Below are 56,441 nucleotides of genomic sequence, written 5' to 3' on the forward strand. Positions count from 1 at the left end.
CGGTCTCGCTCCGGTAGACGGCGTAGCGCAGGGTCCGCTGCAGGAGGTCCGCCTCGACCTTGCCCTTGACGAGGTAGTCCTGGGCTCCGGCCGCCATGGCGTCGGTACCCGCCCGGTCCTCGGACAGCCCGGTCAGAACGATCACCGCGGTATGCGGGGCGAACCCCCGGACGGCGGTGACCGCGTCGATGCCCGACACGTCAGGCAGGTGCAGGTCGAGGAAGATGCAGTCGATCGGGGCGCCGGCCAGTTCGGTGCGCGCCTCGGCCAGCGTGGTCCGGGTGGTCAGCGTGAACCGCAGCCCGGTGTCGTGCAGGAGTTCCTCCACGAGCAGGGCGTCGCCCGGGTCGTCCTCGATCAGGAGAATGCGGTACATCGGCTTGTCGGAGGCCGCGCCCGTGGCGGCCGTCGTGGATCCGGTCATCGTGCCTGCTCCGCCTCCGCGCGGGTGGCCTCCGGTGTGGTGCCCGCGCCGGGGCTCTCCGGCGGCCGGGGCGCGAGGGTGAAGGTGATGCGGGCGCCGTCGTGGTAGGCCGGGTCGACGGAGATGGTGCCGCCGTGGAACTCGACGATCTTCTTACACATCGCGAGGCCGATCCCGCTGCCCGAGTAGGTGTCCTTGGTGTGCAGCCGCTGGAAGATCACGAAGATCTTGTCGGCGTACTCCGGGGCGATGCCGATGCCGTTGTCGGTGACGGTGAACCGCCACAGGTCGCCCTCCCGGTCCGCCGTGACATGGATCTTCGGCGTTTCGCCCGGGCGCCGGAACTTGACGGCGTTGCCGATCAGGTTCTGCCAGAGCATGCCCAGCTGGGTGGGGTCCGCCACCAGGGTCGGCAGCGGATCGTGGGTGATCATCGCTCCGGCCTCCTCGATACCGACGCTCATCGTGGACAGGGTCCGTTCCAGCACCTCGTCCAGGTCGACGCTCTGATGGGCGTTGTGCAGCCGCCCGACCCGGGAGAAGTCGAGCAGGTCGTTGATGAGGATCTGCATGCGGTTCGCCCCGTCGACCGCGAAGTCGATGTACTGGTCGGCACGGCTGTCGAGCTGCCCTCCGTAGCGCCGCTGGAGGAGCTGGGTGAAGCTGGAGACCTTGCGCAGCGGCTCCTGCAGGTCGTGGGAGGCCACGTACGCGAACTGTTCCAGCTCGGCGTTGGAACGCTGGAGGTCCGCGGTCTGCGCGTCCAACCGCAGCCGTGTCTCCTCGCTGAAGGCCAGTTCCCGCACGAGACGCCGGCGCATGAAGTCGATCTCGCTGCTGAGGCGCCGCAGATCCGCGGGGCCGGTGGGGGCGATGGGGTGCTCGAAGTCACCGCCGGCGATCGCGCGGGCGTCCGCGCCGAGCTGCTCCAGGGGCCTGTTGATGCCGCGGCGCAGCCCTTCGAAGATCAACGCCGTGAGGACGACGATGAGCACCGCGATGGCGCTGAACACCCAGTTGCGCAGGGCCATCGTGGACATCAGGTCGTCCCTCGCCTGAACACGGTCCGCACGCAGCCGTTCCTGCTGGCTGCTGAGGGCGGTACGAACATCGTCGAACAGGGCCTTGCCCTCCGCGGCCCGTTCGGTGGCCAGCGGTGAGGGTGAACCGGCCGGCTCGGCGGCGACGGGCCGGGCGATCCTCTCCTGCCACCTCGTCACGGCGTCCCGCACGGTCTTCAGGTCCTTCAGGCGTGCGGGGTTGGCCCGCAGCAGCGCGGCGAGCTGCTCACGGTTCGCCTTCTCCTCGGTCACCCCCTCCTCGTAGGGGGTGATGAAGGCCTTCGTGCCGGTGAGTCCGTAGCCGCGGATCCCGGTCTCCTGGTTGAGCACGGCCGCTTCCAGGCGTATCGAGACGGTCAGCGCGGGCGAGCGCACGTCCACGAGGTCGCTGCTGAGCGTTTCGGTCCGCCCCAGGACGTAGGCGCCCGCTGCCCCGAGCACGGCCAGAACCACCAGGGACGCGGCCACCCCTACACGAAGCCACCGCCTGGTCGTCCACGCGGAAAGCCCTCGCGTACGCGATTGCCTCTCATCGCCGGTCATTCTGTGGGCTCCTCGCTGTGACTGTCGCCTTGCTTGTTTGGCCAGCACACTTTAGAGGGCGACAACCCTTGTTGTCGCGGGCCTCCTCGGGGACCTAGAGTGCCGGGTATGCCAGGCAAGGACTTCGCACTGCGGATCACTCCGCAGGAGACCGCCACCATCGCGGACGCGACGGTCGGCGATCTTGCGCAGCGCCTCGCCCGCCGGCTGGTGGAAGCCCCGTCGTCCCCCGCATCGGACGACCCGGCACAAGCCCTGGCCCTGCTGCACGTGCTGGATCATCTCAAGCAGGCCAGTGAACGACTCCAGCAGGACGCGGCCGTGGCCGCCGCACGCGCGGGTGCCGGATACCCGCAGATCGGCGCCGCCTGCGGCATGACCCGGCAGGGAGCCCGGCGCCGCTGGCCCGGGCTCTTCCACCACTCCAACGAGAAACCCACGGAGCAACCGACAATGACCACCCCCGCCCGCCCCTTCGACGTCCTGCTCGTCGAGGACGACATGGCCGACGCCATGCTCATCGAGGAAGCCCTCTCCGAGCGCGGGGCCCGCAATCTGGTCCAGGTCACCGACGGAGTCGCCGCGCTGGAGCACCTGCGGACGCCGGGCACCCCGCGACCCGACCTCATCGTCCTCGACCTGAACATGCCGCGGATGAACGGCCGCGACCTGCTGAAGGTCCTCAAGTCCGATGACGACCTCCAGACGATCCCCGTGGTCGTCCTGACGACGTCCACCGCTCCGGACGACGTCACGGGCGCGTACAGCAGCCATGCCAACGCCTACGTGACGAAGCCCGTCAACCTCGACGAGTTCGAGCAGGCCGTCCAGAGCATCGACGCCTTCTACCTCGACACCGCCGCCCGGCCCCGCCCCTGAACCGTGGCACGCGTCACGACGGCCGGGCCAGATGGGCGAGCACCGTGCGCACGGCCCGGACCACGGCCTCGCGCGACTCGTCCGTCGGTTCGTCGGTCTCGAAGCCGTGGCGGCCGTGCGGGACGTCGATGATCTCGACCGGGGCGTTCGTCTCCTTCGCCGCGGTCTCGAACTCCCGGACCGTGGCGGCGATCTGCGGCGTCTCCAGGCCCGCCCGGGTGAGGACGACGGGCGGCAGGATTCCGGCGGCGGCGTGCAGCGCGCCGACCGGGCCGAAGCGCGGGCCGACCGCGCCCCAGCCCGGCAGCGGGGCCAGGATCGGGTAGGTGAGAGCCAGGCAGCGCAGCCACGGCGGCGGCGCGGTGATCCAGTCCGCGGCGAGCAGTCCGGCTCCGGAGAAGATCCACAGGGCGATGCGCTCCGGGTCCACCCGGGGGTCGGCCCGCAGCAGGTCGACCGCCTCCGCCACGTCGTCCGCCGCGCGCGCGTAGTCGGTGATGCCGTGCAGACGGTGCTCCACGACGGCGCCCACCGCGCCGAGGCTCGCCGTGTAGCGGGCGTAGCCGAGGTAGAACGGCGAGTCGCGCGGCGCCGGGACGAGGTCCGGGGGCACGGGCCCGCCGTGCACGAACAGCACCGCGGGCCGGGGGCCTCCCGCTTCTCCCTCTCCCCCGGTCTCCCCCGCTTCCGTCTCCGGCAGGTGCAGGTCCACCCTCCCCTTGCGTACCCGCGGGCGCTCCGCAGTGTCGAGCAGAAAGGGCCGGACGGACGAGGACTCGTCCTCGGGTACGGTCAGCCGGCGCCCCTCGTCGGCGGCCGCGCGGAGCAGTGTCCCGGCCAGTTCGTCCGGGCAGGAGAGCATCGGCCAGTGGCCGGTGGCCAGTTCGAAGAAGCCCACCTTCGGATCGGCCAGCTTCCGCAGGTGCGGCGGACCGGTGCGTACCAGCGCCTCGACCAGTTCCACGGTCGTCCCGCTGGCCGTGCACAGGATTCCGGTGGTGGGCACGGCCGCGGCGGCGCCGGTCAGTCGCAGGGGCCGGGTCAGCGTGCGCGGTGGCTGCGGGGCCGCCAGCCGGCTCAGCAGCTCCAGGTGCCGCGCCGACAGGCCCTCCGTGCTGCCCCAACGCTGCCAGTGCGCCGGCTCCGGTGGCGGGACCGGCCCGGTATCGCCGTCCGCGCGCAGTAGTTCATGGACCGACGGGTCCGGCACCAGGGCGAGAGCCGCGTCGCCGTCCTGCGGCATCCCGGCGTCCAGGTGCACGACCCGTGCGACCCGTTCCGGGCGGCGGTCCGCCGCACCCAGGACGGGGTGGATGGCGTAGTCGTGGCCGACCAGCACCACCTCCCCCGACGGATCGGGGGAAGCGGACGGACCGAGGGAATCGATGAGCCGGACCACGTCCTCCACATGCGTCTCCAGATCGGCCTCGGGCTGCGTGCTCAGCGACACCGGGTGCGCCGGGGCGCCCGACTCGCGCAGCCGCCCGACCACTTCGCTCCAGATCCGTCCGTCGGTGAACGGGCCCGAGACCAGGATGAACACGGACATCGGTACCTCCAGGGGGTTCATGGTGGCCGACCGTCCTGGTCGGCCACCGCCCTGGCTAACCTAGGAACTCCCCCTGAGGGAGGTTCAACCCTTGCCACCCGACGACACGAGCGGCATGAACGGCATGAACGGCATGAACGGCACCCTGAGCATCGGCGAACTCGCCGCGCAGGCGCGCACCACGGTCAAGACCGTCCGCTTCTACTCCGACCGGGGCCTGCTGCCCGAAGCCTCGCGCAGCAGCGGCGGCCACCGGCGTTACGGTTCTGAGGCGCCGGAGCGGCTGCGCATGATCCGCGCGCTGCGCTCGCTCGGCGTGCCCGTCCCGGAGATCGGGCGGGTCCTCGACCGCGGCGACACCCTGGAGGCCGTGGTGGTACGCCGGTTGGCCGACCTCGGCAGCGAACTCGCCGCCCTGCGCTGGCGCGAGGCCGCGCTGCGGGCGGTGCACGACGGCGACCCGGAGCGGCTCGCGGAGCGGCTGGAGCTGATCGGGGCGGTCGGTGTCCCGCCCAGCACCTCCGCCCTCGCGCACTACTGGCGCCGGGTGTTGCCGGTCCGCCTCTCCGCCCGGCTGCGGGGCGCCGTCACCGAGGCGGCCGTCCCGCAGCCCCCGGCCGACCCGGCTCCGGACCAGGTCCTCGCCTTCGCCCGCATCCACGCCTTGGCGACGGCCGCCAGCGATGGCTGCCTCGTGTCCCACCGGCCCGCCACCGCCGCACACCCGGACCTGCTCTACGACGGTCTGCACGAGGCGTACCTCCTGGTGGCCGCCGCCCTGCGCGTCGACCGCGCCCCGGGTCCGGGCGAGGCACTGGACTGTTACGTCGCCGCCCACGCCCGCGACTCCGGTACCCGGGACAGCCCCGCTTTCCGCCGCGCCCTCACGGCTCGCCTCGCCGTGGCGGATCACCCGGTGATGGCCCGCTACTGGCAACTGGCGGCGGAGTTGACGCCCGGTCCGACCCTCGGCGGGGCCGACCGCTGGCTCCGTGAGGCGTTGACCACGAGCGTGGCGGCGGCCTGATCCCCGTACGCCGTTGTGCTCCGCCGGCGGTACTGGCGCGGCGAGAGGCCGTGGGCCCTGCGGAATGCCTGGCTGAAATACGCCGGGCTGGTGCCCCCCGGGCCGCGATCGCGCGGATCGGGCGATCGGACAGGGCGGGGTCGGCCAGATCACGCCGGCACGGCTCCAGGCGGCGTTCGCGGATCCAGGCGGCGCAGGTGCGCCCTTCGGCGTGGAACGGCTTGTGCAGGTGGCGCAGGGAGATGTGGTGCGCGGGGGCGCGCCGATGGCCGACCCCGTGATCGTCGGACACATGACCGACTTGTTCATTCGAAGGCCTGGTTCGGCAACAGGCTGGCCGCCGCAAACGCCAACTCCCTAAGATGTATTCCCTGTTACGGATGCAGCTGGTGCCGATCGAGCCGGGGGAACCATGAACACCGACAGGCCGCTGTCCAAGAAGATCGACGCCACTGTTCCGACGGCCGCCCGCATGTACGACCACTATCTGGGCGGCAAGGACAACTACTCCGCGGACCGCGCCGCCTGCGAAGAGCTCGACAAGGTCGTGCCCAGCACCCGTCGGCTCGCCCTCAACAACCGGCGCTTCCTGCAGCGGGTCGTCCGGACGCTGGCGACGGACTACGGAATCCGGCAGTTCCTGGACCACGGATCCGGTCTCCCCACCCAGGACAACGTGCACCAGGTGGCGCAGAGCATCGACCCCGACACCCGCGTGGTCTACGTCGACAACGACCCCATGGTGCTCGTCCACGGCCGGGCGCTGCTGGAGCAGAACGACCGCACCGCGGTCATCCACGCGGACATGCGCAACACCGAAGAGATCTTCTCCCATCCCGACACCCAGCGTCTGATCGACTTCTCACAGCCGGTCGCCGCGCTGTTCAACTCGGTCTTCCACTGCATCCCCGACAGTGACACCGACGGCCCGCAGGCCGTGGTGGGGCGCGTCACCGAGCGGCTCGCGCCCGGCAGCTTCATGGTGATCTGCCAGTTGGTCAGCGAGGACGCCGAGGTCCGGGACTTCGTCACCGGCTTCATGGACCAGGCGACGCAGGGCCACTGGGGACGCGTACGCCAGGAGAAGGACGTGGCAGCACTGTTCGGCGGCATGGAGATCCTGGAGCCGGGACTGGTCGAGGTCTCCACCTGGCGCCCCGACAGTGAGGTGCGGACGCGGCAACTCTCGCAGGAATGGATCGAGTTCGGCGGCCTGGGCCGGCTTCCCTAGCAGTCGGGGGCCGTATCTAGTCGGGCGCCGTCTCAGTCGGACCCGTACCGCTGCTCCATCGTGGTCCGCAGCATCTCCAGGGAGTCACGTGGCGTCAATGCCTCGTCGGCCAGCCGGTCGAGCGTGAGCCGGTACTCCTCGGTCTCGTCGCGGTCCTCAAGGAAGTGGGCGCTTCTGATGTGCTCCAGATAGACGACGTCCGGCAGGTCGAGTCCGCCGAACCTCAGATAGGTGATCGGTATGGCGGGCGCCGAGGCGTTCGTGACGTCCAGGGGCACGATCTGCAGGACGACGTGGGGTCGCTGAGCCATGTCGACGAGGTGGGCGAGCTGCTCGCGCATGGCTTCCCGGCTGCCCAGTACCCGCAGCAGGACGGACTCGTCGATTACGGCCCACAGCTGCGGGGCGTCCTCGCGGTTCAGCAACTGGGCGCGGTGCATCCGCAGTTCGACCCTGCGGTGCACCTCGGCGGCCGGCGCGTTCGGCAGGCCCCGTTCCACCACGGCCCGGGTGTAGGCCGGCATCTGCAGCAGGCCGGGCACGTACTGGATCTCGAAGGTCCGGATGGCGGCGGCCGCTTCCTGGAGGCCAACCAGCCGCTCGAACCACTCGGGCATGAGGCGCTTGTCGTAACGCTGCCACCAGCCGGGTTCGCCGGCCCGGTGCAGCAGCTTGAGGAGCACCGAGCCCTCGTACTCGTCGGTGCCGTACAACCGCAGCAGGGCGCGTACATCGGTCTCGGACGGCGGCTTGCGGCCCTTGCCCGACTCGATGCGTGAGAGCTTGGCGCCGCTGAAGCCCAGGGAGCGCGCGGCCTGGTCCTGAGCGAGGCCGGCGTCCTCCCGGAATCCCGAGAGCTGGACGCCGACCAGCATCTTCAGCAGAGTGGGAGCCGGCTCGGAACGCTCCAGATAGGATTCGAGCCGTGCGACGCGCGGCGACTCGGCGACCATCTTCGACTCCCCCGCAACCCGGCACAAGGACGGCAACAGTATCGCACCGGACCGCGCGGCATCCCATCCCCCGTCAGGGGTCGGCGAGTTGGGCCGCTGAACGGCGGCTCACAGCAGATGGTCGAACTCGCCGTCCTTGGCTCCCGCCAGGAAGGCCGCCAGTTCGGCGGACGTGTAGACGAGCGCGGGCCCCTCGGGATCACGGGAGTTGCGCACGGCGACGCCCCCGTCGATCCGGGCGACCTCGACGCAGTTCCCCTCGGCATTGCTGTGCCGGCTCTTGGTCCAGCTGACGTCCAGCGAGCTGGCTCGCATCCCGTTCTCCACCTGTGGCACCGCGTCTCCTCGCCGTTCCCGTTGTTGCCCCGCCACCGAGTCGAGCCGGCAGCCCGGCAGCCCTCGACCTGGTGCCGTGCGTCTTCGGCCAAACTTCACGCAATTTCGCGTGCAATTGCACACGACCGTGTTCAGTGTGGATAATAACTGCAGCGCCGACAACCCCAGCCAGGGCATTGCGTCCTGACGTCACATCAGGGAGATGACGTGTTGTCACCTGCGCGTCCAGAACCCCCGTCGCTGCGGCCGACCGCATCGCCGGCAGGCGGCCTGGACAGGTTCACGGGACTTCCGGCGCGACCGCCTCTGATGGCCGGCGGGGCAGTCGTATCGGGATTCGACTACATCCGTGGACACCTGGGGCGCGGTACGTCCCTCCGGATCCCCGCTCCGGACGGACTCGCCCCCCTCGCCCTCCCACCGATACGACACGCCGGAAAGGCCTTACCCCATGCATAGCGTTCCGCCGCAGCAGCCGAGGACCGGGCAGCGAGGGCAAGAACTGGCCCGGACGGGAAAGGCGTCGACAACGCCGCTGACCGCCATGAGCCACATCTCCTGGAGCGAGATGCGGGACTCCACGGGCTGCGCGACCGCCATCCCCCTGCTCCTCAGCAGTGTCGCCTGGGGCGACGCGAAGACCGCGGCGACGGCCCTCAAGGAACTGCGAGAACGCGTCTGCCAGTACGGCTTCGTCGTGGAGCAGGCGACCGCCGCCACGGTCCCCTTCCTCTGGGAGCTCGCCCAGCTGCCCCAGGTGACCTGCCGGGCGCGGATCCTGCACCTGCTCAAGAACATCGCCGACACCCGGCAGTGGGAGAGCATCGCGGACGCCTACCCGAAGCTGCTCAACCACCGGGAGAACCCCGCCGTGTGGGAGCGTGCGGCGAGGGAGGCCGTCCATGCCCATCGGGGCGCGCTCGACGTGCTGGTGTCGGAGGACGACACGGAGATCGCGCACGCGACGACGGAACTCGCTCGCACGCTGGGCAGACAGACCTGCTGAACGAGCGGCTCGCTGTCCGGTCAGGTGTACTTCCGAGCCGCCTCGCGCCGCTGCCGCTTGCCCAGCGGGGCCTGTGAGAGGTCCTCCGCGGTGGACCGCAGGTTCTTGAAGCCGTATCCGTGTGCCGTCAGCCAGGCCTCGGCCGCCTTCTCGGCACGTTCGGTCGCGTCGAGGATGTCCTCCTCCTCTTCCCCCGCGTCCAGAAAGCGGAAGGTGAAGGCGGACCGTGCGGCGATGTCGTAGCTCAGGTGCCCTTCCGGGGTGAAGGCCGCGCGCAGCACGTCATGCGGGGCGGCGTCGGCCAGCAGGGCGGCCCGCTGATCGGCGCCGAGCCCGTCGAAGACGCCTCGAACGGTGATGCGGAAGGTACGAGTACTCATCGGGCGACCTTAACGAGCCGCGCGGGTGGCGTTCCACTGCATTTCTGCGCGCGTGCCCGCGAGGCCGGCGGACTCAGGAGGACTCCACCGCCGCCTTGATGCGCCGCCCGAAGGCAGGGGCGTCCTTACGCGCCGCGCCGGCCGCGAGGGGCAGCAGCAACTTGCCGACGCCGTGGCCCTCCAGCACGTTGAAGATACGGACGCGGGTTCCGCCGCTCGGCGCCGGCTCCAGGTCGTAACCGCCGTCGGCCGCGGTGACCAGGTTCCGTGACCGCTCGCTCCAGCGGATCCTGCTCGGGGAGACGAGTTCGGTGATCTCGAACTCCCGGCCCGTCTTCATGCCGGCGTCCTTGACCGTGCTGCGAAAGATCGTGCCGACAGCCGTCGGCCCTTCCGGCTTCTTCTCGATCTTCTGCACGCGGGGGCTGAACTTCGGATCGTTGGTGCCGGCGGCAAGGAAGGCGAAGACCTCGTCGATCGGACGGTCGATGTCGACAGTGGCCTCGAACTGGGTACCCATGAACGCTCCCGGGGATGGCGGTGGCCGGCGGCAGGAGGTCGGGCGCAGCCGAGGCCGCAGGTCCACACGTCAGAACAGGCGGCTCAACCATACGTCGCCGCACCCGGCTCCGCTGGCACGACAGGACGGGCATGTCCTTGTCATTTCTCTGGACAGCCGCCGTACGCCGTGCTGTGATGCCGCACGTCACCTTTCCAACGTTGTACAGCTGCGGTTCCGCCGCTCACGGCCGACGCCCGCCCGTCCTTCCCGGCAGCCGTCCGTGGCCACTTCCTCTCCCCCAACAGGAAGCAGTGACATGCCGATCAACAGACGCCACCTGCTGCGCACCGGCAGCCTCGCGCTCGGTGCGGGCACACCCCTGATGAACACCGGACCCGTCGCCGCCGCCACACCCCGGGTGACCGCCGCGGCGGCCGACGACGTGGCCGCCGACGCCTTCCTCCGGCTGAGACCGGGCAGCATCGTCCCGCGTGGCTGGCTGGCCGGTCAGCTGCGGCTCCAACTGGACGGACTCTGCGGGCGTCTCACCGAGAAGTCCCACTTCCTGGACTTCGCCACGAGCGGCTGGGTCCATCCCGAGAACAACGCCTGGGAGGAACTGCCGTACTGGCTGCGCGGTTACGTGCCGCTGGCCGTCGCCACCCGCGACGCCGTCGCGCTGGACCGGGCGCGGCGCTGGATCGACGCGATTCTCGCCACCCAGCAGAGCGACGGCTTCTTCGGACCGCGCGCGCTGCGGACCGCACTCAACGGCGGACCCGACTTCTGGCCCTTCCTCCCGCTCCTGCAAGCGCTGCGCAGCTTCGAGGAGTTCACCGGGGACACCCGCGTCGCCCCCTTCCTCACCAGGTTCCTCCGGTACATGAACACGCAGGGCAAGGGCGCCTTCGACACCAGCTGGGTGTCGCAGCGGTGGGGCGACTGCATGGACATCGCCCTGTGGCTGCACCGCCGGACGCCCGAGCCCTTCCTCCTCGACCTGGTCGACAAGATGCACACATGGGGTGCCGACTGGACCGGCGCGCTGCCGAACGCCCACAACGTCGACATCGCGCAGGGTTTTCGCGAACCGGCCCAGTACGCGCAGCGCTCCGGCTCGGCGGAGCACACTCGCGCCAGCTACCGCACGTACGCGGAACTCCTCGCGGCGCACGGTCAGTTCGCCGGTGGGGGCTTCGCGGGCGACGAGAACATCCGGCCCGGTTTCGGCGATCCCCGGCAGGGCTTCGAGACCTGCGGCGTCGTCGAGTTCATGGCCAGCCACGAACTGCTCACGCGCGTCACCGGCGATCCGCTCTGGGCGGACCGGTGCGAGGAGCTGGCCTTCAACATGCTGCCCGCGTCCCTGGACCCCGAGGGCAAGGGAGTGCACTACGTGACCAGCGCCAACAGTGTCGATCTGGACAACTCCCGCAAGACGCAGGGGCAGTTCCAGAACGGCTTCGCCATGCAGTCCTTCCAGCCCGGTATCGACCAGTACCGCTGCTGTCCGCACAACTACGGCATGGGATGGCCCTACTTCGCCGAGGAACTCTGGCTCGGCACACCGGACGGCGGTCTCGCCGCGGCCATGTACGCGGCCTGCCGGGTCACGACAGAGGTCGCAGGGGGCACGACGGTCACCCTCACCGAGACCACCGACTACCCGTTCGGCGAGACGGTCGACTTCGTCGTCTCGGCTCCGCGTTCCGTCCGCTTCCCACTCCTGCTGCGGATACCCGGCTGGTGCGCGGCGCCCCGCCTCCAGGTCAACGGGAAGAGCGTGCCGGCGCGGGGCGGACCGGCTTTCGTACGGGTGGAACGCACATGGGCCGACGGCGACCGTGTCTCCCTGCGTCTGCCGCAGAGCACGACCGTGCACACCTGGCCCGGCAACCGGGACTCGGTCGGTGTGAGCCACGGTCCGCTCAGCTACGCACTGCGCATCGGTGAGAGATACGCCCGCTACGGCGGCGACACGGCCTTCCCCGAGTACGAGGTACATGCCACGACCCCCTGGAACTACGGGCTGGTGCCCGGCGGGAGTCTGGTGGTGCACCGCGTTCCGGGACCGGTCCCCGCGAATCCGTTCACGCAGTCGGCCGTCCCCGTCTCGATCACGGCGGAGGCACGCCGGGTCCCCGAGTGGATCGCCGACGACGAGCATGTGGTGGCTCCGCTCCAGCAGAGCCCGGCCCGGTCCTCTGGTGCGGTGGAGCAGGTCACGCTGATCCCCATGGGCGCGGCCCGGCTCCGCATCGCGTCCTTTCCGACCGCCTCCCCCGACGGCACACCCTGGCAGCCCGAGGCCCCGTACCGGCGGATCCGTAACAAGCACAGCGGGAAGGTGCTCGCCGTGGAGGGCATGTCCACCGGGAACAGCGCCCATGTGGTGCAGTTCGACAACTCGGGGACCGGGGACCATGCCTGGCAGGTCCTGGGCCGGGACGACGGGTGGTCCCTTGTCCGCAACGGCCACAGCGGGAAGGTCCTGGGCGTCGACCTCATGTCCACGCAGAACAGCGCGCACGTCGTGCAGTTCGAGGACAACGGGACAGACGACCACCTGTGGCAGTTCGCCGACGCGGGGAACGGCTGGTTCCTGATCCGCAACAAGCACAGCGGGAAGGTCCTGGGAGTGGACGGCATGTCGACGCAGAACAGCGCCCATGTCGTCCAATTCGAGGACAACGGCACCGACGACCACCTGTGGCAGTTCGCCTGACCTGGACCCCCGGCCGATACCGAGCGGTTCAAAAGAGAACCGCTCGGCTCCGCGCGCCGTCTTGATGGTCGAGGCGGAACTGCGACGAGAGATGACTCGTGGGGCCGCTGAGGCACATGTGTGTTCACACGAAAGGCTGTTGAAGTGGTGTTAGTGGATCAGAGGACGAGACGGATCAGCTCGGTCGCGGGAGTGGCGCTGGCGGCGGTCGTGGCTCTCGGGGGATGTTCGAGCGAGACGGACTCCGGCTCGGAGGAGAAGTCGACCGCGAGCGGCTCGCCCGCGGCCGATGAGAAGAAGCCGGACTCGGACGCCTCGGCATCGGCACCGGCTTCGGCCGCCGACCGGTCCACGGCCGAGGGAGCTGTCGCCGCGTGGGTCACCGCGGTCATCAAGCAGCAGCCCGAGGAGGCCTGCCTGGTGATGGCGGAACCGGCCAAGGGCTCGACGCCCGCCAAGGTCGGCAGTGCGCAGACCTGCGGCGACGACGCACCCGACCGGAAGCAGATCGACGCGACCGTCAAGCAGCTCGGGGAATCGTTCACACCCGAGCCGCCCTCCGCGGACCCGAAGGTGGAAGTCGCCAAGGCTCCGGCCACCGGCGACACCGTCGAGTTCCCCGCCGACAAGATCACCGTCGACGGGCAGACCCTCGAAAAGATCGTCCTGTCCCACTCCACCGGAGTGACGGCGGACCAGCTGGACATCAAGGTCCAGTCCAGCCGGATCGAAGACTCCTGGTACGTGACGAACCTCGACTTCGACATCGGCTAGGACCCGGCAGGCAAGCCGTATGCCCGCCTCATGCCCGCGTCCTTCGTGAAGGGGCATGAGGCGGGCATGTCCGACGGGTGGGCCGGATGAACGGCCCGGCGACGGCGGGCGTGCCGCCGAACCACGTATCGGATTCCGTGAGAGCCGGTCCACGACTACGCGATGGCCGATGCGGGAAGGTCGCTTCTGGAGAACTGCCCTTCGGAGAAGGAGCACAGGATGCACAACCGGCCCGAAGACATCCCGGCGCAGCCCGAACCGCAGGCGTCGCCTCCAGCCGGCTCCACGGCTGCGAGTGGCTCCACCACCGGGCCCGGCTCCACCGCTCCGCCCGGCTCCACCTCTCCGCCGGCGGACCAGCCCGCACCAGCGGGCCAGCCGCCGACGGAGACGCAGGCGCAGACGCCGCCCGAGGCCCAGGCACACCAGTCGCAAGCACAGGCACAGGCGCAGGCACACCAGGCGCAGGCGCAACACCCGCCGTCCTCACCACCTTCGCCACCCTCACCACCCTCGCCGCCGAGACCCGAGCCCGTGGTGCCGTCCCAGAGCACACAGCCGACGAACAGCTACGGCTACGGGGCCCCTCCGGCCTTTCCTCCGGCCCAGCAGTACCCGTACGGGCCACCGCCCGGGTCTCCCCCGCCCTCCGGTGGCAAGGGCACCGCGGGGCGCGCGGTGCTGTGGGCGGCGGTGGGTGCGGTCGTCGCCTCGGCCCTGTGGGCCGGCGGGCTCCTCCTCCTCGGCCCGCTCGGTGACGACCCGGATCTGGCGGGATACCGGGCCCGGGCCAACCTCTGCTCCTCGGTCGACTACGACTCGCTCAGAACCGAGTACACCGAGGAGGACAGCGCCCCCACGCACAACGCGCTGAAGCACGAGGCCATCGATCAGAGCTACTGCAGCATCTCCCTGAAGACATCCTCGACCTCCTCGTACGCGGACGCCTATCTCTCCGTACAGATGGATCTCCACAAGGAGACCGACCCCTCCGCCGAGTTCACCGCGCTGTGGTCCGAATACAGCCAGCGGTACGACGACTACGAGGTGGCGAAGGTGTCCGGCTTCGGTGACGAGGCCTATCTGGTGACCGAGGACACCACGACCGCCTCGGGGGTCGGCGGCAGTCGGGCGGTGATTCTCGCGGTGCGCGACGGCTGGATGACCTACCAGATGAACTGGAACGTCTACACGACCTCCTACGAGACGACTTCACCGCCCGAGATCGGCGAGGTCTCGCGGTGGGTGAAGTCGGACACCCGGTCGACACTGGAGAACCTCCGGTCCGACTGACCGGACGGCGCACGGCGTGCGGCTTATAGCGTGCGGTGTGCGGCGCGCGATGTGGGGTGAGCCAAGCGCTGACCCCGGAAGCCCGCGAGGGTCGGCGCCCGGCTACTGAGCCGTGCCCCCCGGGCCCGGCGCGCCAGCGGGCGGGATCCGAAGCGTGGGCGGGTCCCCCCGAGGAGCCTCCAGGGCGGCGCGCAGGGAGTCGACGGAGCCACGGCCGATACGCAGCGAGAGTTCTCCTTCGAGTGCCGCCAGGACGGAGACGGCTTCGAGGTGCGCCGCCGCGCCCTCACCGGTGCGGCGGATCAGCCGCCGGCGAGCGGACGACGGATCAGGGATCTGTTCGAGCAGCCCCATGCCGATGAGGCTGTGCACGGCCTGATGCGCGGTCTGGCGGGTGACACCCATGCGCCGGGCCAGCTCGGAGACCGTGGTGCCCTTCTCGTCCAGCGCGGCGAACAACTGGGCCTGTGTCGGCGAGATGGGCGCCATCCCCGCCTGCTCCAACGTCGCCACCAGCGCCTCGTCGAACCAGCGGCGGGCGTCGAGGAGCAGTTGCGGGAGGGGGGTGCCGACGGACTTCATGGGTTCCTCAAGAAAGACGCACAGGGGATCCGAGCTTAGGTCGGGGGATTGCCACGCACCCAATCTCTATGTCAGGCTGCCTGACATAGAGATTCACCCGTGTCCTCCGTGAGCCACCCCCGGGAGAGAACATGACCGCTGAATTCGCCACCCGCCACCGTTCCGCCTCACACATCCCCTCCGATCCGGGCAAGCCGTACTTCATCGAGAAGGGCATGGGGGACCGCGCCCACCTCTTCGGCGACCTGTTCACCGTCTACGCGGGCGGTGAGCAGACCGAGAACACGTTCAACTTCTTCACCGCCGAGGGCCCCGAGGGCGACATCATCCCGGCCCACTCGCACCCGGACACCTACGAGGTCTTCTACATCGCCGACGGCGCGGTACGGCTGTTCGTCGAGGACACCGCGGGCGAGCAGTACGAGAAGCTGCTGACCGCCGGCGACTTCGGCTTCGTACCCAAGAACTGTCCGCACGCCTACCGCATCGAGCGGCATCACAGCCGCATCGTGGGAGTGGCGGCCGGTCCCGGTGGCACCTTCGAGCGGTTCTTCGAGAACCTGGGCACGCCCACGGAGGAACTCGGCCTGCCGCAGCGGCCGTTCGTGCCCGAGCCGCACAAGTTCGGCTCCGTCCCCGAGCAGTACGACGTGCGCTTCCTGCCCGATCACCAGTGGCGTACGCGCGGATGAGCGGCATGGCCTGTCTCAAGGCGCTCGCGGCCGGGCTGCTCGTCGGCGCGCTCTACGCGATGATGCGGGTCAGGTCCCCCGCGCCACCGCCGGTCGCGCTGTTCGGCCTGCTGGGCATGCTGCTCGGCCAGGCCCTCCTGGCGGCGCTGTGAACACCCGGAAGGCCGTCCCGAAGACCGTCCCGAAGACCGCGGCGGGAACTACTCCGAAGACCGCTCCGAGCATCGTCCGCGCCGGACACTTCACCCGGCACGCCGCCCTCGCCTTCGTCGCGGGAGCGCTGATGGGCGCCGTCTACTGGGCGTTGTCCGTGCCCTCCCCCGCGCCTCCGCTGCTCGGTCTGACCGGGCTCGCGGGCATCGTCGCGGGCGAGCGGATCGTCACCGCGGTCCGCAACCGGACCTCCCGCCGCCGCCCGGTGCCCTCCGCCGCCGAGAGCCCCAGCGCCTCGACCCCCACCTCTCAGGAGCCCACTCATGACAAGCCCTGAAGCTCCGCCACTCGTCGACGTGCACGCCCACTTCGTCACCGAGTCCTATGTCCGGCAGGCCAGGGCCGCCGGGCACGAACTGCCCGACGGCATGCCCGGCTGGCCCACCTGGTCACCCGCCGCCCACCTGGACCTGATGGACCGCTGCGGTATCGGCACGGCGATGCTGTCGCTCTCCTCCCCCGGCGTGCACTTCGGTGACGACACCGCGGCCGGGCGGCTGGCTCGCGAGGTCAACGAGGAGAGCGCCCGGGTGGTACGTGAACACCCGGGCCGGTTCGGCCTGTTCGCCTCGCTGCCGCTGCCCGACGTCGACGGCGCCCTCGACGAGATCGCGTACGCCTTCGACACCCTCGGAGCCGACGGGGTGGTCCTGGAGACCAACACCCATGGTGTCTACCTCGGTGACGCGCGACTGGAGCCGGTCTTCGCGGAGCTCGCCCGGCGCGACGCCGTGGTCTTCCTCCATCCCACCTCTCCCGTGTGCTGGGAAGAGTCCGCGCTCGGACGGCCGCGCCCCATGGTGGAGTTCATCTTCGACACCGCGCGGACCGTCACGGATCTGCTGTTCGCGGGCACCCTCGAACGCCACCCCGACCTGAAGGTCGTCGTCCCCCACTGCGGCGGCGCCCTGCCGGTGCTCGCCGACCGCGTCAACGGCTTCATGAAGCTGTTCATGCCCGACGACCAAGGCGCTCCGGACGCCCTCACGCACCTGCGCCGCCTGCACTACGACCTCGCCGGCACCCCGTTCCCCCGCCAGGTCCCCGCGCTCCTGAACCTGGTCGATCCCGACCGGCTGCTGTACGGAAGCGACTACTGCTGGACGCCGCCCGCCGCCGCCGAAGCCCACGTCGCCTCGGTCGACGCGGCTCCGGTCCCGGCCTCGGTTTCGACCTCGACCTCAACCTCGACCTCAACCTCGACCTCGACCTCGGCTTCAACTGCGGCTTCGGCTTTGGCTTCGGCTTCGGCTTCGGCTTCGGCTTCGGGCGGAGGCGTCACCTGGCGATCCCTGACCACGGCCAACGCGCACCGCCTGCTGCCCCGCCTCGCCCGCTGAATCCCTTTTCCGCGGATCCCGGAGGAACCCATGTCCCTGGCACCCGACCTCGCCGCGCTTCTCGCCCCGCCGGACCCGGCCCGGCTGCCCCTGCCACCCGCGGCCCTGCCCACTCCCGGCGTACGACTGCTGCGCGGTGTCCCCTATCTGGTGCCCGACGGCCACCGTCCCCTGGAACTGGACCTGTGGCTCCCCGAGAAGCCGGCAGGGCCACTTCCTGTCGTCGTCTTCGTCCACGGCGGCGCCTGGCGCACCGGTCTGCGCGGCGATCCGGGCCCGGCGTTCCGCTCCTGGCGGCCCGGTCCCTTCGCCCGCCTCGCCCAGGCCGGATTCGCCGTGGCCTGCCCCGGCTACCGGCTCAGCGGCGAGGCCGTGCATCCGGCCCAGGTCGACGACCTGTCCGCCGCGTTGGCCTGGCTGCAGGTGCGCTCCGGTGAACTCGGACTGGACACCGCCCGAACCGTCCTCTGGGGCGAGTCCGCGGGCGGCCACCTGGCCGCCCTGCTCGCTCTCACCTCCCGCCGCCGCAGCCCCTCCGTCCCGCCCGTGACCGGCTGTGTCACCTGGTACGCCCCCACCGATCTCCTCGCACTCGTCAGGGACCCGGCGGACGGGCACACCTTCGAGGCGATGCTGGTCGGTGGTGCTCCGGCCGACGTGCCCGACCGCACCCGCGACGCCAGCCCCCTTCACCACGTCACCGCCGACGCGCCGCCCTTCCTCGTCCTGCACGGCACCGAGGACCACATCATCCCCAGCGACCAGGGTGTACGGCTGGCCGCCGCACTGCGGGACGTCGGAGTGCCGGCCGATCTGCGGCTGATAGACGGGGCCGATCACCTCTGGTACGGCCTTCCGGACGCCGAGGTCGAGCGGTGCTTCGCCCTGTCGCTGGACTTCAGCCGGGACCGCACCGCCGGTTCATCCCCCTGACCGGGAGGGACGGGCGGCCTCCGTCCACCCGGCCGACTGAGGCATGAACCTGTTCTCGGCCGCGTGGGCCGCCATGCGGGCGTTGCGGGCCCGGGCCTCGGGGCCGTCCGGCAGGTGGAACTCGTCGCCCGCCCGCGCGGCCCCGGCCTGCACGCTCGTGGCGGTCGCCAGCCGTCGGCGTACGTACCGGTCGAGTGCGTCGGGCACCTCGGCCGGCGCTGCGTCCTTGAGTACGTCGCCGAGCACGGCCGCGTCCATGATCGCCTGGGCCGCGCCCTGGGCCAGGAACGGCACCATCGCGTGCGCACTGTCGCCCAGCAGGGTCACGCGTCCGACGTTCCACCGCTCCAGCGGGGCTCTTGTGTAGATGCCGTAGCGGAACATCCGTCCGGCGCGTTCCAGGACGGCGAGCACCCGGGAGTCCCATCCCTCGAACTCGCCCAGTTGCTCGCCCGGTTCGGCCCGCGCGGTCCACGACTCCTGCGTCTGCTCCGCCTCGTCCGCCGTGCACACGGCCACCACGTTGAGCAGTTCCCCACGACGTACCCGGTAGTGGACGAAGTGGCGGCCCGGTCCCATCCAGACGGCGAGTTCCGGCAGGTCCAGATCGGCCACCCGGCCGGCCGGGAGCAGCGCCCGGTAGGCGGTGGTCTTCGAGAAGAGCGCCTTGTCCGCGCCGAAGAGCCACTGACGGGCCGCGGACCGTATTCCGTCGGCCGCCACGACCAGGTCCGCGCTCAGGCGCTCGCCGCTCGCCGTGGTGACATGGGCGGCCGTGTCGTCCTGATCGATTCCGACGACCGTGGTGCCCAGGCGCACCGACCCGGACGGCACCGCGGCGGCCAGTGCCTCGTGCAGATCGGCGCGGTGGAGGAGGAGGTAGGGCGCCCCGAACTCGTCCTCGACCTCGCTTCCCAGCCGGTAGCGGCAGACGTCGGTCCCGTCGGACCAGGTGCAGAAGCACACCTCGGAGGGGCGGTACGCCCGCGTGGCGACCTCGTCCAGCGGGCCCAGCCGCCGCAGTACGCGCGTGGCGTTGGGCGCGAGCTGGATACCGGCGCCGATCTCGGTGAACCGCGGGGTCTGCTCGACCAGTGTCACGTCGTGCCCGGCCCGGCGCAGGCTCAGCGTCGCCGCGAGTCCGCCGATACCCGCTCCCACGACGATCGCCCTCACGCCAGACCCCCGCCTCGGCCCATTCGTACACGATGTGCGAAGTGACCCCATTCAAGCGTCAGTCGGCTGCCCGTCATAGGGCGAAACTCGTTGGACATCGCATCGGCCGACGGCGACCGTTGACGGAATGCAGCAGGCAAAGATCTGGGACGCCGCCACCGCGCGGCGCTACGACACGCCCGGCACCGGCATGTTCGCGCCGGAGACGCTGGGGCCGGCCGTGGACCGTCTCGCCCGCCTCGCGGGGGAAGGGGCCGCTCTTGAGTTCGCCGTCGGCACCGGCCGGGTGGCCGTCCCGCTCGCCGAGCGAGGAGTCTCCGTCACCGGCATCGAGCTGTCACGGCCGATGGTGGAGCAACTGCGCGCCAAGGCCGACGAGGCGACGATCCCCGTGGTCATCGGGGACATGGCGACGACTGCCGCCCCGGGCGAATATAGCCTGGTCTACCTCGTGTACAACACGATCTCGAACCTCCTCACCCAGGCCGAGCAGGTCGAGTGCTTCCGCAACGCCGCCCGCCATCTCACACCTGGCGGCCGGTTCGTGATCGAGCTCTGGGTACCCGAACTGCGCAAGCTCCCGCCTGGCCAGGCGGCCACCGTCTGGCAGTCCGACTCCGACTACATCGGCCTGGACACGTACGACGTCCTGCGCCAGCACGTCGTCTCGCATCACTTCCGGTTCGACGAGACCGAGCGGGCGCGGCTGTTCCGCAGCCCGCACCGTTACATCTGGCCGGCCGAACTCGACCTCATGGCCCAACTGGCCGGTCTGGAACTGGAGTCCAGGCACGCGGACTGGGACGGCACGGCGTTCACCGCCGACTCGCGCTCCCACGTCTCCGTCTACCGGCTGCCGCCGTCCCGGTAGCCGGCCCGCGCCCCCTGACAGATGTCAGGGTCGGTGCGGCCGTGGTCCCTTCTAGCCTTGCGCGCGTCATCCCCACCGGCCCAGTCGTCAGGAGCACCATGCATCTGCGCACCCGTACGGCCGCCATGCTCAGTGCGGCGGCGTCGCTCGTCGGCCTCGTCGGACTCGCACCGTCCGTATCGGCCTCGCCGTCGCCCTCGGCGTCATCGGAAGGCACGTACTGTTCCGTGGTGGTGGAGCGGGTGAGGCCGGGCGAGAAGGTCTCCCGGGTGAAGAGCCGGACCTGTTCCGACGACAGGACTGCGGTGGCGAGGAACAAGAGCGCCGGGACGCTGCTCATGTCCTGGTACCAGGATGCCGGGTTCGGCGGCGGCCTGACCCAGGTGTACGGGGACTACGGTCCCTGCGACCGGTCCGGCTACGTCCTGGACGCCGGGCTCGCCCGCTACACGATCTCCTCGTTCGAGACGTACAACAACTGCGACGGACAGCAGGCCGTCCTCAACGACGGCCAGAGCGCCTTCTACTACTACGGCTACGCCACGGCATACGTGGGCGACCGGGCGAACGACAACATCGGCTGGTTCAAGGTCTGGGACGCGCTCTAGCCCACCGCGGGGCGGCGTCCTCAGGGCCTGACCAGATGCAGTTCGGTTCCGGAGGCTCGTACGCCCTCTGCTGCGGCGTCGGCCAGCGCGCTGTCGGTGATGATCGTGTCGAACGCGCCGAGGGCGGCCACCCGGTACTTGCCGAAGGTGCCGAACTTCGAGGAGCCCGCGACGAGCACGGACGTGCCCGTGCACTCTATGGCCGTCTGTTTGACCTCCACCTTGAGGTCGGAGGGAGTGGTCACCCCGCGCAGGAGGTCCCATGAGCTGGTGCTGATGAAGGCCATGTCCAGGGCGAGTTGCCGCAGGACGGTGGCGGCGAGACGGCCGACGCTGGAGCGGTTGGCGGACTCCACCTTCCCGCCGACGTGGATGAGGTCGAGGTGGGGAGCGGCGGCCATCAGCTGGTCCACGGTGGTGAAGTCGTTGGTGACGACGGTCAGGGCGGTGTGGTCCACGAGGAAGGGAACCATGGCCGACAGGGTCGTACCCGCGTCGAGGTAGACGGTCATGCCGTCCTCGACCAGTCGCGCGGCCTTGGCGGCCATGGCCTGTTTCTCGGGCTGCTCGATGAGCGTCTTGGCCTGGTGGCTGGGCTCGCTCTGCAGGTGGCTGGCGATCCGGGCACCGCCCGGTACGGAGAAGACCTGCCCCTGCCGCTCCAGTTCGGCGATGTCACGGCGGACGGTCATGTGCGAGACACCGAGGAGCTGGGTGATCTGCTGCACGCTGAGCACTCCGTCGCGGCGCAGGTGCTTCAGCAACTGCTCACGCCGCTGGTCGGGAATCAGCGGGAGGGAGCGGTCCTCGGCCATCGTCGATGGTCCTTCCTGTTGTCTCACCAAGACGTGTCTCACCGGCTCGTGCGTCAGCTGCCGACGAACGTGCTCAGGAGCAATACTCCACCCAGGCTGAGCAGTGACTGCAGGGAGAGCATCAGTGTCCAGGTCCGGAAGGTCTGGGACACCGAGAGCTGGAAGTACTCCTTGAAGAGCCAGAAGCCCGAGTCGTTCACATGGGACAGCATCACGGCGCCGGAAGCGCTGGCCAGCACCATCAGTTCGGGAGAGAGCCCCGGATACGCTCCGAGCAGCGGCGCGACGATGCCGGTGGCCGCGGCGGTCGCGACCGTCGCCGAGCCGAGGCAGATCCGCAGCAGCGCGGCGACGAGCCAGGCGAGCAGCAGCGGGGGTATCGACCAGTCCACGGCGTAGTCCGAGATGAGCTTGTCGATACCGGTGGCGGTCAGCATCGCCTTGAGGCCGCCCCCCGCGCCGAGGATCAGGACGATGCCGCCGACCGGTCCGAGGCCCTTGCCCGCCATCTTCTGGAGTTGTCCGAGGCCGAAGCCGGAGCGGACGCCCAGGGCGAAGAAGGCGAACACGACGGCTGCCAGCAGGGACAGCACGGAGGAGTCGCAGGCCTCGAAGAACGCGTACGGCAGGGTGCCCTCGGCCGTGTGGGACGTGCCTACCGTGCCGATCAGCATGAGGACCGGCGGCAGCAGCACCGTGATCAGCGCCAGGACGAAGGACGCGGGCCTGCGCTGGTTCTCGGGCAGCGGTTCGGGCTCGGGCACGGGCCCCCTGTCGAGGTCCGGGGCGGGTCCGAACCAGCGACTGGCGACCTTGGTGAGCAGCGGGCCGCTGATGACGGCGATCGGGATACCGATGATCAGGCCGTACATGATGGTCAGGCCGGTGTTGGCGCTGTAGGCGGAGACGGCGAGTGTCGGCGAGGGGTGCGGGGGCAGCAGGCCGTGCGAGATGTAGAGCCCGGCCGCCATCGGCAGCCCGACGTACAGCAGATGGGTGCCGGTGCGCTTGGCGACCGCGTACACGAGGGGTACGAGCATCACGAAGCTGACGTCGAACAGGTGCGGCATGCCGATGAGGAGGGCCGCCGCGGTGATCGCGGTGGGGATCCACTTGACCGGCCGCGCCCCGATGAACACGGTGGCGATACGGTCGGCGCCGCCGGAGCCCAGCAGGATGCCGCCGAGGATGGTGCCGAGGCCGATGGTGGGGCCGGTGCTCTTGAGCGCGTCGCCGAAGCCGGTCTGGAAGAACTCGACGGTCTTGCCCGGACCGATCCCGGCGGCGAGTCCCAGGCCCAGCGCGGAGATGCTCAGCGCCAGGAAGGGGTGCAGCTTCGCCTTGGTGATCAGCAGGATCAGGACGACGACGGCCGCCACGCCGAGGAGGAGGTTCTGGATGTCCGTGTCCATCAGCCGACCCTCCCGGCAGCGGAGCCGGTGTGGCCGGAGGTGGCGGGGGCGCGGGAGGCGCGGCCCAGGGTCCAGGCCTCCAGCAGGTCCTCGTCGGCGTCGGCGAGGTCGGCCAGGCGGATGAGTTCACCGGCGGCGACCGGGCGGGCGAGTGTGCAGTGCGCGGCGAGGTAGAGCGGGGCCACGTCGGAGGGGGTGTCCTCGTCGCGCAGCAGTACGGCCTGGACGTCGGTGACGTCGTGGTGGTGGCCGCCCATGGCCAGGACGGTCCCGGCGGGCAGGTCCTGCTGGGCGCGGCCGGCGAGGGCGGCGTGGGCGCGCGGGTCGGTGCCTCCGGACGGGCGGTGGTGCAGGACCGCGGAGAGCAGGGAGACCGGGGTCTCGACACCCATGAGGTGGTACGGCAGATAGATCGCGGCGTAGCGGCCGTCGCGGCTGACGACATGCCCCTTGCCCCGCAGTGTCTCCCAGGTGGTCCGGTCGCCGGTGCGGACCACGACGAACACGCCACCGGCGAAGGACGCCTCCTCCGGCAGCCGCAGCGCGCTGAACACGTCGACGGCTCCGGTGCGGTGGAGCAGTCCGCCGTCCTCGCGCAGCGCGTAGACGTCGGCGAGTTCCGCGATGCGGGCGACCGGGTAGTGCAGGCGCTCGACGTCGGGGCGGAAGCCGGTGTTGGTGGCGACGACGGCCATCTCGCAGTAGTCGGCGGTGGCGCCGACCGGCAGTGCCGACACCGCTTGGGCGCGGGCGGCGAGGGTGGCGCGGACGTCGTCGCCGAGGGTGAGCAGTGCGGCGAGTTCCGGCGCGGGGACGGTGGTGTCGAGCTGGGTGACCGTGCCCCGGTCGGGGTCGAGCACGAGGTCGTACTCGCTGGACTTGCCGATGGCCACGATGTCGAGGCCGAGCAGCTCGGCCCAGGTCACCAGGCCGATGAGGTTGGCGGGCTGGTCGCCGTCCGCGGTCGTGCAGACGACGCCGTTGTCCTTCGCGAGGTCCGCGAGGTGCAGGCCGGCGACGGAGTCGACCTCCTTGCTGACCATGGCGACGTGCCGGCCGCCGGTGAGCGCCTCGCGCGCCATCGCGTAGCCGTCCGCGGGGCTGCCGGTGGCTTCGACGAGGATGTCCCAGGGCGCGGCGGACAGCAGTGAGCCGTCCTGGACGAGGGCGATGTGCCCGGCCCGCGCGGCGGCGGCCACCTCGTCCGCGGTGCCGCAGACAGTCAGGTCCGAGGCCGGGTACCCGAGCTCCGACAGCATTGTCCGGAGGCCCGGTACGTCGCGGTCGCACAGGACGGCGGGGGCCAGCCCGGGGATGCGGGGCGTCTGCGCCAGCAGGGTCCGGGCGAAGCCGCCGCCGGCTCCGGACAGTGCGTAGCGCACGATCCGGTTGCCGGTGTCGGCGAACAGATGGTGCAGGTTCATGGACCCTCCTGGATGACGAGCGCGATGCGCGGCTCGTTAACAAGATGTATCAGCAGATCCCATCCAGGTAAAGTCTGTTAACATTTTTTCACACGCCCTGATCGCGCACCTTGACCACGGCCCCTGGTCGTGTCCAGGGGGTCATGTCCAGGGGCAACCACCCACCCCTCCCAAGGAGGCCTGATGCCGACCCTCGGGGCCATCGCCGACGACTTCACCGGAGCAACCGATCTCGCCACGATGCTGGTCGCCCGCGGCTTCCGCACCGTGGTGGCCGTCGGCTCCGACAGCATCGCCGACGAACCCGGGCGCACCGCGGTGGACGACGCGGACGCGGTCGTCATTGCGCTCAAATCGCGTACAGCCCCGGTCGCCGAGGCCGTGGACTCCTCGCTCGCCGCGCTGCGCGCCCTGCGGGCGGCCGGCTGCCGGCGCTTCTACTTCAAGTACTGCTCCACCTTCGACTCGACGGCACAGGGCAACATCGGCCCCGTCGCCGACGCGCTGCTGGACGCGATCGGGGAACGGCGCGCCGTCGTCGTACCGTCGTTCCCGGCCACCGGCCGCACCGTCTACCGCGGAAGGCTCTTCGTCCACGACGAGCTCCTCGACGAGAGCCCGATGCGCCACCATCCGCTCACCCCGATGCGCGACGCGCACGTGGGGCGCCTGCTGACACCTCAGACCACGCACCCGGTACGGCTCGTGGGCCTGGACACCGTACGGTCCGGGGCCGCGGCTCTGGCGTCGGTGCTGGACGATCCCGGTCTCGCCGACGCGCTCGTCGTGGTGGACGCCACCGAGGACGAGGATCTGCGCACCATCTCGGCGGCCACCGCGCACCACCCGCTCGTCACCGGCGCCGCGGGACTCGCGCTCGGCCTGACCGGCCCCCGGCCGGGGGCCGCACGCGTGGCAGCCGCGTCGCGCCCCGGCGATCCGGCCGTCGTGCTCTCCGGCAGCGCGTCCTCGGCCACCCGCGCCCAGGTGGCGCACGGCCGTGCGCGTCTTCCGCACCGCAAGCTCGATCTCGCCGCCCTGCGGGCCGATTTCGACGCCGCGGTCGGTGGACTGGTGGCGTTCGCCCGCGACTGCTGGGAGGACGACCCACTGCGTCCACCCCTCCTCTACGCCGTCGGCGATCCGAGCGACCTGGACGACTCCCCCGCCGCGTCCGCGCTGGTGGAGAGGGCGCTGGCCGCCTGCGCCACGCGCCTAGTGGCGGACGGCGCACGACGGCTGCTCGTCGCGGGCGGGGAGACGTCCGGCTCGGTGATCACCGCGCTCGGCGTGCGCACGCTCACCATCGGGTCACCCATCGCCCCGGGCGTCACCTGGGCCCGCGCCCAGGTCGCGTGCCGGAACCAGGACGACGGACGCGGCAGCGACGGGCACACCGAGGACGGACACCTCGTCGACGTGGCCCTCAAGTCGGGCAACTTCGGTGCCCCGGACATCTTCACCGAGGCCTGGAGCGCGCTCGTATGAACGACCCGCGAGACAACGACCCGCGGACCGAACTCGCGGCTGCGGGCGCCCACCTCGCCGCTCTCGGCCTCAGCCCCGGTTCTTCCGGCAACCTGAGCGTCCGCGAGGACTCCCGGATCTACCTGACTCCCACCGGTACGGACCTGTCCCGCGTCGACCCCGAGGCGCTCAGCGTCCTCGACCTGTCGGGAGCGCACCTCGACGGACCGAAGCCGTCCAAGGAGTTCCCGCTGCACACCGCGTTCTACCGCCGCGACGCGTCCGCACGGGCCGTGGTCCATCTGCACTCCCGCCACGCGGCGGCCGTGTCGTGTCTGCCCGCCTGGCGGGAGCACAGCGCCATACCCCCGCTGACGCCGTACTTCGTGATGCGCGTCGGCCAGACTCCCCTGCTGCCCTACGCCGCACCCGGCGACAGCGGGCAGGCCGATCTGATGGAGTCCCTGCCGTTCCCCTTCCGGGCGGCGCTGCTGCAGAACCACGGCCCGGTCGTCGCGGGCCCCTCGATGTCCGCGGCGGTGGAGTCGGCGGTGGAGCTGGAAGAGGTCTCCGCGCTCCTCCTCGCGCTCGGCGAACGCGCCCCCCGGCTCCTGTCGGCCGAGGAGATCGCACCGCTGGCGAAGAGGTACGGCTCGCCGTGGACCGCGACGGACTGACCTTTCGGGTCCCTCGGCCCGGGGGCATCCGTCCCGGGGGCATCCGTGCTGAGCGCCGGCGTACACCTCGGTGCGGTTGCGCACCCCGGCCCCGGTGGGCGAGCGTCCCTCGGCCGTGATGCGGTCGGCCACGGGGTGCGCCACGCGGTGCGGGCTGTCCGGTGCTTCGGTGGCGAGGTGGGCGCCGTGGACGCCGTGGACGCCGGCCGCGGCGGCGGCCCGGGCGTGAATCTGGCGCAATCGAGTGTTGCCATTCCGTTTCGGCGCACCGAGCCTGGGTGGCGCGGGAGCGCTCCCACAGTTCCGGCGCACTCCCACAGGTCCAGTCCAAACCTGGTCCCCCACCTCAAGAAGACCGGGAAACCCCCACCCCATCCGAAAGGGGCACGCCTTGCTTTGTCATGATCGCGTCAGCTCTTCTCGCGCGACCCTCGCCCTGAGCCTGCTCACCGCCGTGCTGCTCTGCCTGATCCCCTGGAGCGCACCGGCCCACGCCCACGGCTCGGTGGTCGACCCGGCGTCCCGCAACTACGGCTGCTGGCTCCGCTGGGGAAGCGACTTCCAGAACCCCGCCATGGCACAGGAAGACCCCATGTGCTGGCAGGCGTGGCAGGCCGACCCGAACGCCATGTGGAACTGGAACGGCCTCTACCGCAACGGCTCCGCCGGTGACTTCGAAGCAGTCGTCCCCGACGGGCAACTGTGCAGTGGCGGCCGGACCGAGGGCGGCCGTTACAACTCCCTCGACACCGTGGGCGCCTGGAAGACGACGGACATCGGCGGCAACTTCACCGTGAAGCTGTACGACCAGGCCAGCCACGGCGCCGACTACTTCCTCGTCTATGTCACCCGCCAGGGCTTCGACCCCGCCACCCAGCCCCTGACCTGGGACGACCTTCAGCTGGTCGCCCGCACCGGCACGTACGCCCCCAGTCAGAACTACGCCATCGATGTGAGCACCTCGGGCCTCAGTGGCCGCCATGTCGTCTACACGATCTGGCAGGCGTCGCACATGGACCAGACCTACTTCCTGTGCAGTGATGTGAACTTCCGCTGATCCATCGGTCCCCGCCGGGCGCGGCCCGTCCGGCGGGGGCAGGGAACCCGCCGCTCGCGCGACCGGCGCACCTCACCGCGTCTGCCGCAGCGGCAGGCACAGGTGGAGTTCGTAACCGCCGTCGGCGGCGGGGCCGGCGATGACGGTGCCGCCCAGGAGCTCGGCTCTCTGGCGCAGTCCCGCCAGGCCGTGATGGGCGCCGGGCAGCAGCAGGGCGGGCCGGGTGGGCGCGGTGTTGGTGACGGCGGCCCGTACCGTCCCTCCGGTGAGCTGTATACGGATGGCGGCCCTTGCGCCGGGGGCGTGCTTGCGGACATTGGTGAGGGCCTCCTGCACGGTGCGGTAGACCGCGCGCTGGATGGTCGCGGGCAGGGCGTCCGGCAGGTCGGTGTGCAGCTCCGTCTCGATACCGCTGGTGTCGACCAGCCGCCGCAGATCGGCCAGGGACGGCTGCGGGGTCAGTTCCGTGGGGCGGCTGCCGCCCGCGCGCAGCACGCTCACCATGTGCCGCAGTTCTTCCAGGGTCTGCACGCTCAGCCGTCTGATGGTGGCCGCGGCCTCCCGCGCCATCGGCTCCTCGCTGCCCACCTGCAGCGCTCCCGCGCGGACCGCGATCAGACTGACCTGGTGGGAGACCACGTCGTGCATCTCCCGGGCCAGTTGCGCGCGTTCCTTGGCCAGCACGCTCTGGGCCAGCAGTTCGCGTCCGTGCTCGCGCGCCTGGGAGATCTCGGCCAGCCGCAGCGACAGTTCGCGGCGGGCCTGCACGAGTTGGCCGAGGAAGACCGGCGCCGCCGCGGTGGCCAGGCTGTAGGTGACATTGATCAGGTCGGACGGATCGGAGAAGTCGGCGAACGCCGGCGTGGGCCACATCCACCAGGTGTTGTCGCACGCGGCGAAGAGCAGTGCGCAGAACACCAGGAGCACCCGGCTGCGGCTCAGCGAGGCGAGGGCGTACAGCGCGGCGAGGGTGGCGAACACCGCGTCGCTGACCAGGGCCGCCGGCAGGGCGCACAGGAAGGCCGCCAGCGGAAGGTGGCGGCGCAGCGCCAGCGCGACCGCGGCCAGCAGTGCGACGGCCCTGCGCTGCGGTTCGTCGGCCTCGATGTGCACCCAGATGTCCAGCAGGGAGACGCCGATGAGGAGGACGTCCATCACGGGGGCCGGAACGCGCCGGTCCGCGACCCACTGCCGTGGGCGCGCGGGGGACTTCACCCTTCCGCCTGGGCGCTCGGTGGTTTGAGCAGGCCCGCGCGTTCGGCCAGCAGGGCGGCCTGGACCCTGCTGCCCACCCGCAGCTTGGACAGCAGGGCACTCACATGGTCCTTGACCGTGCCGGTGCTCAGGTGCAGCCGTGCGGCGATGGCGGCGTTGGGCAGCCCTTCCGCGATGAGGATCAGGACGGCCTTCTCACGGCCGGTCAGCTGTGTGACGCGGCGCAGGGCGGCCCGCTGGGGGCCGTTGGCGAGATAGCCGTCCACGACGGTACGGGTGACGGAGGAGGACAGCACGACCCCGCCCTGGGCCAGCGTGCGTACCAGCACGGGCAGTTGTACGGGATCGGTGTCCTTGAGCAGGAACCCGGACGCTCCCGAGCGCAGGGCGGCGGCCACGTACTCGTCCATGTCGAACGTCGTGAGCATCGCCACCACCGGGGTCACCGGCAGAAGCCGCAGCTGGGCCAGCACGCTCAGCCCGTCCACGTCCGGCATCCGGATGTCCAGCAGCACCACATCGGGCGTCAACCGCCGTACCGCCTCCACCGCTTGGCCGCCGACGACCGCGCCGACCACCTCGATGTCGTCGGCCGCGGAGAGGATGTGCTCGAAGCCAGTGCGGATCAACGCTTCGTCGTCGACCACCAGTACGCGAATCACGTGCGCCCCCATCGACGTCGACCGCCTGAGGATTCGTACCACGCGGGAGACCGCCCGGGGGTTCCCTCGGTGACGTTTCCCGCTGGGCGACGGATGGCTTCCAGCCGGTCGGCCGGATGATGTCGGCCACTTGCCGGATGGGCCCGGACCGGTGTGCGACGTCAGCCTGGAACCCATGACGCACGAAGCGACTTCAGCCTCCGCACCGGCCCCTTCGTCGCCGGTCCCGCGGCCGAGCCGGCCGGCCGACGTCCCCCTCATGTCCTCGGCCGGCCGGCTCATCGGTATCGATCTCGCCCGCGGCCTCGCGGTCTTCGGCATGTACGCCGCCCATGTGGGCCCCGAGCCGGCAGTGGGCGGGCCGGTGGGCTTCCTCGCCGAGCTGGCCCGCGGCCGGTCCTCCGCGCTGTTCGCGCTGCTCGCCGGGTTCTCCCTGGTCCTCATCACCGGTCGCCCGCGGCCGCGCACCGGCCGGGCCGGACGGCAGGCGGTGGGCCAGGTCGTGCTGCGCGCGCTGATCCTGATCGCCGCGGGCTACGCGCTCACCGCCCTGGACACCGAGGTCGACGTCATCCTCGCCTTCTACGGGCTGATCTTCCTGCTCGTCCTGCCGCTGTACCGGCTGCGCGCCCGCACCCTGGCGCTGCTCGCCGCCGCGAGCGCGCTGCTCATGCCCGTACTGCTGTACGTGATCCGACAGTCGATCCACCACGGCGACCGGGCCGACACGATCATCGCGGCGGATCCGCTGGCGCGCGTCAGCGACACCGACGGCCTGCTCGAACTGCTGTTCACCGGTGAGTACCCGGCGCTCACCTGGACGCCGTTCGTGATCGCGGGCATGGCGGTCGCCCGCCTCGACCTCGCCCGGGCCAGGACCCGCACCCGGCTCGCGCTGACCGGCGGCGGCCTGGCCGTGCTCGGCCACGGGGGCTCCTGGCTGGCCCTGCACCTCGTCCCGGGCGCCCTCACCGCGGTCGCCGCGGCCACGGACGGCGGCGGGGCGGCGTCGGCCTGGTGGTCGGACGGCGTGGGCGACGTCGACGACGACGCCCCGGCCGCCTGGCTGCTGGTGGGCGCACCGCACAGCCAGACCGCGTTCTCCGTCCTGGGCAACACCGGTGCCGCCCTGCTCGTGGTGGCCGCGTGCGTCACCGTCGCCGCCCGGATGCCGCTTCTGACACGACTGGTCCGGCCGGTCGCCGCCGTGGGCACGATCTCGCTGACCGCCTACGTCGCGCACATCCTCGCCATCCACGTGGTCGGCATGGAGGAGGATCCCGGCCCGGCCGTGGTCGCGCTGCTCGCCTTCGTCACCGCGGCCATGCTGCTGGCGACCGTCTGGACGCGGTATTTCCGCCGCGGTCCGCTGGAGTACGTGCTGCACGGCGCCACTCGCATCACGCGTCACATCAGGTAACACCCGTTACGGCCCGCCGGGTTCGGCCGGGCCGGGGGCGTGAGCGGGATGCGACAACCAAGGTGACGGCATCGAAGATCACTCGTTTGACCGTACTGACAGTTCTTCCTCGTCCCCCGAAAGAGCTAAGCGATCATGTTTGTGCGCTGGCAGACACCCTCGGACGGCGACCCGCGTGTGCTCGATGTGCGGCGCGCGGAAGCCGCACTCATGGAGCACTACGCGCGGTTGGTCCGGCTGGTCTACGTCACCCTCCCCCGCTCTCCCGGCCGCCACCGCCGGGTCCTGGCCGCCCACGGCCTCGTGCAGCGGGCGCTGCCCCACCGCGGGGCCGCCATACCGGGCCGGCGCCGCGCGGGCGACACCCGGAACCCGGACGAGTACGGGGCCCTGCGGACGTCCGTGCTGCGGGCGGCCATGGCCCAGGACGCGCGACCCGGTCCGCTTCCCCGCCGGTGGGGGCGGTGGGCGGGACGCCCCGCGCTCCCGGCGGTGTGGGGGCTGCGGGTCTTCCCCCAGTCCGGGGGCGCCGAGGAACTGCTGCTCGACCGTGCCCTCGCGCAGGCCGGCTGGCCTGTGCGGGCGGCCGTCGCACTGCTCGTCCTGGAGAAGCTGTCCGCCGACGACGCGGCTGCCGCCCTGCGGGACACCGGCGTGGCCGAGCCCGGAGAAGCCCTCCTGGCCGCCGGGCGGCTCATCGACGGGAGCGGCCCCCACACCTCGGGCACCGGCGGCGGCACGGGTGCGGCGGACGCGGCCACCGGACCTCGGCCGGCGTCGGTGGCCGACGGCTCCGGGACACCCGTGTCCGCCCTGCTCGCCCCGGAGTTCGACCCCTGTCTGCTGCACGCCCGGCCGACGGACCTGCTCCGGCGCAGACACCGGGTGCGCACGGCCGTGACCGTCGCCCTGCTGGCCGCGTGCGTCGGAGCCACCTCCCTCTCCCTCACGGGCGACAGCGGTGTCCCCGCCGAGAGCGGACCCCGGTGGACGGCTTCGAAGGCGGCGGACGCCGCGCTGCTGCGCCGTACGCCCGCCGGCGTCTGGGCGGACACCGCTCGGGTCGACTTCACGGCCTGGCCCGCCCGCGGCGCGCGGACCGGCGACCGGGCGCTGCTGGAGCGCGCCCTGCGGGCCTGGTCGGACCCGTCCTGGCGGGGGCGGCGGTCGCAGGAGGCGGGAGCGGCGTCCACCGGCACCGGCCGGGCGCCGCAGCTGCTGTTCGCCGACGACGTCGACGGACGCGCGGTCGTCGTCCTGCACGACGACCTGACCACCATGCGCTACAGCGAACCGCTGCACGGCGACGGCGCACGCGAGCTGGTGTCCGCCCTCACCGACGGCGCCGGCGTGACGACCGCCGCCGCGGTCGTCGTCTCCCGCACCCCCGCATCCGTACGGATGCTGCTGGCGCCGTGGATCGCCGAGGCGGGCACCCGCGATCTGCTGGCACCCGACACGCCGGCCCGGGACGTGTCCCTTTCCGGGCGCGGCGTCACCGAACCCCTGCCGGTGCCGTCGGCCGACGGCGACTGCCGTGCCTGGCCCGTCGTGCAACTGCGGTCCTCAGCACGCATCGTCGAGAAGCACGCGTTCCTGCTCACCGACCTCGGCGGCCTCTCGCCCGTCCATCTGACCTACATGCCGCCGCCGGAGCCGGGGGTGCGTCCGCGCCCGCCCCGGGAGGCCACCGGACCGGACGCACTGCGGGGCTGGGCACGCACCGCCTGCCGGCTGGACGGAATGCGCGGCCAGGGGGTGCGCGCGGTGAACCACTGGGTCTTCGCCCGGCAGGATCTGCCCGAGCACGCCGGACGGGCCACCTGGGTGTGCGCCCGCGCCGACACCTGGCGCGGCCCCGGGCGCGTGGAGTACCTCTTCCTCGGCCAGGGCACCGGGCCCGCCCGCTCCGCCGGTGTCCGCGAGAACACCGCCGAGTGCAGCCGGTTCGGCCAGGACGTGCTGGCCGACGTCGACTGGCGGGCCCCGTCCGGATCCTCGTACCTGCTGGCCGCCGGGAGCAGGTCCGTCGGCCGCATCGAGGCGTCGGGGCCGCTGCGTGCGAAGGCCGACGGGCGCTACCTCGCCGTCCGTGCCCCGAAGAACACCGACGCGGAGGTCGTCGGACAACTCCCCCGGCGCGCCGAGGTCCGGGCTCCCTGACGACGCGGTCACCCGCTCAGCGCTCGTTGCTCAGTTCGCTGTTGAGGGCGTGGAGGAAGTCGGCGATCGTCTCCAGCTGCTCGGGGGTGAACTTCTGCCGCGCGGCCTCCGTGCTGCGCGCCAGAGGGCGGAAGTACTCGCGGGCGAGCGCACGGGCGCCCGCGTTGTAGGTGAGGTGGACCACCCTGCGGTCGGTGCTCTCTCGCGTGCGGCTGATGTGGCCCGCGCGTTCGAGCCTGTCCAGACAGGCCGTGACGGCTCCGGAGGTGAGGTCGAGGCGCTCCCGCAGGCGCGAGGGCGTCATCGGCTCACCGTCGGTCGCCGAGGCGTCCAGGATCGCGGCCAGTGCGTGGACGTCCGTGGCATGCAGTTCGTTGGCCTGGGCAAACGAGTGGGCGATCCGGTTGAACTCGCTGTTCAGCGCACGCAGCAGGACGGCGTAGGCCTGGAGATCGCTGGCGGGGCCTTCATGGCTGTCCGAACTGTTGGGCTGCATGGCACAAGGATAATATCTCTCAACGCTTGAGATACTTTCTCATTGAGATACATTTGCCCTTGACCGCTGTCCGGTCCCTGTCCTGTGCCACGCCTGTTGGGAAAGCTCTTGAGAAAGTCAATGAACACCGTGCGGCGACCCGCCCGATGGCTGGTCCCCCTTGTCCTCGTCGTCGTCTGGCTCGGTCTCGGCGGAGCGTTCGGCTCGTACGCGGGCAAGCTCGGAGACGTGTCGACGAACGACCAGGCGGCCTTCCTGCCGCAGAACGCCGAGTCGACCAAGGTCATCGAGCAGCAGAAGGCCTTCGCCGAGCGGGAGACCCTGCCGGCCGTCCTCGTCTGGACCGCCGACGGCGGCGGTGAGGTCTCCACGGCCCAACAGGGCTCGGCGACCCGGGTCCTGGAGTCGCTCGCCGACGTGGAGGGTGTCGAGAGCCGGCCCTCACCGGCCCTGCGCTCACAGGACGGAGCGGCGCTGCAGGGCGTGGTTCCGCTGCGCCCGGATCTCGGGGAGCGGTTGGGCGAGGTGCTGGACGAGTTGGAGAAGGCCGCGGGTGACGTCCCCGGGGCACGCGTCCAGATCGCCGGACCCGCGGCCACCCAGGGGGACCTGAGCGAGGCCTTCGCGGGCATCGACGGGATTCTGCTGGGAGTGGCGCTGGCAGCCGTTCTGCTCATCCTGCTGCTGGTCTACCGCAGTGTTCTGCTGCCCTTCACGATCATCATCAGCGCCGTCTTCGCGCTCGGCATCGCCTGTGCCATCGTCTATGTGCTGGCCGACCACGACATCGTGCGCGTAGACGGTCAGGTGCAAGGCATCCTGTCCATCCTCGTGATCGGCGCGGCCACCGACTACGCCCTCCTGCTGACGGCGCGTTTCCGTGAGGAACTCGCGCGCAGCGACGACCGCTTCCAGGCCGCGTGGAAGGCGCTGCGCGACTCCTTCGGCGCGATCACCGCCAGCGCCGCGACCGTGGCCCTGGGGCTGCTCGCCCTGCTGCTCAGCGATCTGACCAACAACCGCGCGCTGGGGCCCGTCGGGGCGATCGGCATCGTGTGCGCCGTACTGACGACGCTGACGTTCCTGCCCGCGGTGCTCGCCCTCATGGGCAAGGTGGCCTTCTGGCCCGCGAAGCCCCGTTCGGCCGACGCGGAGACGGGCGGACACGGGATCTGGCGGCGCGTCGCCCACTGGGTGGACACACGCCCCCGGCGGCTGTGGATGGCCTCCGCCGCCCTGCTCGTGGCGGGTGCGGCGTTCTTCCCCGCGCTGCAGTCGAAGGGTGTGCCCCTGGACGAGCTGTTCGTCAACGACGCACCGTCCGTCGCGGCGCAGGAGACCCTGGGCAAGCACTTCCCCGGCGGCTCCGGCCAGCCGGTCGTGATCATCGCGGACGCGGACCGGCGTACGGAGGTCACACGCGCCGCCGCCTCGACGAAGGGGGTCGCCGAGGCGCGAGCGGTGTCCTCGTCGGGGCGGCCGGACGGGAAGCCGCTGGTCGTGGACGGCCGGGTGCGCATCGACGCCGTCCTGGACTCCGCGCCGGACACCGACTCGGCGAAGAACACGGTGCAGAAGCTGCGCGACCGGCTGCACACGGCCGACGCCGACGCTCTGGTGGGCGGCTACTCCGCGCAGCAGTACGACACCCAGCGCACCGCGGAGCACGACCGGACCCTGATCATCCCCGTCGTCCTGGCGATCATCCTGGCGATCCTCGTCGTCCTGCTGCGCTGCCTCCTGCTGCCCGTGATCCTGGTGGCCACCGTGGCGTTGAACTACCTCGCCACCCTCGGGATCGCGGGCCTGGTGTTCCGGCACGGCTTCGGCTTCTCCGGTACGGACGCCTCGGTGCCGCTGTACGGATTCGTGTTCCTCGTCGCGCTCGGCGTCGACTACAACATCTTCCTCATGTCACGCGTGCGGGAGGAGACGCTGCGGCTGGGCACACGGCAGGGCATGTTGCGCGGGCTGATCGCCACCGGCGGAGTGATCACTTCCGCGGGGGTGGTCCTGGCCGCCACCTTCGCGGCCCTGATCGTCATCCCGCTCGCGTTCCTCGCGCAGATCGCCTTCATCGTCGCCTTCGGCGTGCTGCTCGACACCATCGTGGTGCGCTCGCTGCTGGTGCCGGCCCTGGTACGGGACACCGGCCCGGCCGTCTGGTGGCCCGGCCGCCTCGCACGCCGACCGTAACGAGCGGACCGACCGTGACGAGCGGGGGCGACGCCCCACGGCGCAGCGGCGGACAGGGGCAACGAGAAAGGCAAGGAGTCGTGTGCTCCTTGCCTTTCTCAAGCTATAGCGCACCGGGGGGCTTGCCGCAAGACCCCGGTCGTGGCGCAGAATCACCGGCCGAAGCCGGAAACCACCGGACCGGCTTCGGAGTCTCTACGTCGCCGAGTTGAGGTTTTGATGATTGACGTGATCGTTGTGGGCGCGGGACCGACCGGCCTGATGCTGGCCGGCGAGTTGCGGCTGCACGGTGCGCACGTGGTGGTGCTGGAGAAGCTGATGGAGCCGACCGCGGAGACCCGGGGCCGTGGCCTGCACACGCGCAGCGTCGAGATGATGGATCAGCGCGGGCTGCTGGACCGCTTCCTCGCGGTCAGTGAGAAGTTCCAGGCCGGCGGGCTCTTCGGCGGCATCATGAAGCCATGGCCGGACCAACTGGACACGGCCCACCCGTACGGTCTCTCCACCCTGCAGCCGGTCACCGAGCGACTGCTCGAAGAGCGGGCCGTCGAACTCGGTGCCGAGATCCGGCGCGGCCGGGAAGTGGCCGGGCTGAGCCAGGACGAGGACGGGGTGGGCGTCGAGCTGACGGACGGTACGCGCCTTCGTTCGCGCCATCTCGTCGGGTGCGACGGCGGGCGCAGTGTGGTGCGCAAACTGCTCGGCGTCGGCTTCCCCGGCCAACCCGCCACGGTCGAGACGCTATTGGGCGACATGGAGATGACCGCGGACACGGCGTCGGTCGACGCCGTCGTCGCGGAGGTCCGCAAGACCCAGCTGCGCTTCGGCACCATCCCCAACGGGGACGGAACGTACCGCGTCATCGTGCCCGCCGACGGGGTGGCCGAGGAGCGGGCGACCGCGCCGACCCTCGACGAGTTCAAGCAGCGGCTGCGGGACGTCGCGGGCACCGACTTCGGTGTGCACTCGCCTCGCTGGCTGTCCCGGTTCGGTGACGCCACCCGGCAGGCGGAGCGCTACCGCGTCGGGCGGGTGCTGCTGGCGGGGGACGCGGCGCACATCCACCCGCCGACCGGCGGGCAGGGGCTCAACCTCGGTGTGCAGGACGCCTTCAACCTCGGCTGGAAGCTGGCCGCCGCAATCGACGGCTGGGCGCCGGAAGGGCTCCTGGACAGCTACCACGACGAACGGCACCCGGTGGGCGCACGCGTGATCGACAACACGCGTGCGCAGATCACGCTGCTGGGGACGGACGCGGGTGCGGTCGCGCTGCGGGAGCTGTTCTCGAAGCTGATGGACTTCGAGGAGGTGAACCGCTATGTGACCGAGATGATCACCGCGGTCGGGGTCCGCTACGACTTCGGCGAGGGCCACGACCTGCTCGGCCGCCGGATGCGGGACCTCGACCTGAAGCACGGGCGCCTCTACTCGCTGATGCACGAAGGACGCGGTCTGCTGCTCGACCGGACCGGCCGGCTCTCGGTGTCGGGCTGGACGGACCGCATCGACCACGTCGTCGACGGCAGCGGGCAACTGGACGTACCCGCCGTGCTGTTGCGGCCGGACGGCCATGTGGCATGGGCCGGCGAGGACCAGCGGGACCTGCTGGCTCACCTGCCCAAGTGGTTCGGGAGCGCGGCCGGTTGAGCGTCCTGCGCCAACTCCCCCTCCGCTTCAGGCCGTCCGGGTGCGCGAGCGGAGCATGCGGGCCAGTTCGTCCGAGCGTTCCAGGAGGGTGTTGCGCACCACCGGGACCGCCTCCCGGGACGCGTGCCGCACCTTTTCGACGTACGTGAGGTCGATGGCGTACGGCGGGAAGAGACGGCCCGCGTAGATCATCGCCGGGATCATGCCGCCTCGGTGCAGTCGCGGAACGAGGTCCAGGTAGTGCTCGGTGTAGGGCGCCAGGAGGGCGTCCTGGGCGGGGCGCCAGAACGCCGTCGCCACCTGGCCGACCGCGCTGAGCGGGACCGCGCGGTCCACCGCCAGCTGCTGCCAGACCTCCGCCTTCGCGGCGGGGTCGGGCAGCGCGGCCCGTACGGTGAGGGCGCGGACCCAGGCGTCGGGGTCCGGGTCGCGGGCCAGCAGGACGGCGGTCTCCGAGGCGACCTCTTCGCCCAGTTCCGCCGCCCGGGCCAGCGCGCGCCAGCGCAGGTCCACGTCGTCACCCGCCTCTCGGCGGAGCCGGGCCAGGTCGTCCGTGGTCGCGGCGGTGCGGGCCAGTCCGCGCAGGGCGACCCGGCGGCGGCCGGGGTCCGTGGCCAGGTGCCGGCAGGCGGTAGCCACCGCGGCCGTCAGGGCGGCGCGTTCGCCGGGCGGCGCCCACCGTTCGGCGATGTCCGCGGCGAGGGCCAGACAGGGCTCGATGACGGCGTCGGACGTCTCGGCGGTGAGCACCGCGGTGACGCACCGCCCGGCTTCCGCCGCGGTGGCCTCGCCGTTGACCAGCATGTCCCACACGGTCGCCGTGGCCACCCCGCGGGAGATGGCCGTGGGCAACAGCGCCGCCGCTTGGAAGAAGGCGTCCCTGGCGGTGGGGTCGGGCCGGGTGGTGGCGAAGGTCAGGTCCTCGTCGTTGATCAGCAGGACGTCGAGGTCCGTTCCGGGCGGCAGACCCGTGACCGGGGTGCGGGTCCGCGTCACCTCGACACGGACCAGCGCCCTGCGTTCCAGTGTCTCGCCGTTCCTCCCGTACGCGCCCACCGCGAGCACCTGCGGGCGGGGGTCGCCCGCGGCCACCAGCGTGACGTCGTCGCCGTCGCGTTCCAGGGTGAAGCGGTCGGTGCCCGCCGTCGCGAGCCAGGCCGTGCGCCAGGCGTCCAGGTCCCGGCCACCGGCCTCGGAGAGAGCGTCGATCAGATCCTGGAGCGTGGCGCTCCCCCACGCGTGGCGTGCGAAGTAGGCGCTCATGCCCGCCCGGAAGCGCTCTTCGCCCACGTACGTCATGAGCTGCTGGAGGACGGAGGCGCCCTTGGGGTAGGTGATGTTGTCGAAGATCGACGCGGCCTGCGCGACGTCGTGGATGGGCTGGTGGATCGGATGCGAGACCGGGCCCTGATCGGCGAGGTACGCCCTGAGCTTGTCGCCCGCCAGGTGTCCCGCCCACGCGTCGGTGAACCGGGTGGCACGCTCGGCGGCCCAGTGGCAGGCGAACTCCGCGAAGGCCTCGTTCAGCCACAGGTCGTCCCACCAGCGCATGGTGACGATGTTGCCGAACCACATGTGCGCCATCTCGTGCAGCAGCACCTTCGCGAACAGCTCCTGCTCGGCGGGCGTCGGCGCGGCCCGCCGCAGGAAGCCGTCCGACCAGGTCACACACCCGTAGTTCTCCATCGCCCCGCCGAACTCCGGCATGAACACCTGGTCGTACGTGCGCTGCGGGAACGGCATGCCGAAGGCCTCGCCGAAGAAGGCGAGCCCTTGGCGAGTGAGGGTGAAGACGTCGTCGGCGTCGCGGTCGAGGACCGGGGCGAGGGAGCGGCGCGTGTAGAGGCCCAGGTCGTACCCGTCGGCCTCGCGGCGGATCTCGTGGAAGGGGCCCGCGTTGATGACGGTGTTGTACACGGACAGGGGCGGGGTGTCCGGGAAGGTCCAGCGGCGGGCCGAGTCCAGCTCCTCGACGCACGGGCCGCCGGAGTTGCCGGTGACGGTCCAGCCGGACGGGGCCGTGACGGTGAAGGCGTGCGGGGCCTTGAGGTCCGGCTGGTCGAAGCACGCCCAGACGAACCGGGCCTCGTCCGGTTCGAAGCTCATCCACACATAGACCTCGTCGTCCGCGGGGTCGGTCGCCCTGTGCACGCCCTCGCCCGTGGCCGTGTCCGCCTGGACACTCTCCACGCGCAGCACGTTGTGCCCGGCCAGGGCGGGCAGGGGTATGCGGCCGTCTCCGCCGGGGGTGAGGGAGCGGCCGTTGAGTGTCGCGCCCACCACCCGTGCCGCGCAGTCCACGAAGGTCTCGGCGCCGGGCTCACGGCAGGTGAAGGTCACGGTGGAGACGCACCGCACCTCCGGCCCCTCGGGCAGAGCGGTGAGGTCGATGTCCACGTCGTACCGCTCCACCGTCAACAGCGCGGCGCGGCGCTCCGCCTCGGTACGGGTCAGGCTCCGGATCGCCATACGTCCTCCTCGTCGGACAACGGGCGTCAGCGTATGCCGGTCCGTGTCGGCCCGCCGGGCTGTTCGCCGGCGCTGACCAGTCCCGTCTCGTAGGCGACGATGACGGCCTGGACACGGTCGCGGAGCCGGAGTTTGGCGAGGATGCGGGCGACGTGCGTCTTGACGGTCGTCTCGGCCAGATGGAGGCGGGCGGCGAGTTCGGCGTTGCTCAGCCCTTGGGCCAGCAGGCCCAGAACCTCCAGTTCGCGCGGGGTGAGCGGGGCGAGGTCGCGGTGGAGGGCATCGGTGTCGCTGCCACGCCGGGTGAACCTCTGCACGAGGCGGCGGGTGATGGCGGGTGCCAGGAGGGCGTCGCCGGTACGGACCGTGCGGATGGCCGCGGTCAACTGCTCGGGGGTGACGTCCTTGAGGAGGAAGCCGCTGGCCCCCGCGGACAGCGCCGCGTAGACGTACCTGTCGAGGTCGAAGGTGGTCAGGATGATGACGCGCGGTGCGCCGGGGACACCAGGAGCACCAGGAGCACCAGGAGCACCGGGAGCACCGGTGAGGATGCGGCGGGTGGCCTCCAGGCCGTCCATCTCGGGCATCCGGACGTCCATCAGAACCACGTCGGGACGAGTGCGGCGGACCGCCTCGACCGCCTCCGCGCCGTTGACCGCCTCGCCGACGACGTCGATGCCGTCGGCGCCGAGGATCAACCGGAATCCCGTACGGACCAGGGTCTGGTCGTCGGCGAGGACCACCCGCAGCGGCTCGGTCACGGTGTCCACGGTGTCTCCAAGGGGACTGTCTCCAGGGGGATCAGGGCCTCCACACGGTAGCCACCGGTCAGGCGGTGGCCGGTTTCCAGGGTTCCGTCGTGGACGGCGAGGCGCTCGCGGAGGCCTATCAGACCCCGGCCGCTTCCGGTGGCCGCGCCCGTGCCCGACTGTCCACCGGTGTCGGTGACTTCGACCCGGAGCCGCCGCGGTCCGTAATCGACCGTGACGGCGGCGGTGGCGCCGGACGCGTGCTTCACGGTGTTGGTCAGGGCCTCCTGGATCACGCGGTAGGCGGCGAGTTCGAGGCCGGGCGGGAGGGGGCGGGGTGGTCCTGTCACGGTCAGGTCGACGGGCAGTCCGGTGTCCCGGACCCGTCCGACCAGGTGGTCCAGCTGGTCCAGGCCGGGTTGCGGGGCCAGCTCCGCCGCCACCGCACCGGCCGGATCCGCGCCTTCCCCCCTCCCCCTGTCCCCACCGTCGCCCTCGCCGTCACTCTCGTCCTCGCCTTCGGCGGCCATGGTGAGCAACCCCATGACATGGCGCAGTTCGGTCATGGCGGCCCGCCCGCCGGCCTCGACGGCGAGCAGCGCCTCGCCGGCCTGCTCGGGCGAGGTCTTCATGATCTTGCGGGCGGCGCCCGCCTGGATGATCATCACGCTGACGTTGTGCGTGACGACGTCGTGCAGTTCGCGGGCGATCCTGGCCCGCTCGTGCTCGACCGCCCGGCGCAGTGCCCGGGTCTGTTCGCGTTCCAGGGCGGAGAGCCGGGTGCGGCCCTCGTCGGTCCGGAGCTTCCAGCTCCGCAGGCCGACGGCGGCCACGGCCATGGGCACCAGGATCAGCAGCGCGATGTACTCGTTGGGGACGATCGGGGTCACCGAGTTCCCCGAGGTGCCGACCAGGACGACCGACACCGGCAGCGCCGCCAGGGTCGCCACCCGGTACGGGCTGTACACGGCGGCGCTGTAGACGGCGATGACGTACGCGTAGAAGGTCAGCCGCAGAACGCTCTGCGGTGTCGACAGGGTCGCGGCCGTCACGACGCACAGCACGGCGAGCGGGTAGCGGCGGCGCAGTGCCAGGGCACCTGAGGCGACGGCCGCGAGGGTCACCATGAAGGCCAGACCGGCGGGGCCGGACGGACGCGGTATGACGCGCTCCACGCCGGGTGCGATCTCGCGGATCACGACGTTGTTCGCGTTGTCGATGCCGTAGTAGACGGTGGTGATGCCGAGTACCAGGGCCACCAGCACATCGAACTGCCAGGCCCGCCGGGTGGGCAGCAGCCGGGGACCGCTCGGCAGCCCGGCGTCGCGGACCGCCCGGCGGACAGCTTTCCGCAGCCGCGCCGGGGTCGTACGCGCGTCTCCCACCGGTTCTGCGTCTCTCACCGGTTCTGCGTCCGTCACCCGTTCATTGTCGCCGTCACGCGATCCCACGGAGTCCGTCCTGATGGTCATTCTCACCGCACCGGATACATCGCCCGCCTACATCGCAGGGATGACGTTCCGGGCGGTCGTCCCAGCGCGGTACCGCAAGGGGGTCGGGCGGGCGATGTGTACGGGCCGGGGCCGCTCCTAACGTTCACGCGGCCGACTCCCCCGACGCAAGGAGCATCTAGTGACCGTGCCCGTGATCGAACTGCGGGAGGTGAGCCGCCGCTACGACGACGGCCCGCCCGCTCTGGACGAGGTGTCACTGACCGTGCGGCCCGGCGAGGCCGTCGCGATCCTCGGCCCTTCCGGCAGCGGCAAGTCCACGCTGCTCAACCTGATCGCGGGCCTGGACCGGCCCGACACGGGCACCGTCACCGTGGACGGGGTACGGGTGGACGGGCTGAGCGAAGCCGGATCGGCGCTCTACCGGCGGTCGAAGATCGGCATGGTCTTCCAGTTCTTCAACCTGCTCGACGATCTGACCGTCACCGACAATGTCGCTCTGCCCGGACGCCTCGCGGGTATGGCACGCGGCGAGGCGGACCACCGGACGGCGGAACTCCTGGAACTGCTGGGCATCGACCGGCACGCCCGCGCCCACCCGGGGCGGCTGTCCGGCGGCGAACGGCAACGCGTCGCGGTGGCGCGGGCGTTGCTGAACCGGCCGGCGCTGCTCCTGGCCGACGAGCCGACCGGGGCCCTGGACACGGCAGCCGGACAGGACGTCAGCAGGCTGCTCGGCGACCTCAACGCCGAGGGCCAGACGCTCGTCGTGGTCACTCACGACCTGGCCCTGGCCCGGTCCTGCACGAACCGCACCGTCCGGATCGCCGACGGCCGGATCATCGATGACGTCCGGTCACGGGGTGGGACGTCGGATGCCGTCGCCTCGCGGGCCGGCACGGCGGGTGCCGCCACCTCGCGGGCCGCCGCCGCGGAAACGGCGGCTTCGGAGACCACCGTTCCGGGGACCGTCGCTTCGGAGACCACCGCTTCGGAGGTTTCCCGATGAGCGCGCTCGGCAGGGTGGTGCGCTCGGGGGTGCGACGGCGCCGCGTGCAGACACTGGTGATCGGGCTCGCCACGATGATGGCGGTGACCGTCTCCGTCCTCGGCGGATCGCTGCTCGTGGTGTCCGGCGCCCCCTTCGACGACGCCTTCGCCGGCGCGCATCTGTCCGTGCGGTTCGACGCGGGCAGGGTGAGCGCCGGGCAGGTGTCGAGGTCCGAGGAGGCCGAAGGAGTGAGCCGTGCGGCCGGCCCGTTCCGTACGGCGACGGTCACCCCGCGGTCGGACGGAGCCGGCCCCGGCGGGCCGCTGACCGTGGCCGGCCGGGGCGATCCCGGCGGGGGCGTGGACGAGGTGGCGCTGCTCGACGGGCGGTGGCCCACACGCTCCGGCGAGATCGCGCTGTCCGCGGACTCCCCGCTCTTCCCGACCATGGGCATGAAGATCTCCTTCCCCGACCTGCCCGGCGGTCCGGAACTGACGGTGGTCGGCGTCGCCCGCTCGGTCACACGGACCGCCGACGCCTGGGTGGTCCCGTCCCAGATGCCGGCGCTCACGGCACCCGGCAGCGGCGGCTACCAGATGCTCTACCGCTTCACCGACGCGCGCACCCCCGCGCAGATCACCGCGGGCAGCAGGGCCGTGACCCGGTCCCTGCCGTCCGGAGCGACCCTCGGCACACAGTCCTGGCTCGACGTCAAGGAGACCGCCGAGCGCGAGATCGCCGTCTACGTCCCGTTCCTGATGGCGTTCGGAGCCCTGGGTCTGGTCATGTCGGTGTTCGTCGTCGGCAACATCGTCGCGTCGGCCGTCGGTACGGGAACGCGCCGCATCGGCATCCTCAAGGCCGTCGGTTGCACCCCGGCCCAGGTCGTGCGGGCGTACGTGGGTCAGGCGCTGATCCCGGCCGCGGTCGGCACGGCCCTCGGTGTCGTCGTCGGCCATCTGCTCGCCGTCCCCGTCATGGCCGAGACCGAGGAGGTCTACGGCACGTCGTCCCTGGCCGTCGCCCCCTGGGTCGACCTGGCGGTGATCGCCGGGGTGCCCGGCCTGGTGGCGGCGACCGCGTGGGCGAGTGCCTGGCGGGCCGGCCGGCTGCGTACGGTCGACGCGCTCGCCACAGGCCGTACCGCTTCGGCGGGGCGCGGCCGGTGGGCGGTCCGCCTCGCCGGACGGCTGCCGTTGCCGCGGCCGGTCGCCCTGGGCCTGGCGCGGCCCTTCGCCCGGCCCGTCCGCGCGCTGGCCATGGGCACGGCGATCCTGTTCGGCACGGTCGCCGTCACGTTCACCGTGGGGATGGGTGCCTCGCTCGGCCAGGTGATGAAGGCGAAGGCCCATGACGTCGCCGACGTGGTCGTGCCCGCGCCGCTGCCGGACTTCGGCCCTCAGGGCCCGCCAGGCGGTGCTCGAAGCCCGCAAGGTTCCCGGAGCCCCCAGGGCTCCGGCGCCGGGAAGCGGCCCGAGGCCGATCCCGCCGCGGTCACCACGGCCATCGAGGCCGCCGCCGGAACCGGGAAGTACTACAGCGCCGCGACGGTACGGGCGGCCGTGTCCGGTGCGACCGGCACCGTCGACGTGATCGCCTTCACCGGCGACGCGTCCTGGGGTGGCTACACGATGGTCTCGGGCCGCTGGATCGACGGCCCGGGTGAGGCCGTGGTCCCGACCCCCTTCCTGGCCGCCACCGGCGCCGGTGTCGGCGACACCGTCACCCTGGACGGGCCGGCCGCGCCCGTCACGGTCCGGATCGTCGGTGAGGTCCTCGACCCCCGCAACGACGGCATGCAGGTTTTCACCGACGTCGCGACTCTCACCGCCGCACATCCCGACCTGACGGAGACGAGCCATCACATCGCGGTCACGTCGGGCACCGATGTGGCCGGCTATGTCGAGGCGCTGAACAAGGACCTGGCACCGCTGGGCGTCACCGCGCGGGCCGGCGGGCTCGACGCCGGCGGCGACATGGTCGTCACGCTCAACGCGCTGTCCGCGGTCCTCACGCTGATGCTGGTCGCCGTCGCCGCGCTCGGCGTGCTCAACGGCGTCCTGCTCGACACCCGCGAGCGCGTCCGGGAGATCGGTGTCCACAAGGCACTCGGCATGACGCCCCGGCAGACGGTCGCGATGGTCCTCACCTCGGTCGTCGTGACCGGACTGGTCGCGGGCGCGCTGGGCGTGCCGCTCGGCGTGGCCCTGCACGGCTGGGTCCTCCCCGCGATGGGCGACAGCGTGGGGCTCCGCCTCCCCGGTTCCGTCATCGGCGTCTACCACGGGACCGAGCTGCTCCCCCTCGTACTGGGCGGCCTGCTCATCGCCGTCCTGGGTGCGCTCCTGCCGGCCGGCTGGGCCGCCAGGGCCCGAACGGCCACGGCTCTGCGCACCGAATAACGTATGAGGCGGTCCAGCGTCCCGTCACCGCTTCGGCGGCGGCCACCCGGCAGCGTACTGACGAGCGCCCACGAGCCGGGTACGGCCGGGGGCCGGTCCGCTCCGCGCGGATCGCAGCTCCTCGATCGGCGGGGATCGCCTCCGGTCTGCGAGGATGTTTCGTATGGATGTGCGGCACAGGAATCATGTGACGGTGTCCGGGCGGCCCGGTGGGCCCGTGGTGATGCTGGCGCACGGATTCGGGTGCGACCAGAACATGTGGCGTCTGGTGGTCCCGGCACTGGAGCGCGACTTCACCGTCGTGCTCTTCGATCACGTGGGCGCGGGGAACTCGGATCTGTCGGCATGGAGCCCGGAACGGTACTCGACGCTCGACGGCTACGTGGAGGACGTGCTGGAGCTGTGCCGGGAGCTGGCGCTCGGCCCCGTGACGTTCGTAGGGCATTCCGTGAGCGCGATGATGGGTGTGGTGGCCGCCGCCCGGGAGCCCGAGGCGTTCGCCGGGCTGGTGCTGCTGGCGCCCTCGCCGTGTTTCATCGACGACCCCGGGACCGGCTACCGGGGCGGGTTCGACGCCGAGGACATCGATGAACTCCTGGGATCGCTGGACGCGAACTATCTCGGCTGGTCGGGCGCCATGGCCCCGGTGATCATGGGCAATCCCGAGCGGCCGGAACTGGGTGAGGAGCTGACCAACAGCTTCTGCCGCACCGATCCCGACATCGCCCGGGTCTTCGCCCGCGTGACGTTCCTATCCGACAACCGCGAGGACCTCGCCCTGGTGAAGGTCCCCACGCTGGTGGCCCAGTGCTCCAGCGACGCGATCGCTCCCCGGGAGGTGGGCGAGTTCGTGCACGCCCGGATTCCGGGAAGCCGCCTGGTGACGCTCGACGCCACCGGACACTGCCCGCAGCTCGCCGCCCCGGAGGAGACCACGGCGGCGATCACCTCGTTCGTGGAAGCACTCGCCTGATGGGCACCTCCGGCGACGAGGAGGACGGGGCGGCCGAGACAGCCGAGGCGGGCGGGACGGTGGGTGGCTGGGGCGAGGGCGACCACGGCTCCGCCGACGATCAGGCGCAGTTCTCCGCTCTGCTGGAGGACAGCGCCGAGGATCTGTACGAGCACGCGCCCTGCGGTTATCTGTCCACCCTGCTGGACGGCAGGATCGCGAAGGTCAACACCACGTTGCTGAACTGGCTGGGCTGTGAGCGGGACGACCTGCTGGGCCGCAGACACTTCTCCGACCTGCTGACCGTCGGCGGACGGCTCTACCACGAGACCCACTTCGCCCCGCTGCTGAGGATGCAGGGCGAGGTCAGCGGCATCGCCCTGGAGCTCAAGGCCGCCGACGGCTCCCGCCTGCCGGTCCTGGTCACCTCGACGGTGCGGACGGGCAGGGACGGGCAGCCGCTGCTGATCCGCACCACCCTCTTCGACGCGCGCGACCGCCGCGCCTACGAGACGGAGCTGCTGCGCGCCCGCAAGGAGGCCGAGCGGGAACGCGAACGGCTCCAGCGCCTGGCCGCCACCCTGCAGAAGACACTGCTGCCGCCGACCCTGGCCGATGTGCCCGGCCTGAACGTCTCCGCGTACTACCACATCGCCTCGGCCGACGAGGTCGGCGGCGACTTCTACGACCTGTTCCCGCTGGCCGAGGGCGCCTGGGGACTGTTCCTCGGCGATGTGTGCGGCAAGGGGGCCGCCGCGGCGGCCGTCACCTCGCTGGCCCGCTACACCCTGCGGGCCGCGGCCGTGTACGACCCCGACCCCGTCGCCGTCCTCGCCAACCTCAACACGGTCCTCAACCACGAGTACAACGGTGCCGACCCCCGCTTCTGCACCGTCGTCTTCGGTCTGCTGACCCCGGACCCGGACCGGGGCGGCTTCCACATCACCCTGGCCAGTGGCGGGCATCCGCCCGCCCTGCTGATGCGCGCCGACGGGACCACCGGATATCTGCCCACCCCGGGCGGACAGCTCATCGGTGTCCTGGCCGACGCCCACATCGCCACCACCGCCGTCCGGCTGACCCCCGGCGACACCCTGCTGCTGCACACCGACGGGCTCACCGAGGCCCATGTCAACGCCGTCGACAGCGAGGACCGCTACGGCGACGACGCCCTTCTCGATTTCGCCCGCGCGCTGGCTCCCACCACCGCCTCGGACACCGTCGACGCGATCCGCGACCTGCTCGACACCTTCGGCAGTGGCGTGGACGACGACACCGCCGTCCTGGCCATCCATGTGCCCCGACCTCCCAGTGAAGAGCTCCAGTGACCCAGCGCCTGACCCTCCGCACCCGCACCGCTCCCGCCGGAGCGGTCATCGAGCTCGCCGGGGACCTGGACCACCACAGCGCCCCCGAGGTACGCGCCGCGCTGCCCGGACTCGACCTGCGTCCGGGCCGGCAGCTCGTCCTCGACCTCGGAGGCGTCACCTTCTGCGACTCCAGCGGTATCACCGCGCTCATCGCCGCCCGCAATCACGCCCTGGCGGCCGGTGCGGGCATCGCCCTGGCCGCCGTCCCCGAGCCCGTCAGCCGGATCTTCCGCATCGTCGGCCTGGACCAGGTCTTTTCCGTCCACCCGACGGTCCTGGCCGCCGAAACCGCCTGGCGGCCCACCGCGACCTGACCTGCCTTGCCCGGCCGACGGAGGGCAGGGGAGCCCGGATGCCGAACTGCGCCGCGGGCAGCGCCGGCGCGCTCCGGGTCTGCGCCGCGGGGAGGTCGCGGAGTCGTGCGCCATGTCCGCCGACTGCTTCGCGCGGCCGGAACGCGACCATCTGTTCCTGCTCGCCGTGCTGGGCACCGATATGTTCGCCGCCGGCACCAACGGGTGACGCCACCCGCCGGCCGGCGGTTCACAGGCCGAGGTAGATCCGCCGCACCCGCGTGTCCCGGCTGAGCTCCTCGGAGGTTCCCGTCATGGCGACGCCGCCGTTCTCCATGACGAGGCAGTGGCTCGTCGCGCCGAAGGTCAGTTTGGCGTTCTGCTCGACGAGAAGCAGGCTGAGCCCGTCCTCGCGCAGTCGTTTCAGCGCGCTCAGGATCTCCCCGACGAGTTTGGGTGAGAGCCCCATGGACGGTTCGTCGAGGAGGAGGATGCGCGGTCCGGCCATCAGGGCGCGGCCTATGGAGAGCATCTGCTGCTGTCCGCCGGAGAGCGCGCCGGCCAGTCGTCCGCCCATCTCGCCCAGTACGGGGAAGAGTTCGTGCACCTCCGCCAGCGAGGCCCGGGTCTCGGCGTCCCACCTGCGGGCGTACGCGCCGAGCAGCAGGTTCTTCTCCACGGTCAGGCCGGGGAACACATGCCGGCCCTCCGGTACGTAGCCGATGCCGTGGCGCACCATGTCGCGGGCCCGTACCCGGGTGAGGTCGTGCTCCCCCAGGGTGATGCGTCCGCCGCCCCGCGGTACCAGTCCCATCAGGGCCTTGAGCGTGGAGGTCTTGCCCGCGCCGTTGGCGCCGATGATGCCCACCGACGCCCCGGGCGCCACGCTGAAGCTGATGGAAGCGACCGCGCGGACCCCGCCGTAGTGCACGGACAGGTCGTCGACGGTGAGGGTGGCCGGGGTGCCGGGATCGGGTGCGGCCGTACGCCGGAACGGGATCGTCCTCATCGGGTCGCCTCCTTCGAAGCGGGCGGAGGTGAAGCGGGCGGAGGCTCCGGTTCCATCCCCGGCCCCGGCCCCGGCCCCGGCCCCGGCCCCGGCTCCGGGCGCGGGACGTCCGCCAGTGCCGAGTCCCCGAGATACGCCTCGATGACCTCGGGAGCGGCCACCACCTCGGCCGGTGTGCCCTCCGCGATGACCCCGCCGCTGGAGAGCACGGTGACGCGCTCGCACAGCGACATGACCAGGCCCATGTTGTGTTCGATGAGCACGACCGTCGTGCCGCTGTCCCGGATGGAGCGCACGATGCGGGCGAGTTGCCGCACCTCCTCGCCGTTCAGTCCGGCGGCCGGTTCGTCGAGCAGCAGCAGCCGGGGCCGGGCGGCCATGGCGCGGGCGATCTCGATGCGCCGCTGGATGCCGTAGGGCAGGGAGCCGGGTGCGGCCTCGGCGAAGTCGGTGAGCCCGAAGCGCTCCAGGAGTTCCTGGGCCCGGCGGCGCAGGTGCCGTTCGCGACGGACGACTCCGGGCTGCCACAGCGCGTACTGCCAGATGGTGTGTGTCCTGGTGCGGTCCAGGGCGACGAGGATGTTCTCCCGGACCGTCAACTGCCCGAAGAGGCGCAGGTTCTGGAAGGTGCGGGCCACGCCGAGGAGGGAGAGGGTGTAGGGGCGGGCGGTGGTGGTGGCACGGCCGGCGAACCGCACCTGGCCCGAGGTGGCCCGGTAGAAGCCGCTGATCACGTTGAACAGGGTGGTCTTGCCGGAGCCGTTGGGTCCTACGATGCCGCGGATCTCGCCGGGGGCGACCGTGAGGGAGACGTCGTCCAGGGCGCGCAGTCCGCGGAAGTCCTTGGTGACCGACCTGATGTCGAGCAGGGGCTCGGCGGTGGAGGACGGGCGTTCGACGGCCTCGTACGGCTGGAAGGGGCGTAGCCCGGCACGGTCGTCCGTCTCGCCACGGCTGCGCCTGCGTCGCCGTCGGTTCACGAACTCCCTTGCACGCAAAGGGATTCCGGCGAGTCCGGTCGGTGCGAAGACCACCATGAGGACGACCACCACGCCGTATCCGAGCTGTGCGTAGGTGGAGAAGTCGGAGAGCCACTCGCGGATCAGGGTCAGCCCGATCGCGCCGACCACGCAGCCGACGAGGGAGCGCCGGCCGCCGATGACGACCATGGCGAGCAGGATGAACATGTTGCCGATGGAGAAGGTCTCCGGGGCGACATAGCGGATGAGGCCCGCGTACAGCACTCCGGCCAGGCCCCCGTACAGGCTGGCGAGCAGGAACGCCGTCATGCGCAGGAGGGGAATCTCCGCGCCCATGGCGCCCGCGGCCAGGGAGTCGTCGCGCATCGCGCGCAGCCGTCGCCCGAGCGAGGTGCGGACGACGAAGAGTCCGAAGCCGAGGCCGAGCGCGCAGACCACCAACTCCAGGTAGTAGTAGAGGTATTCGCTGGAGAGGTCGATGCCGGGCAGGGTGGGCAGCGGGATGCCGGAGATTCCGTCGGCGCCCCCGGTGACGGAGGCGTTGGTGATCCAGTTGATGAAACCGAGTGCCAGGCCGAGGGTGACGATCCCCAGGTAGTGGGACTGCATGCGCAGGGCGGGGATGCCGACGAACAGGCCCGTCGCCACGGTCGCGAGCACCGCGAGCACGGCCGCCGCCCAGAACCCGTATCCGGAGTCGGTGGTCAGGATGGCGAGCGTGTACGCGCCCACGCCGAAGAACGCCACCTGGGCGAGGTTGATCTGCCCGGAGACGCCCATGGCCAGACCCATGCCGATGGCCAACAGGGCATAGATGAGGGCGATGTCGACGACATGGATGGGGTAGCTGCCCAGGCCGTACGGCAGCAGCCAGGCGGCCACCGCCAGGGCCCCGAGTGTCATGGCACGGAACCTCACGCGCGGCTCACCGTCCTCTCCCCGAAGACGCCCATCGGGCGGATCATGATGGCGGCGGTGAAGACCAGGAAGGTCACGAGCACCGAGTAGCCCTGGAAGTGGCCGGCCGCGTAGGAGTCCAGGACGCCGATCGCGAGGCCGCCGACGACCGCGCCGGGGATGGAGCCGAAGCCGCCGAGCATCGCGGCGGCGAAGCCCTTGATGCCGAGCGCGCCGCCGAGCGAGGCGTCGACGTACAGCATCGGTCCGACGAGACCGCCCGCGAGGGCGGCGAGGCCCGCGCCGATGGAGAAGGCGAGGGCGTTGCTGCGGCCGACGTCGATGCCGACGGCGGTGGCCGCCTCGTGGTCCATGGCGACGGCCTGCATGGCCGCACCCCGCTTGGTGCGCGCGAGGAACCAGGCGAGTCCCAGCACCGCGAAGGCCGCGACGGCCATCACCAGCAGGTCGTACGTGCGCACGCGCACCCCGAACAGGTCGAGCGGGGCGGCCGGTACGGGCGAGCGGACCGCCCGTCCGGTGGTGCCCCAGATCAGGATGGCGACGGCCTGGAGGACGATGCCGAAGCCGATCGTGCCGATCAGCATCAGGTCGAAGTCCTTGTTCTCCAGGGGCCGCAGGACCCGCTCGATGACCAGGCCGATCGCGGCGGTGACCGCGATGGCGACGACCATGGCGACGGCGAAGGGCAGTTTGTAGGTCAGGTAGAAGGTGGAGGCGGCGTAGGCGCCGATCATGGCGATGTCGGCGTGGGCGAAGTTGACCAGGCCCATGGTGCGGTAGACCAGGGAGAACCCCATGGCGACCAGGGCGTAGACCGCCCCGAGGCTCAGGCCTCCGACGAGTGTCTGCAGTGTCTCCTGCACTTCGGTGCTCCCCGTGTTCCCAGTGCTCCCGATGCCTACTGCTGCGGGACGAGTTCGCCGTCGCGGATGACTCCGATGGTGGTCCTGGTGATGCCGACGCCCGACTCGTCGTACCGGAAGTCGCCGAGCAGACCCTTGTACCGGGTGTCGCGGATGGCGTCCGCGAGTTCCTCACCGCTCGCGCCGTTGCTGGTCTTCAGCGCGGTCAGCAGGATGTTCGCCCCGTCGTAGGCCTTGGCGCCGTGCAGTTCCGCCTCCTTGCCGTACGCGGCCTCGTACGCGGCGGCGAACTTCTTCGAGGCGCCGTCGGCGTCGTTGCTGAGGTAGGGCGAGCTGACGATGGTGCCTTCCACGGCGGCCTTGCCTGCGGTGTCGATGAAGACGGGGGTGCCCTGGGGGGCCGCGCCCGCGAAGGGGGCGGTGATGCCCAGGTCCCGGGCCTGCTTGACGATCAGCCCCGCTTCGACCTCCTCCGAGCCGATGAAGATCACCTCCGGTTTCGTGGACCGGATCTTCGTCAGGGCCGCGCTGAACTCCTTCTGGTCGGTGGTGACCACCTGGTCGGTCGACGGGGTCACACCGAGGTCCTTCACGGCCTTCAGGAAGGCGTCGTGCTCGCCCTTCCCGAAGGATCCGTTGTTCGTGATCATGGCGATCTTCTTGTGGCCCTCGTCCTTCACCAGGTGCTGGGCGAGCGTCGAGTCGTAGGTGGTGCTGGTCGGCCCGTTGAGGAAGAGGTACGGACTCTTCAGCGCGACCAGGCCGTCGGACTGGCCGGAGGTGATGTTGGGGATCTTCGCCTGCTGGAGCACAGGACCCATGGCGATGGTCACCGCGCTCTCCGCCGTGCCGATCATGGCGACGTACTTCTCACTGTCCAGCCTGCGGGCGATGTTGGTGCCGGTGGTCGGGTCGCCCTGGTCGTCGAAGAGCTTCAGCCGGATCTTGCGGCCGTCGACACCGCCCTTCTCGTTCCACTCGTCGACGGCGAGCTTGGCGCCCTTGTACTCCCAGTCGCCGAGCGAACTGAGCTGTCCGCTCTGGGCGTTGACGACGGCGACCTTGATGGGCCCCGAGGACGCCTTGGTGTCGTCGTCCGATTCACCGGGCGCGCTGCACGCGGTGAGGGCGACGGCCAGCGCGGAGGCGGCGCAGGCGGCGGCTCGGGCGGTGGTGCGCTTGGCGGTGCGTGGTCGTGGGGTACTGCTGCGGGTCATGGGGTCACCTCGTTGTGAGCGAGCGGTGAGCGGACGGGAAGGTGCGGGGGCGAGGTAGGGGAGTGAAGGTGTGGGGGGCGGTCAGTCGGTGAAGGACCCTCGGTAGATGTCCTTGATGTTCCAGTGGCCCGGCGTCGGCACGGGTTCGTTGACCATCGGTACGTCGATGACGGCGGGCCTGCGCCGGGCGATCGCGTCGGCGAGGGCCTTGGACAGGTCGGCGGGGGCGGTGACCGTGTGTCCCTCGGCGCCGCAGGACCGCCCGAAGGCCGCGAAGTCCGGGCTGTAGGGCCGGCCCTCGGCGTCGGTGAACTCACAGCCGTAGGACCGGCCGAACGACGAGGCCTGGAGGTCGGCGATGGTGCCGTGGGCCCGGTTGTTCATCACCACGAAGATGACGGGCAGGCCCTGTTCGACGGCCATCGGCACCGCGGGCAGCTGCGCGCTCATCCCGCCGTCGCCGATGAGCGCGACCACCACGCGGTCCGGCCGGGCCAGTTGCACCCCGACCGCCGCGGCCGGGCCGAAGCCCATGGTCGAGGCTCCGCCGGGGGTGATGAAGCGCCCTCCGTCGGGGAGTTCGTAGCACTGGGCGACGCCGTTCTTGTTCCAGCCGACGTCGGTGACGAGCACCGCGTCGTCGGGCAGCGCGTCGCGCAGGTCGGCGAGGATGCGCTGGGGCCGCAGGGGGAAGTTGTCGCTGCGGCCGTCCTCGCGGGCGGTGTCGAAGACGGCCCGCCGGGCGGCGGCGACGGTCTCGCGCAGTCCCTCCCGTGCGCGGGGCTCCGGCCTGGCGGACCGCACCGCGGCCCCGATGGCCCGTACCGCGTCTCCGACATCCGCGACCGCGCCGATCTCGACCGGATAGTTGCGGCCGATCTCGGCGGGGTCGATGTCGATCTGGATGAGTCTGCTGGGCGGGCCGTGCTTGTCGCCGAACGTCCAGGTGTACGCCGGGTCCCACGAGCTGGCGTCGGTCTCCGCGAACCGGGTGGCCAGCGCGAGGACCACATCGGCGCCCCTGGTGTACGCGTGCGTGGTCTCCAGGCCCCAGAAGCCCGGCATGCCGAGCAGCAGGGGGTGGCTGTCGGGCAGGACCCCCTTGCCCATCAGGGAGTGTGCGAGCGGGATGTCGAGGTGCTCGGCGAGGGCCGACAGCGCCTCGCGGGCGGCCGGTTCACGCAGTCCGCCGCCGAAGTAGATCAGCGGGCGTTCGGCGTCCAGCAGTGCGTGGGCGATGCGTTCGGCGGTGTCCCGGTCGAGGCCGGGGAACGCGGCGCCGCCGGGCAGCGGGTACGCGTCGGCGTACTCCTCGACCTGTCGGCTGAGCAGGTCCATCGGGATGTTGACGAGCACGGCCCCGGGCCGCCCGGACGTCGCGGTCCAGAAGGCGCGCTCGGTCGTACGGGCCAGGTCCTGGACGCGGCGCACGTGCCAGGCGCGTTTGGTGAAAGGCCGGTAGACGGCGGTCTGGTCGGCGTCCGCGTGGAGGTTGACCTCCTGGTGCGGGTGGCGGCCGGCGTAGTAGGAGGGGATGTCGCCGGAGATGACGATCAGCGGGATCGAGTCGAGGGCGGCGGTGGCCACCCCGGTGACCGCGTTCATCATGCCGGGGCCGACGTGGGTGAGCAGGACGCCGGGTTTTCCGGAGGCACGGGCGTATCCGTCGGCGGCGTGTGCGGCGGCCTGTTCGTGGCGAGCGATCACGAAGTGGATCGGGCTGGGACCGAGCGCGTCCAGCAGGGCGATGTTGGTGTGGCCGCAGGTGCCGAAGACGTACTCGACTCCGTACGACCGCAGTTGGGCGACCAGGGCTTCGGCGGCGGTCACGGTCATGCGGTGCTCTCCCCGTCGATGGACGGCGTGTCGCCCCAGACGGACAGGCCGCGGAGCATGAGGGTCTTGACGACCGTGTAGTCGTCGATCATCGAGCGGGGTGTCTCGCGGCCGAAGCCGGAGTCCTTGACCCCGCCGAAGGGGATGTGGTCGAGGCGGTGGTTGGAGGTGCCGCCGACGATCAGCGCGCCGGTCTCCAGTTCCCGCCAGGCGGTGACGACACGGCCCAGGTCACGGGTGAACAGCCCCGCCTGCAGGCCGTAGCGACTGGCGTTGCAGGTGTCGATGACCGCCCCGAAGTCGTCGTACGGGAGCACGGCGACCAGGGCTCCGAAGACCTCGTGGACCACGACCGAGGAGTCCGGCGCGGGGTCGGCCACGACGGTGGGCGCCGCGGTGGCGCCGTCCCGGGTGCCGCCGCGCAGGACGCGGGCACCGGAGGCGACGGCCTCGGCCGACCAGCGCACCACGCGTTCGGCCGCCTCCTCGTCGACCATCGAGCCCACGTCGGTGCCCGGGTCCAGCGGGTCGCCGACCTCCAGGGTGTCGACGGCGGCCGTGAAGGCGTCGAGGAAAGGGGCATAGCGGGAACGGTGGACGTAGACGCGCTGGACGGAGACGCAGCTCTGGCCGGAGTTGCTGTATCCGGTGCGGGCGCACTCCTTCGCGGCCTGTCCGATGTCTGCGTCCTCGCAGACGATCGTGGCGGCGTTCCCGCCCAGTTCGAGGACCAGTCGCTTGGCCCCGGCCGCGCGGGCGACGGCCCGGCCGGTCTCCGCGCTGCCGGTGAAGCTGATGACGGCCACCTCGTCGGCCGCGCACAGCACCGCGCCCACCTCGCCGCCGCCGTGCAGCAACTGCACCCCCTGCGGGGGCATACCGGATTCCAGCAGGAGTGCCACGATCGCGGCGGTGGAGGCCGGTGCCTGGGGCGGTGCCTTGACGAGGGTGGTGTTGCCCGCGGCGAAGGACGCGCCGAGTTTGTGCGCGAGGAGGTTCGCGGGAGCGTTGAACGGAGTGATGGCGAGGGCGACCCCCGCCGGGGCGCGATAGGTGAAGGCGGTGTTGCCGACGCCGCGTGCCCAGCCCGCGACGGGCAGGGTCTCGCCGCCGATGTGCCGCGCCTCCGCGGCGCACACGGCGAAGGTGTCCGCGACCCGGTCGATCTCGCCGAGGCCGTCCTTGACCG

The 56,441-nt window shown here is 71.3% G+C and carries 50 protein-coding genes (2 of these 50 only partly in view); 26 read left to right on the forward strand and 24 right to left on the reverse strand.

What is annotated here, in order from left to right; translation table 11 throughout:
- Together ACH4DZ_RS31065 and ACH4DZ_RS31070 are read right to left on the reverse strand one after the other, a co-directional pair.
- On the reverse strand, positions 1-424 hold the start of the coding sequence (locus ACH4DZ_RS31065; RefSeq protein WP_398290725.1) for a PP2C family protein-serine/threonine phosphatase. Its footprint begins 782 nt before the window's first position; the window shows 424 of its 1,206 coding nt (coding positions 1-424); it begins with the start codon at positions 422-424; its stop codon lies off the left edge, out of view.
- The gene (locus tag ACH4DZ_RS31070; protein ID WP_398290726.1) at positions 421-2,028 is read right to left on the reverse strand and encodes an ATP-binding protein; all 1,608 of its coding nucleotides are present in this window, start codon (positions 2,026-2,028) and stop codon (positions 421-423) included. Before ACH4DZ_RS31070 ends, ACH4DZ_RS31065 begins: the two co-directional genes overlap by 4 nt.
- A gap of 108 nt (positions 2,029-2,136) precedes the next feature.
- Here ACH4DZ_RS31070 and ACH4DZ_RS31075 point away from each other — a divergent pair, with 108 nt between their 5' ends.
- Positions 2,137-2,907 carry a response regulator gene (locus tag ACH4DZ_RS31075; protein ID WP_398290727.1) on the forward strand — a complete coding sequence of 257 codons (771 nt, stop codon included), beginning with the start codon at positions 2,137-2,139 and terminating at the stop codon, positions 2,905-2,907.
- Between the two features lie 13 nt (positions 2,908-2,920).
- Here ACH4DZ_RS31075 and ACH4DZ_RS31080 read toward each other — a convergent pair whose 3' ends face one another.
- Positions 2,921-4,456, reverse strand: a complete 1,536-nt coding sequence (locus ACH4DZ_RS31080; RefSeq protein ID WP_398290728.1) for an alpha/beta hydrolase — start codon at positions 4,454-4,456, stop codon at positions 2,921-2,923.
- 91 nt (positions 4,457-4,547) lie between these two features.
- Between ACH4DZ_RS31080 and ACH4DZ_RS31085 the strand changes: the two genes are divergently transcribed.
- Both ACH4DZ_RS31085 and ACH4DZ_RS31090 read left to right on the forward strand, forming a co-directional pair.
- On the forward strand, positions 4,548-5,483 hold the full coding sequence (locus tag ACH4DZ_RS31085; RefSeq protein WP_398290729.1) for a MerR family transcriptional regulator: 936 nt from the start codon (positions 4,548-4,550) through the stop codon (positions 5,481-5,483).
- 412 nt (positions 5,484-5,895) lie between these two features.
- Complete coding sequence (locus tag ACH4DZ_RS31090) at positions 5,896-6,714, forward strand: SAM-dependent methyltransferase (RefSeq protein WP_398290730.1); 819 nt, start codon at positions 5,896-5,898, stop codon at positions 6,712-6,714.
- A 32-nt stretch (positions 6,715-6,746) separates the two neighbouring features.
- Here ACH4DZ_RS31090 and ACH4DZ_RS31095 read toward each other — a convergent pair whose 3' ends face one another.
- Positions 6,747-7,667: a helix-turn-helix domain-containing protein gene (locus tag ACH4DZ_RS31095; RefSeq protein ID WP_398290731.1), complete on the reverse strand. Its 921-nt coding sequence runs from the start codon at positions 7,665-7,667 to the stop codon at positions 6,747-6,749.
- A gap of 108 nt (positions 7,668-7,775) precedes the next feature.
- On the reverse strand, positions 7,776-8,003 hold the full coding sequence (locus ACH4DZ_RS31100) for a DUF397 domain-containing protein (RefSeq protein WP_398290732.1): 228 nt from the start codon (positions 8,001-8,003) through the stop codon (positions 7,776-7,778).
- 451 nt (positions 8,004-8,454) lie between these two features.
- Here ACH4DZ_RS31100 and ACH4DZ_RS31105 point away from each other — a divergent pair, with 451 nt between their 5' ends.
- A complete protein-coding gene (locus tag ACH4DZ_RS31105) occupies positions 8,455-9,009 on the forward strand; it encodes a hypothetical protein (protein WP_398290733.1) in 555 nt (184 codons plus the stop codon).
- A 20-nt stretch (positions 9,010-9,029) separates the two neighbouring features.
- Here ACH4DZ_RS31105 and ACH4DZ_RS31110 read toward each other — a convergent pair whose 3' ends face one another.
- Complete coding sequence (locus tag ACH4DZ_RS31110; protein ID WP_398290734.1) at positions 9,030-9,389, reverse strand: DUF6204 family protein; 360 nt, start codon at positions 9,387-9,389, stop codon at positions 9,030-9,032.
- 73 nt (positions 9,390-9,462) lie between these two features.
- Complete coding sequence (locus tag ACH4DZ_RS31115; protein WP_398290735.1) at positions 9,463-9,909, reverse strand: SRPBCC family protein; 447 nt, start codon at positions 9,907-9,909, stop codon at positions 9,463-9,465.
- 298 nt (positions 9,910-10,207) lie between these two features.
- On the opposite strand from ACH4DZ_RS31115, the gene ACH4DZ_RS31120 reads away from it, so the two are divergent.
- The 3 genes from ACH4DZ_RS31120 to ACH4DZ_RS31130 all read left to right on the forward strand — a co-directional run bounded on the left by ACH4DZ_RS31120 (position 10,208) and on the right by ACH4DZ_RS31130 (position 14,683).
- The gene (locus ACH4DZ_RS31120) at positions 10,208-12,616 is read left to right on the forward strand and encodes a beta-L-arabinofuranosidase domain-containing protein (protein WP_398290736.1); all 2,409 of its coding nucleotides are present in this window, start codon (positions 10,208-10,210) and stop codon (positions 12,614-12,616) included.
- A 153-nt stretch (positions 12,617-12,769) separates the two neighbouring features.
- Complete coding sequence (locus ACH4DZ_RS31125) at positions 12,770-13,390, forward strand: hypothetical protein (RefSeq protein ID WP_398290737.1); 621 nt, start codon at positions 12,770-12,772, stop codon at positions 13,388-13,390.
- Between the two features lie 219 nt (positions 13,391-13,609).
- The gene (locus ACH4DZ_RS31130) at positions 13,610-14,683 is read left to right on the forward strand and encodes a hypothetical protein (RefSeq protein WP_398290738.1); all 1,074 of its coding nucleotides are present in this window, start codon (positions 13,610-13,612) and stop codon (positions 14,681-14,683) included.
- A gap of 102 nt (positions 14,684-14,785) precedes the next feature.
- Here the strand turns inward: ACH4DZ_RS31130 and ACH4DZ_RS31135 are convergent, their stop codons facing one another.
- Positions 14,786-15,265, reverse strand: a complete 480-nt coding sequence (locus ACH4DZ_RS31135; protein ID WP_398290739.1) for a MarR family winged helix-turn-helix transcriptional regulator — start codon at positions 15,263-15,265, stop codon at positions 14,786-14,788.
- Between the two features lie 131 nt (positions 15,266-15,396).
- Between ACH4DZ_RS31135 and ACH4DZ_RS31140 the strand changes: the two genes are divergently transcribed.
- The 5 genes from ACH4DZ_RS31140 to ACH4DZ_RS31160 are packed head-to-tail and all read left to right on the forward strand — an operon-like array spanning position 15,397 to position 18,443.
- Positions 15,397-15,957: a quercetin 2,3-dioxygenase gene (locus ACH4DZ_RS31140; RefSeq protein ID WP_398290740.1), complete on the forward strand. Its 561-nt coding sequence runs from the start codon at positions 15,397-15,399 to the stop codon at positions 15,955-15,957.
- Between the two features lie 5 nt (positions 15,958-15,962).
- Positions 15,963-16,109, forward strand: a complete 147-nt coding sequence (locus ACH4DZ_RS31145; protein ID WP_398290741.1) for a DUF1427 family protein — start codon at positions 15,963-15,965, stop codon at positions 16,107-16,109.
- The gene (locus ACH4DZ_RS31150) at positions 16,106-16,447 is read left to right on the forward strand and encodes a DUF1427 family protein (RefSeq protein WP_398290742.1); all 342 of its coding nucleotides are present in this window, start codon (positions 16,106-16,108) and stop codon (positions 16,445-16,447) included. The genes ACH4DZ_RS31145 and ACH4DZ_RS31150 overlap by 4 nt, the downstream gene beginning before the upstream one ends.
- Complete coding sequence (locus ACH4DZ_RS31155; RefSeq protein WP_398290743.1) at positions 16,434-17,510, forward strand: amidohydrolase family protein; 1,077 nt, start codon at positions 16,434-16,436, stop codon at positions 17,508-17,510. Before ACH4DZ_RS31150 ends, ACH4DZ_RS31155 begins: the two co-directional genes overlap by 14 nt.
- 30 nt (positions 17,511-17,540) lie before the next feature.
- Positions 17,541-18,443: an alpha/beta hydrolase fold domain-containing protein gene (locus ACH4DZ_RS31160; protein ID WP_398290744.1), complete on the forward strand. Its 903-nt coding sequence runs from the start codon at positions 17,541-17,543 to the stop codon at positions 18,441-18,443.
- Here ACH4DZ_RS31160 and ACH4DZ_RS31165 read toward each other — a convergent pair.
- A complete protein-coding gene (locus ACH4DZ_RS31165; RefSeq protein ID WP_398290745.1) occupies positions 18,432-19,619 on the reverse strand; it encodes an FAD-dependent monooxygenase in 1,188 nt (395 codons plus the stop codon). The two genes, ACH4DZ_RS31160 and ACH4DZ_RS31165, sit on opposite strands and share 12 nt — an antisense overlap.
- A gap of 127 nt (positions 19,620-19,746) precedes the next feature.
- Here ACH4DZ_RS31165 and ACH4DZ_RS31170 point away from each other — a divergent pair, with 127 nt between their 5' ends.
- Positions 19,747-20,490 (forward strand): class I SAM-dependent methyltransferase, encoded by a 744-nt coding sequence (locus tag ACH4DZ_RS31170; RefSeq protein ID WP_398290746.1) that lies wholly within the window; start codon positions 19,747-19,749, stop codon positions 20,488-20,490.
- Between the two features lie 98 nt (positions 20,491-20,588).
- Positions 20,589-21,098 carry a hypothetical protein gene (locus ACH4DZ_RS31175; RefSeq protein WP_398290747.1) on the forward strand — a complete coding sequence of 170 codons (510 nt, stop codon included), beginning with the start codon at positions 20,589-20,591 and terminating at the stop codon, positions 21,096-21,098.
- Positions 21,099-21,118: 20 nt separating this feature from the next.
- Here the strand turns inward: ACH4DZ_RS31175 and ACH4DZ_RS31180 are convergent, their stop codons facing one another.
- From ACH4DZ_RS31180 to ACH4DZ_RS31190, 3 genes are read right to left on the reverse strand one after another with little or no spacing between them, the layout of a single operon-like run.
- Entirely contained in the window at positions 21,119-21,913 is a 795-nt protein-coding gene (locus ACH4DZ_RS31180; protein WP_398290748.1) for a DeoR/GlpR family DNA-binding transcription regulator, read from the reverse strand.
- A gap of 53 nt (positions 21,914-21,966) precedes the next feature.
- Positions 21,967-23,325 (reverse strand): gluconate:H+ symporter, encoded by a 1,359-nt coding sequence (locus ACH4DZ_RS31185; protein WP_398290749.1) that lies wholly within the window; start codon positions 23,323-23,325, stop codon positions 21,967-21,969.
- A complete protein-coding gene (locus ACH4DZ_RS31190; RefSeq protein ID WP_398290750.1) occupies positions 23,325-24,749 on the reverse strand; it encodes a homoserine dehydrogenase in 1,425 nt (474 codons plus the stop codon). The genes ACH4DZ_RS31185 and ACH4DZ_RS31190 overlap by 1 nt, the downstream gene beginning before the upstream one ends.
- A 183-nt stretch (positions 24,750-24,932) precedes the next feature.
- On the opposite strand from ACH4DZ_RS31190, the gene otnK reads away from it, so the two are divergent.
- The 3 genes from otnK to ACH4DZ_RS31205 all read left to right on the forward strand — a co-directional run bounded on the left by otnK (position 24,933) and on the right by ACH4DZ_RS31205 (position 27,950).
- Positions 24,933-26,237 carry a 3-oxo-tetronate kinase gene (gene otnK, locus ACH4DZ_RS31195; protein WP_398290751.1) on the forward strand — a complete coding sequence of 435 codons (1,305 nt, stop codon included), beginning with the start codon at positions 24,933-24,935 and terminating at the stop codon, positions 26,235-26,237.
- Entirely contained in the window at positions 26,234-26,893 is a 660-nt protein-coding gene (locus tag ACH4DZ_RS31200; protein ID WP_398290752.1) for a class II aldolase/adducin family protein, read from the forward strand. The genes otnK and ACH4DZ_RS31200 overlap by 4 nt, the downstream gene beginning before the upstream one ends.
- Positions 26,894-27,284: 391 nt before the next feature.
- Positions 27,285-27,950 (forward strand): lytic polysaccharide monooxygenase, encoded by a 666-nt coding sequence (locus tag ACH4DZ_RS31205; RefSeq protein WP_398290753.1) that lies wholly within the window; start codon positions 27,285-27,287, stop codon positions 27,948-27,950.
- Positions 27,951-28,022: 72 nt separating this feature from the next.
- Here the strand turns inward: ACH4DZ_RS31205 and ACH4DZ_RS31210 are convergent, their stop codons facing one another.
- Both ACH4DZ_RS31210 and ACH4DZ_RS31215 read right to left on the reverse strand, forming a co-directional pair.
- Complete coding sequence (locus ACH4DZ_RS31210) at positions 28,023-29,105, reverse strand: sensor histidine kinase (protein WP_398291101.1); 1,083 nt, start codon at positions 29,103-29,105, stop codon at positions 28,023-28,025.
- A gap of 56 nt (positions 29,106-29,161) precedes the next feature.
- Positions 29,162-29,827: a response regulator gene (locus ACH4DZ_RS31215; protein ID WP_398290754.1), complete on the reverse strand. Its 666-nt coding sequence runs from the start codon at positions 29,825-29,827 to the stop codon at positions 29,162-29,164.
- Positions 29,828-30,002: 175 nt separating this feature from the next.
- Here ACH4DZ_RS31215 and ACH4DZ_RS31220 point away from each other — a divergent pair, with 175 nt between their 5' ends.
- Positions 30,003-31,247, forward strand: a complete 1,245-nt coding sequence (locus ACH4DZ_RS31220; RefSeq protein ID WP_398290755.1) for a DUF418 domain-containing protein — start codon at positions 30,003-30,005, stop codon at positions 31,245-31,247.
- A gap of 135 nt (positions 31,248-31,382) precedes the next feature.
- Complete coding sequence (locus ACH4DZ_RS31225; protein ID WP_398290756.1) at positions 31,383-33,410, forward strand: hypothetical protein; 2,028 nt, start codon at positions 31,383-31,385, stop codon at positions 33,408-33,410.
- A 16-nt stretch (positions 33,411-33,426) separates the two neighbouring features.
- Here ACH4DZ_RS31225 and ACH4DZ_RS31230 read toward each other — a convergent pair whose 3' ends face one another.
- On the reverse strand, positions 33,427-33,906 hold the full coding sequence (locus ACH4DZ_RS31230; protein WP_398290757.1) for a MarR family winged helix-turn-helix transcriptional regulator: 480 nt from the start codon (positions 33,904-33,906) through the stop codon (positions 33,427-33,429).
- A 120-nt stretch (positions 33,907-34,026) separates the two neighbouring features.
- Between ACH4DZ_RS31230 and ACH4DZ_RS31235 the strand changes: the two genes are divergently transcribed.
- Together ACH4DZ_RS31235 and rox are read left to right on the forward strand one after the other, a co-directional pair.
- Positions 34,027-36,102 carry an MMPL family transporter gene (locus ACH4DZ_RS31235; RefSeq protein ID WP_398290758.1) on the forward strand — a complete coding sequence of 692 codons (2,076 nt, stop codon included), beginning with the start codon at positions 34,027-34,029 and terminating at the stop codon, positions 36,100-36,102.
- Positions 36,103-36,321: 219 nt separating this feature from the next.
- Positions 36,322-37,749 carry a rifampin monooxygenase gene (gene rox, locus ACH4DZ_RS31240; RefSeq protein ID WP_398290759.1) on the forward strand — a complete coding sequence of 476 codons (1,428 nt, stop codon included), beginning with the start codon at positions 36,322-36,324 and terminating at the stop codon, positions 37,747-37,749.
- Between the two features lie 27 nt (positions 37,750-37,776).
- On the opposite strand, the gene pepN is transcribed toward rox, so the two are convergent.
- Genes pepN through ACH4DZ_RS31255 form a run of 3 tightly spaced genes read right to left on the reverse strand, consistent with a single transcriptional unit; the run spans position 37,777 to position 42,322 of the window.
- A complete protein-coding gene (pepN, locus tag ACH4DZ_RS31245; RefSeq protein WP_398290760.1) occupies positions 37,777-40,218 on the reverse strand; it encodes an aminopeptidase N in 2,442 nt (813 codons plus the stop codon).
- A 26-nt stretch (positions 40,219-40,244) separates the two neighbouring features.
- Positions 40,245-40,979: a response regulator gene (locus tag ACH4DZ_RS31250; protein ID WP_398291103.1), complete on the reverse strand. Its 735-nt coding sequence runs from the start codon at positions 40,977-40,979 to the stop codon at positions 40,245-40,247.
- The gene (locus ACH4DZ_RS31255; protein WP_398291105.1) at positions 40,976-42,322 is read right to left on the reverse strand and encodes a sensor histidine kinase; all 1,347 of its coding nucleotides are present in this window, start codon (positions 42,320-42,322) and stop codon (positions 40,976-40,978) included. The genes ACH4DZ_RS31250 and ACH4DZ_RS31255 overlap by 4 nt, the downstream gene beginning before the upstream one ends.
- A 277-nt stretch (positions 42,323-42,599) precedes the next feature.
- Between ACH4DZ_RS31255 and ACH4DZ_RS31260 the strand changes: the two genes are divergently transcribed.
- From ACH4DZ_RS31260 to ACH4DZ_RS31280, 5 genes are all read left to right on the forward strand, one after another.
- The gene (locus tag ACH4DZ_RS31260) at positions 42,600-43,427 is read left to right on the forward strand and encodes an ABC transporter ATP-binding protein (protein ID WP_398290761.1); all 828 of its coding nucleotides are present in this window, start codon (positions 42,600-42,602) and stop codon (positions 43,425-43,427) included.
- A complete protein-coding gene (locus tag ACH4DZ_RS31265) occupies positions 43,424-45,811 on the forward strand; it encodes an ABC transporter permease (protein WP_398290762.1) in 2,388 nt (795 codons plus the stop codon). Before ACH4DZ_RS31260 ends, ACH4DZ_RS31265 begins: the two co-directional genes overlap by 4 nt.
- 163 nt (positions 45,812-45,974) lie before the next feature.
- Positions 45,975-46,784 carry an alpha/beta fold hydrolase gene (locus ACH4DZ_RS31270; RefSeq protein ID WP_398290763.1) on the forward strand — a complete coding sequence of 270 codons (810 nt, stop codon included), beginning with the start codon at positions 45,975-45,977 and terminating at the stop codon, positions 46,782-46,784.
- Positions 46,784-48,091 (forward strand): SpoIIE family protein phosphatase, encoded by a 1,308-nt coding sequence (locus ACH4DZ_RS31275; RefSeq protein WP_398290764.1) that lies wholly within the window; start codon positions 46,784-46,786, stop codon positions 48,089-48,091. The genes ACH4DZ_RS31270 and ACH4DZ_RS31275 overlap by 1 nt, the downstream gene beginning before the upstream one ends.
- Positions 48,088-48,447: an STAS domain-containing protein gene (locus ACH4DZ_RS31280; protein ID WP_398290765.1), complete on the forward strand. Its 360-nt coding sequence runs from the start codon at positions 48,088-48,090 to the stop codon at positions 48,445-48,447. The genes ACH4DZ_RS31275 and ACH4DZ_RS31280 overlap by 4 nt, the downstream gene beginning before the upstream one ends.
- Before the next feature lie 229 nt (positions 48,448-48,676).
- Here ACH4DZ_RS31280 and ACH4DZ_RS31285 read toward each other — a convergent pair whose 3' ends face one another.
- The 6 genes from ACH4DZ_RS31285 to ACH4DZ_RS31310 form a co-directional block, all read right to left on the reverse strand.
- Positions 48,677-49,435 (reverse strand): ABC transporter ATP-binding protein, encoded by a 759-nt coding sequence (locus ACH4DZ_RS31285; protein ID WP_398290766.1) that lies wholly within the window; start codon positions 49,433-49,435, stop codon positions 48,677-48,679.
- Complete coding sequence (locus tag ACH4DZ_RS31290; RefSeq protein ID WP_398290767.1) at positions 49,432-51,318, reverse strand: ATP-binding cassette domain-containing protein; 1,887 nt, start codon at positions 51,316-51,318, stop codon at positions 49,432-49,434. The genes ACH4DZ_RS31285 and ACH4DZ_RS31290 overlap by 4 nt, the downstream gene beginning before the upstream one ends.
- An 11-nt stretch (positions 51,319-51,329) precedes the next feature.
- Positions 51,330-52,199 carry a branched-chain amino acid ABC transporter permease gene (locus ACH4DZ_RS31295; RefSeq protein ID WP_398290768.1) on the reverse strand — a complete coding sequence of 290 codons (870 nt, stop codon included), beginning with the start codon at positions 52,197-52,199 and terminating at the stop codon, positions 51,330-51,332.
- Positions 52,200-52,234: 35 nt separating this feature from the next.
- A complete protein-coding gene (locus tag ACH4DZ_RS31300) occupies positions 52,235-53,416 on the reverse strand; it encodes an ABC transporter substrate-binding protein (protein WP_398290769.1) in 1,182 nt (393 codons plus the stop codon).
- Positions 53,417-53,497: 81 nt separating this feature from the next.
- A complete protein-coding gene (locus tag ACH4DZ_RS31305; RefSeq protein WP_398290770.1) occupies positions 53,498-55,252 on the reverse strand; it encodes a thiamine pyrophosphate-binding protein in 1,755 nt (584 codons plus the stop codon).
- Positions 55,249-56,441 carry the 3' portion of an aldehyde dehydrogenase family protein gene (locus ACH4DZ_RS31310; RefSeq protein WP_398290771.1) on the reverse strand. Its footprint extends 313 nt past the window's final position, so the window shows 1,193 of its 1,506 coding nt (coding positions 314-1,506); its start codon lies off the right edge, out of view; the stop codon is at positions 55,249-55,251. The genes ACH4DZ_RS31305 and ACH4DZ_RS31310 overlap by 4 nt, the downstream gene beginning before the upstream one ends.

It is taken from the genome of Streptomyces sp. NPDC017991, from assembly GCF_044328075.1.
GTDB lineage: Bacteria > Actinomycetota > Actinomycetes > Streptomycetales > Streptomycetaceae > Streptomyces.

Coding starts and splice junctions, on each gene's coding strand:
- ACH4DZ_RS31070 (WP_398290726.1), bottom strand. CDS start 2,028: ATGACCGGCGATGAGAGGCAATCGCGTACGCGAGGGCTTTCCGCGTGG.
- ACH4DZ_RS31075 (WP_398290727.1), top strand. CDS start 2,137: ATGCCAGGCAAGGACTTCGCACTGCGGATCACTCCGCAGGAGACCGCC.
- ACH4DZ_RS31080 (WP_398290728.1), bottom strand. CDS start 4,456: ATGTCCGTGTTCATCCTGGTCTCGGGCCCGTTCACCGACGGACGGATC.
- ACH4DZ_RS31090 (WP_398290730.1), top strand. CDS start 5,896: ATGAACACCGACAGGCCGCTGTCCAAGAAGATCGACGCCACTGTTCCG.
- ACH4DZ_RS31095 (WP_398290731.1), bottom strand. CDS start 7,667: ATGGTCGCCGAGTCGCCGCGCGTCGCACGGCTCGAATCCTATCTGGAG.
- ACH4DZ_RS31105 (WP_398290733.1), top strand. CDS start 8,455: ATGCATAGCGTTCCGCCGCAGCAGCCGAGGACCGGGCAGCGAGGGCAA.
- ACH4DZ_RS31110 (WP_398290734.1), bottom strand. CDS start 9,389: ATGAGTACTCGTACCTTCCGCATCACCGTTCGAGGCGTCTTCGACGGG.
- ACH4DZ_RS31115 (WP_398290735.1), bottom strand. CDS start 9,909: ATGGGTACCCAGTTCGAGGCCACTGTCGACATCGACCGTCCGATCGAC.
- ACH4DZ_RS31120 (WP_398290736.1), top strand. CDS start 10,208: ATGCCGATCAACAGACGCCACCTGCTGCGCACCGGCAGCCTCGCGCTC.
- ACH4DZ_RS31130 (WP_398290738.1), top strand. CDS start 13,610: ATGCACAACCGGCCCGAAGACATCCCGGCGCAGCCCGAACCGCAGGCG.
- ACH4DZ_RS31135 (WP_398290739.1), bottom strand. CDS start 15,265: ATGAAGTCCGTCGGCACCCCCCTCCCGCAACTGCTCCTCGACGCCCGC.
- ACH4DZ_RS31140 (WP_398290740.1), top strand. CDS start 15,397: ATGACCGCTGAATTCGCCACCCGCCACCGTTCCGCCTCACACATCCCC.
- ACH4DZ_RS31145 (WP_398290741.1), top strand. CDS start 15,963: ATGGCCTGTCTCAAGGCGCTCGCGGCCGGGCTGCTCGTCGGCGCGCTC.
- ACH4DZ_RS31155 (WP_398290743.1), top strand. CDS start 16,434: ATGACAAGCCCTGAAGCTCCGCCACTCGTCGACGTGCACGCCCACTTC.
- ACH4DZ_RS31160 (WP_398290744.1), top strand. CDS start 17,541: ATGTCCCTGGCACCCGACCTCGCCGCGCTTCTCGCCCCGCCGGACCCG.
- ACH4DZ_RS31170 (WP_398290746.1), top strand. CDS start 19,747: ATGCAGCAGGCAAAGATCTGGGACGCCGCCACCGCGCGGCGCTACGAC.
- ACH4DZ_RS31175 (WP_398290747.1), top strand. CDS start 20,589: ATGCATCTGCGCACCCGTACGGCCGCCATGCTCAGTGCGGCGGCGTCG.
- ACH4DZ_RS31180 (WP_398290748.1), bottom strand. CDS start 21,913: ATGGCCGAGGACCGCTCCCTCCCGCTGATTCCCGACCAGCGGCGTGAG.
- ACH4DZ_RS31185 (WP_398290749.1), bottom strand. CDS start 23,325: ATGGACACGGACATCCAGAACCTCCTCCTCGGCGTGGCGGCCGTCGTC.
- ACH4DZ_RS31190 (WP_398290750.1), bottom strand. CDS start 24,749: ATGAACCTGCACCATCTGTTCGCCGACACCGGCAACCGGATCGTGCGC.
- otnK (WP_398290751.1), top strand. CDS start 24,933: ATGCCGACCCTCGGGGCCATCGCCGACGACTTCACCGGAGCAACCGAT.
- ACH4DZ_RS31200 (WP_398290752.1), top strand. CDS start 26,234: ATGAACGACCCGCGAGACAACGACCCGCGGACCGAACTCGCGGCTGCG.
- ACH4DZ_RS31210 (WP_398291101.1), bottom strand. CDS start 29,105: ATGGACGTCCTCCTCATCGGCGTCTCCCTGCTGGACATCTGGGTGCAC.
- ACH4DZ_RS31220 (WP_398290755.1), top strand. CDS start 30,003: ATGACGCACGAAGCGACTTCAGCCTCCGCACCGGCCCCTTCGTCGCCG.
- ACH4DZ_RS31225 (WP_398290756.1), top strand. CDS start 31,383: ATGTTTGTGCGCTGGCAGACACCCTCGGACGGCGACCCGCGTGTGCTC.
- ACH4DZ_RS31230 (WP_398290757.1), bottom strand. CDS start 33,906: ATGCAGCCCAACAGTTCGGACAGCCATGAAGGCCCCGCCAGCGATCTC.
- ACH4DZ_RS31235 (WP_398290758.1), top strand. CDS start 34,027: ATGAACACCGTGCGGCGACCCGCCCGATGGCTGGTCCCCCTTGTCCTC.
- rox (WP_398290759.1), top strand. CDS start 36,322: ATGATTGACGTGATCGTTGTGGGCGCGGGACCGACCGGCCTGATGCTG.
- pepN (WP_398290760.1), bottom strand. CDS start 40,218: ATGGCGATCCGGAGCCTGACCCGTACCGAGGCGGAGCGCCGCGCCGCG.
- ACH4DZ_RS31265 (WP_398290762.1), top strand. CDS start 43,424: ATGAGCGCGCTCGGCAGGGTGGTGCGCTCGGGGGTGCGACGGCGCCGC.
- ACH4DZ_RS31270 (WP_398290763.1), top strand. CDS start 45,975: ATGGATGTGCGGCACAGGAATCATGTGACGGTGTCCGGGCGGCCCGGT.
- ACH4DZ_RS31275 (WP_398290764.1), top strand. CDS start 46,784: ATGGGCACCTCCGGCGACGAGGAGGACGGGGCGGCCGAGACAGCCGAG.
- ACH4DZ_RS31285 (WP_398290766.1), bottom strand. CDS start 49,435: ATGAGGACGATCCCGTTCCGGCGTACGGCCGCACCCGATCCCGGCACC.
- ACH4DZ_RS31290 (WP_398290767.1), bottom strand. CDS start 51,318: ATGACACTCGGGGCCCTGGCGGTGGCCGCCTGGCTGCTGCCGTACGGC.
- ACH4DZ_RS31300 (WP_398290769.1), bottom strand. CDS start 53,416: ATGACCCGCAGCAGTACCCCACGACCACGCACCGCCAAGCGCACCACC.
- ACH4DZ_RS31305 (WP_398290770.1), bottom strand. CDS start 55,252: ATGACCGTGACCGCCGCCGAAGCCCTGGTCGCCCAACTGCGGTCGTAC.